This window comes from Nocardia arseniciresistens (assembly GCF_046764875.1).
Classification (GTDB): domain Bacteria; phylum Actinomycetota; class Actinomycetes; order Mycobacteriales; family Mycobacteriaceae; genus Nocardia; species Nocardia arseniciresistens.
Genome location: NZ_JBKORD010000017.1, coordinates 1 through 56,987, shown reverse-complemented (window position 1 = coordinate 56,987; position 56,987 = coordinate 1). Strand labels below are relative to the sequence as shown.

The following is a 56,987-nucleotide window of genomic DNA, read 5'->3' as shown; positions in this document are numbered from 1 at the left end:
GTGGGACTCGTCGAGTGCCTCGCTCACCGGATGGGGCGCGTTTGATAGCAGCACCATGGGGAGGTCTGCCCGCCGGGCCTGGTGGAGTAGTGCGACGACGCGGTGGTCGGTCCGGGTCCACATTGCGGTGTCGACGGCACGCAACTGGTTGAGCAGTTCCGGGGCCGGGCGGTGGCCGAGCACGGCGATCCAGAAGTCGGTGTCGGAGGACTCGCCGGAATCGTAGGGTTCGCGGGCACTCCAGAATACGGTCTGAAAGAGTCCGAGCTGGTCTGTGTGCCATCCGGCGAGTTCAGCCAGCCTGTTCCACATGGGAACGGTGGGGTGCAGGCCGATGACGCCGTTGTAGTCGAAGATGACCGCGTCGATTTCTGCGGGCTGGTGCGATAGTGCGGTTACCACTAGTTCTCCAAGGCTCGATGAGACAGGGCAGCCACGCCTGCGGCGAGCAGGGCGGGCAGTATGAGGGCGCCGGGCAGCGTCGTCACGGTGGCCAGGGCACCGATGAGCGCCGGGCCCGCGAGGAGTCCGAGGTAGCCGGCCACGGCCACGGTGGCGACCGTGCGAGGGCCACCCACTCCCGCTGCGGTGAACAGGGAGGGAATCGTGACGGCTAGGCCGAGACCGAAAACGGCCCAGCCGGTCAACGCGGATGGCACATTGTTCATCGACAGGCCCGCGAGGAGTCCGACCGAGGCCAGAACCGCGCCGGTCCGAACTACTTTCCGCGCACCGAAGCTGGCGGTGAGTCGATCACCGATGAGACGGCCGCCGGCCATGGCCGCGCTGTATCCGGCATACGCCGCGGCGCTGGTCGCGGGGGACGCATGCAGTCCGATGAGATGGACTGCCGACCAATCGGCGGCAGCGCCTTCGCCGAGCAGACATGCGGCGGCCAACAACCCCAATAGCCAGATCCGAGACCGGGACAGTTCGGGCAGGCGCTCCTGCGTCACCGTCTTTGCCGGACCAAGGTCCGCGGCTGGCGATCCGACACAGCGGGTAACCGGTGACGCCGCAACCGTGGCCACGACCACCACGGCGCCGATGACGCCGAAGACGTACATGTGCGAATAGTGTGCGGCGACAACGGCAACCACTGCGCCCCCCAGCGCGCCGAGGCTGTAGGCCGCATGGAAGCCCGACATGATCGGTCGGCCGTAGGCTTGCTGGCACCGAACCGCAGCGGCGTTCGCCGCGACGTCCAGCACACCGTGTGCGGCGCCGAAGAGCAGCGCCGCGGCGCCGAGCGCGATCGGAGTTCGGCAGGTACCGAGCAAAGCGAGGCTGACGGCGAGACCGAGTCCGCCGCCGGTCAAGAGGTGGGGAAATCGGGCCGGCCCGGCGAGTCGACCGCCCACCTGGAGACCGGCGACCATGCCGACCGCGGCGGCGAGCAGTACCGCGGCCAGCCCTGCGGTGTCCAGACCGGCGGATTCCTGGACAGCCGGAATCCGGGTTCCCCAAACGGCCATCACAAAGCCGAGTCCGGCGAAATATCCCGTCAACAAACTGCGACTCCGCACCACGGCGTCGGGTATATCTCGCGTGCGTCCCGAAGCCGGCGCGATGACGTGTGTCATGAGAGCTCCATCACTGCCACCGCTTTCGCCGTCGAGAACGACACCGAAGATCGGCTGCGCGTAGTTATGACGAATCCCGCCTCGTTCTACGACGAAGGAGACGTACGAACTGTGGATCGAAGGAATGTTCCGGGTCAGAGGCTGAAGGTGATGCGCGACGCTGCAACAGAACAATCCGGAAATTACCAGGCGGTCTGGTGAGCCACCACTCGAGATGGGTCTCAGTGATCCGCTTCACAAAAAGCAGTGCGAAGGTCTAAAGACCTTCGGCATCAATGACCTTCGGCCTTAACCCCATGGTCTCCGTTGCGAGATTCTGATGTGTCAGAGGCCGGAACATATCGAAAGGTCGGCATCGTGCCGAACCATTGTCGTAGCACTATCGTCACCGGGGGCGCACGTGGCATCGGCGCGGCGATTGCGCATACACTTGTCAAATTCGGCCTCGGCGTCGTGGCCGACCTGCTCGACACGGAAGGTCGAGCAACCGCCGAATCTCCCGGCGCGACAGCATTATTCAGCGCCTCGATGTACTGACGAGCGCGAGTGGCGGCAGGTGCTCGACGACGCGGAGCAACTTCGGACCGCCTGCCGTGCTGATCAACAATGCGCATTGTCGATTTAATACTGCAACTGCACTCGCGTGTTCGTTCCTGGTAGACCTGTCGGGTGTTGGATCGGACTGTGGCCGAACCAGATTCATTGATAGTGAGGAATCGGGGAGCGGTTCACTCGCGCTGAGCCGCGGGGGGCGGGCAGGTGAGAGCTGTCCGGACAGGATGCAGCGGCTGCCACGCGCCGCCGACTGGGATGTCGACGGGGTCCGTGACGATGTGCGTGACTACGTCGTCGAACATCCTTGGCGACCCCGCCGCCGTACTGGCCGGTGACGATACCGGATTCCTGAAGAAAGGCACCAAATCCGCTGGCGTGCACCGCCAGTACTGAACCGTCCCGGGTTTGATACTCACCGGTTTATCTGTCACCGGCCGGTTGCTCGGCGCGGTGTGCATAGTAGTCGGCTTCGTATTCGACCGGTGGTGTGCGGCTGAGTCGGTGCATGAGTCGGCTGGTGTTATACCAGTGGATCCAATCCGCGGTGAGGGTTTCGACGTCGGCGAGCCTGTTGAGGGGGCCGCGCCGGAACGGTGAGCTATCTCGTATCGCTTCGGTCTTATAGAGTCCAATTGTCGTCTCTGCCAACGCATTATCGAATGCATCACCGACCAAGCCGATCGATGGAATCATCCCCGACAGCATCAGCGATTCACCGAACCGCACCGACGTGTATTGCTCAGGTTCAACCGGTGGACGCAACACCCGAGGTCATGGAGGGTGTTATGGGAAGGCCATCGGACTGGATGCGGGAGGTCACCGGACGAGCGCCGATGAGGTCACCGGGACATCCCGGGCATCAACGCTCAGTGGAGCGACTGTTCTGGGGCAAGATCGCAGAAGGCATGCTGCCGACGGAAGCTGGTGTCGCGGTAGGGGTATCGCCTGTCGCGGGTACTCGATGGTTCCGGGATGCTGGCGGAATGTCACCGTATTCCTGGAGCCCGCGCGGCGGCCGCTACCTGTCGTTCGCCGAGCGTGAGGAGATCGCGCTGCTCAAAGCGCACGGCAAGGGAGTACGGCAGATCGCACAGGCGCTGGGCCGCAGCCCGTCGACCATCTCGCGCGAGTTGCGGCGAAATGCCGCGACCCGCGGAGGCAAGCTCGACTACCGCGCATCGGTTGCACAGTGGAAGGCCGAGCTGTTCGCCAGACGACCGAAAACAGCGAAACTTGTTGATAGCCAACATCTTCGGGAGTACGTGCAGCAGCGCCTCGCAGGGCGAATCGTCGACGCGAATGGCAAGATCGCCGCCGGCCCGGTGACAGGAGCCTGGACCGGCCGGAACAAGCCGCATCGCTCGGACCGGCAATGGGTCCAGGCATGGAGCCCGGAGCAAATCTCGCGGCGGCTGAGGATCGACTTCCCCGACGACGAGTCGATGCGGATCAGCCACGAAGCCATCTACCAGGCACTATATATCGAAGGACGTGGCGCGCTCGACCGCGAACTGATCTTGAATCTCCGCACCGGCCGGTCACTGCGCATGCCCCGAGCCCGTTCCAAACGCGTGGCCTGGGCGCATGTCCGCCACCAGTGTCGCCCGCTCGGGACGGCACGGGTGGCGGATCGGTTGTCGGGGTCGGGGACGACGAACAGACGTGAGCAGGCGAGGGCGACGGGAACGCTGCCTACGACGAGGTAGGCGATGGGGAAGTCGGCGGAGATCACCGAGCCGAGCAGGTTTCCGATGACCGAGCCGAGCATGATCCCGAGGCCGAGGGCGGCACTGAAGCGGCCGCGTCGTTCGGTGGGGACCCGGTCGGGCAGTACGGCGGCGAGCGGTCCTTGCGCTGCGCTCAGGGCGAACTCGGAGGTGACGTAGAGGATCGCGAGGACCGGCAGCGACTGGGTCCAGCCCATCGCCCACAGAACTGGTGCCGCCACAGGCTCCCGCCGAGTACGTAGGGCGTGCGGTTGCCCAGCCGGGTGTGTGTCCGGTCGGACAGGCTGCCGGCGAGGGGTTGTGCGATGAGGGCGGCCACGGCACCGAGGAGGGCGAGCAGAACGCCGGGCACCGCGCCGTACACGATGGAGATGCCGAACTGGGAGACGGCGATCGACAGCATCAGGCGGCGAAGCGCGGGGACCATGCCGCCGACGTCGACCGCTGCGGCGGGCGGCTCGTGCGGATGCGATGGACCAGACGGGGGCATCGGTACTCCAGAGGTCTGCGGGCGGCGCGGGAAGGTGGCAGTCGGTGGACCGCACGAAGGGTGGCGAAACTGCTGAACTCCGCTCCTCCACATCGTTTCGGATACGTTGTAGCCAAAAATCAGGTTGGTGGCATGGCGACGGAGGAGCGTGCCCGGGCGCCTGGGTCAGCTCGAGTACTTCGTCGCGAGCTGCGGGTGCGGCTCGTTCAGCGCGGCCGCGAACCAGCTCCTCGTGGCCCAGCCGTCGTTGTCGCAGCAGATGAAGCGCTCGAACGGGAACTGGGCACCGAGTTGTTCGAGCGCGGACCACATGGTGTCGCGCTGACCGCAGCCGGCCGCGCTTTCCTGCCCCGGGCCCAGGCGGTGATCGAGGCTGGCGGCACGCAAGTCGGTGGCGGACCTAGTCGGCGGTGCGGAAGGTGAGTTGCACGTGTGACCATCCGTGTCGGTGGCCTCCGGTGAGCATCGTGCGCTAGCACGACCAGTACCCGGCCACGGTGATGCGGTTGCACGACCACTCCCACTGCAGGGATCTCTAAGCGGCGATGCGTGCGGGGTGCGGTGACGTCGCGGTCGGAACACGACCGGACGGCTAGGACGGGACCGTGGTGACTCGCGGCTTCGAGAGTCACGTGGTGGCCGGCTGCGGACCTCATGACGGCGGGCGCGCCACGGTAGCTGAGCTCGGTGCGGGCGAGTGGGTGCTTTTCGAGGTCGAGCAGGGGATGTCGGAGGTTTTCGACTGGGCGTCGCGTTCTCGGGTTCACACCGCGGGAGGTAGCGCGGGTGGGTCAGGTGGCCGCAGCGCTGCGACTGGCTGTCGAGGGGGGCGGGTTCACGGTGATCCCCGCGAACACCGTCCCCCACGGCTGGAGCCACCACATGCGGCATCGGACCCACCGCTGTACCGGGAGCTGGTTGTCTACTGCCGAGATTCGAGGGCGCAGTTGACGGGCGGTTCGTCAACGTGCTGACGTCGGTGCGGTTGCCTTTGGTAAGCCGCGAGGACCTACCGCCTGATGCCGTGGTCCGCTGACCGTTCCGCCGGCTGACTGGCCGTCACCCCGTCGTGGGTGTGCGTGTCCGGCGCCAGGCAACGACGACCAGTGCGATGAGGCCGAGCAGGGGCACGGTGCTGACCGCCCAGCTCAGGCTCATCGGTGGGCCGGGTTGCTCCAGCACGTTCAGGTCGCGTAGCTCGCCTGTGCCTCTCCCGTCCGGACCGTCCACTGTGAACCGCATGCTCCAGTTGCCCGGTGCTGGCAGGCTTTCCACGTCCAGCCCCCAGACCTCGCGCTTGCGTGGGTGCCGGGCGAGTGGCTCCGACTGCTCGGCCTCGGGCCCGACGACCTCGAGAACGCCGGACTTGCCCGCGATGCCGCCGTCGGGGGTGAAGGTGAAGTCGAGCGACTGCGTCGCTCGTATCGGCCAGGTGCTGAAGCCGACGGTGATCGCGTACGGGCCGGCCTGTACGCGTTCGGTGTGCACGATGTTCACCGGCGGGTAGGCCGCGGCCGGCAGAGCCGGTGTGAGCAGCAGACCGATCGTGCTCGCCAACACCACGAGTGTCCTACGCATGGTTCGTCTCCTTCTCCGGGGCGAGATGCCGCAGCAGGCCACCGAACCGGGTGCCGAGGAATCCCGCCACCGCACCGAAACCCACCGCCACCGCGGCGACCACGAGAACGGCGGAGAGTTCCGGCATGTCGTTGCCGTGCAGCCAGGCTCGCTGCAGCGGCGCGCACACGCCGAGGACGGTGCTGCCGATCGCACCCACGACCCAGCCGGGCAGGCGGCGCAGCGACTCGACGAGTCCGGCGACCACGACCAGCGCCATGGGGATGAACCCCGGTAGCGTCGGCACGTCGTCGAGGTAGTCCCGCAACGGCAGCCCGACCGCAACGGCATACGCCTCCGCGGCCCACGGCGAGAACCACCAGAGCACCGCCTGCATGCCCGCGACCACGACCGCGACGCCGAGCACACCACCGGGCCGGTCCAGTGCGCGCGCACACATCATGAGCAGCAGCACGCACATGAACGCGACGCCGACGTCCACCGCCTCGTTGCCGTCGGACACGGCTTGCAGGCCGATCACCGTCACCATGCTGAACGCCACCAGGATGGCCGTGCTGACGATCATGCCGAGCACACCCCAGCGGTGTTCCCGTGCGGTCGCGAACACCATCACGGCGCCGACCATCGTCACGGTGATCGACAGCAGAAGACCGATGTGCGGCGGTGAGGCGATCATCGCGTCGAACCCGTAGAGGCCATGCCACCACTGGTCCCACAACCCGTAGAGCAGGAACGACGCCGCCCCGCATCCGGAGATCAGGTAGCCGACCGGCGCGGCGAAGGTGCGGCCGAACACGCCGACCACGCGTCCGCCCACGATCGGGTCGACGGGCCGTCCCCAGCGCTGCGCGGCCGTGGTCGCCAGCACCACGACCAGACTCGCCAGTCCGGCGGCCGCGCTGCCCGCGTACAGGAACAGGTGCGGCAGGGTGAAGAACGTGTCCGGGCCGACGTCGTTGTGCCACTGGATGTCCCAGGACAGCCCGACCAGCGACAGCAGTGTCCCACCCAGCACGACACTCGCCGGGGTGAGGCCACGCGGGACCCTCCTGGCGGAGGACGCCGCCGTTGGCAACGTCATGTCCATGAACCTGCTCCTTTCGATGTTCCGTCGACTTCAGGTGACCGGCAGGGAGAAGACGGCGTCTCCGATGTCGGGCAGGGAAACCGTCACCTCCCACACCCCGGGCATCGGGATGTCGGTGTTCGGTGCGTGGTAGTGGCCCGGCCCGGCCGGTGTGGCTGTGACCGGTGGCAGCGCATGACCCATCTGGGGCATCACGAGTTCCACCGTGACGGTGCCCACGGTGTTCCCGGTGACCGGTTGGCCGGTGTCGTCGGTGACCGCGATCTCCAACGTGTTGGCGCCCTGCTTCGGGTCGTGCACGGTCAGCGTCACCGCGGTTCGTCCGAGGTGGACGGTCGAGGTCGCTGGTCCCTGACTGCTCGGCCACAGCAGCACCGCGACGACGACGGCAATGGCGGTGAGCGCGGCGGTCACCAGGACTCCGCGTGTCATCCTGGCGTTCCCTTCGGTGCGGGCACGTCGATCACGGTGGGCACGGTGAGTACCGTGTAGTCGCGCTGGGCCTGGACCCAGGCGAAGTAGCGGCCGGGTAGCGGGAACGTGTACGTGAACCGGACGTCCGGGCCGAACGTCGCGACGCTTTCGTCCGGCTGCTCGGAAAACCCGGGCGTCCGCGGGAGCATCGCGTGCACGTGGGCCCAGATCGGGGCACCCGCCGCCGCCGAGGGGTGGTCGACGGGACCGACGACGATCAGATGGCCGAGCATGCCCAGCCAGGGCTGGAGATCCGCTGCGCCGAACGACGCGGTGACCGTCGTCGGCGTGCCGGCCGGTTGGACCGGGGCCCGTACCGTGCCGGGGCCCGGCGCGGTCTTGCGCTGGGGTGCTGCGGTTTCCGCCGTGACGTGGACCGTGGAGCGCACGAGTTGGCTGCCGCCGCCGCGTCTGGCCAGCTCCGCCGCGACGGCGTGCACGCCCGTCTCGGCAGGGTTGAGCCGCGCGCGGTAGTCGCCGGGCGCGACGCGGACCGGGTGCAGGTGCGCCATGGCACCGGACGGGGCGACGACCACCAGGTGGACGAACGCGTTGTGGTGCACCACGAGGTCGTCGACCGGGCGGCCAGTGGCGCCATCGGTGACCTGAAGACGCAGGTCCTCGCCGACCATACTGGTCACCACGCTCACCGGTGGTCGCGTGAAGCCCGCCGCCTGGTCCGTAGTGGACGGTCGCTGGTAGGGGTCGTTGACGTTGTCGAACGTGGGATCGAGCTGCGCGCCGGGCGCCGGTGGCGCGGGGATCACCGGTGCGAGGACCGCGGCGGTGACCGCCACGGCCAGCGCCGCCACCATGCCGCCCGCCGACACCACCGCGAGGCCGACCCGTCCGGACACCGCCAGGCCGAGCGCGGCGAGCAGCAGTGCCCCGGCCACGACGAAGCCGCCGTAGGTGGCGTTCTCCCACGGCGACGCGACGCCCGCCGGGACGACGAACGGGATCGTCGCCACCTGCGCGCCGTCGTCCACCGCCAGCTGCCACGGGCCCGCCCGGTCCACCCGCAGCGCCGCGGTGTGAAATCCCGGCGTGGCACCGAGTTCGACCGCCGTGGTGCCCACGATCTCCCCCGCCGTGCCCACCCGCAGTTCCAGCCGCCCCGCTGGCGTTCCCGCGTGCGTCACCACGTCGACCCGCAGCGGGGCGGGGGGAGTGTCCACTCGGCGGATGATCACGGTCAGTTCCCGGTCGCCCAGCGTCTGGGCCACCTGGAGGTCGGCGCCCGCCGCCGCGCCGTCGGCGGCGGCCGGGGTCGCGCCGAGTACTACCCCGAACATCGCCGCGACAGCGGCGAGCACGGCCCTCATTCGCTCGCGGCGGAGATGTCGGCGGGGTCCGAGTAGCCACGCCCGTAGGCGCTATAGGCCAGGGTGCGCAGTCCCCGCGGGTGCAGCTCCGAGACCAGGCCGTCCCCGTAGAACAAGGGAATGGTGAGCCCGGGCGTCAGCACGACGATGGGCCGTCCTCGGGCCCGGTCAGCTCGTAGTGCGTGGCCCCGTCGGACAGCTCGGCGAAGCTCCTCCGGAGGCGCCGCCGCGACGCGGCGGCGAGCCGGCGGTCCTCGTCCGGCATGACGAAATACCTCATGGTCACTCCCCTCCGACACAATGGCTACAGTGTTGCCGTTATTATCCTGGGTGTCAAGCGCCCGGCATACCGGCGCCGTGACGGCCAGCCGCAGTCCTGCCGGAGCCCGCCGCTCGTCCACGTGTCCCTCTGGACCGGATCGTCGCGACTGCGCTGCGGATCGTCGATGAGGGTGGCACGGACGCGCTGTCCATGCGGAAGCTCGCGCAGCGGCTGGACTCCGGCAATGGTCCTCGCCGGTGGGTCTCGGGGGCGGTCGGCTCGGTGCCGACGTAGTGGGCGCCGAGACCTTTCTGGCCCTCTTCGGGCTCGACCGCGGCGGAGGGTCGCGAGGCGGGCATTCGAAGGCAACCGCCACTTTCAGCGTCGTCGCGAGAAACCCTCCCGCGGAACTCGACCGGTTTCGGTGGTGCGTTGATCGCGGTCCCGATCGGGGGTTTCAGTGAGGATGAGATCTCCGCTGCCGAGGCGTTTTAGGCGTATTCGGCGGGGGCGAAGCCGAGGGAGGGTGGGCGCCTGGAGCGTGTGGCGCAACGCGGGGGTCGCGGAAACGGCCGGCGAGCAAAGTCCCGACTAGTGATGACATGGCAACTACCGCGACGAGCGTGCCGAAGATCAGTCCGATGAGCGACAGGCTCCAATACCGGGCGGCGAGACCGACGCCGACAACTGGAACGGAGATCGCCAGGTAGGCGACGACGAAGTAGCTGGACGCGATCTCGCCGCGACGTGATACTGGGGCTGCCTGCACTACCGCGCTGAGACCCTTGCTGAAACTGGTGCCCTGGCCGACGCCGCCGCTGACCGCGGCTGCGATCAGCATGGGTAAGGACTCGGTGCCCAGGGCTAGGCCGATGAGAACTGCGCTGAGTGCCAGGCCTGTGCAGCCCACGAGGAGGGCGGCGCGGGCAGGCAGCCTTCTGGCCGCTATCTGAGCAACCGCGGAGGCAAGAAAGAGCGCGGAGACCAGGACTCCGGCGATGGCTTTGTTGTGGATCTGCAGTGACTGGTTCAAGAATGTCGGAACGACCGAGGTGAACAATCCGACTACCGAGAATCCGGCGAAAGCCGCCGATGCGGCGCGGGCGAAGACGGTCCTCGCCCCGGGCGGAATCGATAATCGCTGTACCCCGAGGTGGGTATGTGGTTGCCGGGCAACAGTTTCTGGCACCTTGCTGATTGCCAGCGCTGCCACAACGACCATCGCCATGTGGGCGGCGAACGCGAGGCGTAGCGGCCACGGTCCGTACTGCACCAGTAGGCCGGACACCATCGGTCCGATGCCCAACCCGCCGATATTGGTCACCCCGGCCGCGACCATGGCCCGGGTCTTCCATGAGGGTGGCGCGATCTCGGTGATCATCGCGGTCGCCGTCCCGGTGAAAAGTCCCGCAGACAGCCCGGATAACCCGCGTCCGATCAGCAAATGCTCGACTGACCCGGCCATGAGGAATACCAACGAGCTCGTCGCCGAAAGGCCGAGGCCCGCGAGCAGCACGGGTCGCCGTCCGAGCATGTCGGACCATCGCCCGAAGAGAATCAGCGCTGCCACAACTCCCGCGGCGTACGTTGCGAAGATCAGCGTGGAGGTGTCGATGCCGAACCCGAACTCGGTCGCGTAGAGGGTGTACATCGGTGTCGGCACTGTGGTGCCGAGCATGACAACTGCGAAGGCGCCACAGACCAGCGACATATCCCTGATCGACGGGCCGCGGTGACCGGAGGCGAGCGTGTCTCCGTCGACGCGGGTTTCGGATGCCGGCACAGTGCTCATGGTGGCAACAGTGCGTGACCGAAGTGTGTTCGTCAATGAATAACGGCTACGATGTGACCGATATTATAGCGGCGAGAGAGGTCGGGGGCATGCAGCTCTTGCGGCGCCGACGCCGAATATCACCGCTGGCGAGGTTGATCGAGGAGTGTCTGGGGGTGGGGTGTTGCCGGCGGCGTCATGCCGTGCATCGGCCGGGCTGTGGCCTCTCCGCTACTTTTTCGATGACGTTCGACGGCGTCGAGCCTCGACGGTCCGGACCGGATCGCGGTCTTCCGGCGGGGGAGTGGGATGGTGGCTGCCCAGCCCGGCGATGATCATGTCCAGGCCGAAGCGGAACTCATCTTCGAGTCGCTGCTTGGGTAAACAATGGGCGACCGCGAGGGTGGCGGGATACTGGCCTGGATCGAGCGACTGAAAGAGCGCCGTGATGCGAGCGGGCTCAGGGCCGGGGTCGTCGGTGGCGTGGAGTTGGGCGGCAAACCCTACGACATGGCGGGCCAGCGTTGCGTAAGCCAGGGCCGCCGCCTCGGGGGCGAAGCCGGCGTCGAGAAGTACGGCGAGGAAGTGCTCGCGAAGCGCGAGGATGTGGGGACCGGTGGGAACCTGCTCGATGAGTAGCGGTGCGATCCCTCGATGCCGGGCGAGCGTGTCGAAGGTGGCTTGCGCGGCCGCCCGGCATGATTGTTGCCAGTCGCCGTCTGGAGGAGTATTGAGTGCGAGATCTACCTCGCCGAAAACGCGGTCGACCACGAATTCGATCAATTCGGCACGACCGCTGACGGCCCGGTAGAGGACGGCGGTGCCTGTGTCGAGGCGCTGAGCGAGGTTGCGCATCGACAGGGCCGACGCGCCCTCCTCGTCGACCAGGCGCACCGCAGCGGTAATGATCTTGTCGAACGGCATCCGCGGGCGCCCGGGTGAGCGACGTGCTCGGCTGTCATTGTGTTCGGTGGTGCTTCCCATTTCCGTATTGTCGCCGGTTCGCGCTTCGGTCATGCGACCAGCATACGGGCACGGCGTTGCCTTTATTGCCCATGGTCTCAGATATCGGATATGGTGTTGCCGATATTGCGTCGCAGACCACGGGGAGCGTGCATGGACTCGAGTGGTGTTCGGGTGCGGGGCGCACGACGCACGCGGGAAGCGCTGCTGCGCGCCGCCTGGCAAGCGCTGGCCACAGGCAGGGCGGCGACGGTTGGTATCGCCGAGCTGACGCGCAATGCCGGCGTGGCGACGGGTTCCTTCTACAACCACTTCGAGGGCAGAGAGGAGTTGTTCGCTGCGACCATCGCGGAAGTGGTGAGTGAGTTGGCGCGGACGCTCGACGATGCCGTGAGCTGCCTCGAGGATCCGGCGGATGTCGTCAGGGCTCAGTTTCGGGCCTTCGCGGAGGCTGGCGTTTCCCGGCCGGACTTCGCGGCGGCGATGACTGCGGAAGGCTATCGGATCCTCGGGGCTGCCGAGATTCGGCGCCGACTCTTTGCTCCCATTCGGGCGGGGGTCGCCGCGAGCCGTTTTCGGATCCACGATTCGGGCGCGGTCATGGATCTGGTCGACGGAGTTGTGCTGGCAATCCTGCGGACATCGCAGCGTCCTCCTGGGGCGGCTGGTGGATGGGTCGACGCTCTTGCCCGCCAGGTCGTCGCCCTGATGGAGCAGGCGACCGGTCCTGCTGGATATGCCGTTTCGGAGGATCACGCGGTGTGTGTGGAGAGGGACGGTGCACGGCACCCTTTGGTGGGGCAAGGGTTGGATCTCCTGGCCGGGGTCGCGGCGAAGGATTGAACGGAGCGTGTGGCGGGTGTGTCTCCGGAATGGGCTAGGTGCGGGCGCGGCGGCATAATATAGGTAACAATGTTGCCGATAGGGCTTGACCTGGGCACATATAACGGCAACACTGTAACCATTATGAGTAGACGAACCGACGCAGACGACTACATCGACCCTGACTCGCGCTTCGCGACCGTTGACGGTCACAACATCCATTACAAGCGGGCCGGGACCGGCCCTTCAGTGTTGCTCCTGCACGGCAGCGGTTCCTCGCTGCACACCTTTGACCGAGTGGCCGCCGCGCTGTCGGCGTCATTCGACGTGATTCGCCCGGACCTGCCTGGCTTCGGCCTCACCGGCCCACGTCCTGACCGGGACTACCGAATTTCAGCGTTTGCCGACACGGTGGGTGCCTTCCTGGACGCTATCGGCGTCGGCAGGACATCGGTGGTCGGCAACTCGATGGGCGGCAATATCGCCTGGAACTTCGCGCTGGATCACCCGCGGAGGCTGGACCGCCTGGTGTTGATCAATGCCACCGGCTATCCGGGTAAGTCGCTCCCCTTGGCGCTGCGGCTGGCCCGCAACCCGATCGGGCGCGTGCTGATCCGCAACATGTCATCCCGATCGGCCACCGAACGCAATCTGCGCTCGACCGTCGGGTCGAACAAGTCGGTGGTGGACGAGGCGATGGTAGATCGGGTGTACGCGATGTTGACGCGGCCCGGCAATCAACAGGCGTTCATCGACTTCGCCAATACCGAGCAGGTCGACCGAACCTCCGAGATCCCTGCCATCGCGGTTCCCACGCTGGTGCTGCGCAGTGCATCCGTCGACGCCCAGCATTTCGCGCGTGATATCCCGGGCAGCGTCGAACGAACGCATCCGAGCGGCGGCCATCTGCTCCCCGACGAGGATCCGGAATGGGTGATCAGTGAGCTGTTGAACTTCCTGACGGCCGACGCGCCCACACTGAAGGAGGAGCGGCGATGAAGTACTTCGTGGTGGCGGGCGAGACTCGCCGCTTGGATGAGGTCACCCGTGCCGAACTGCGCGGTGACTTCATCCGATGCCGCGACGGGATCACCCACTACGAGTTGACCGGGCCGGCGGACGGCGAGGTTGTGGTGTTCACGGGTAGCCTGACCACCCCATTGTTCTACTGGGATCGACTCGTCGGCGAACTGCACGCGCGCGGCTTCCGCACCCTGGTCTTCAGCGCTTACGGACGCGGCTATTCAGATCGGGTACGGGGCACCTACGACGAGGCACTGTTCGTCAGGCAAATCGCCGACCTGACCGAGCGCTTGAACGTCACCAGCCCCTTCCATCTCTTCGGAGCCTCGATGGGCGCGCTGGTCGCGATGGCTTTCGCGCGAGAGCATCCCGACCGAATCGCCACCTTTACCCTCGCCGGTCCTGCCGGGCTGCAGCCCGCTCCCGCCTTCGCGTTCTTGCTGCGTAGCGAAACGTTGGGCACCCTGCTGGCACGGAAGCTGGGAAGCAAGATGCTCGATCGGCATCTGAAGCACAATGTGCGAGATCCACAGCTGTCCGCGGTGCTTACGGCAATGGTGCGCGAGTCCTACCAGTTCGAAGGCTCGATCTACGCCTTGTGCGCCACGATCGCGGCCTTCCCGCTGGCCGGCCGCGAGGCCCTGTACGGGCAGATCGGTAGTCTGCCGTTCCCGAAATTGTTGCTGTGGGGTGACCGAGACGAGGTGACCCCGATCTCGAGCTTCGACAAGGTCGAGGCGCTGCTGGCACCCACCGAGTCGCACATCGTTTCACCCTGCGGGCACATGGTGCCTTACGAGGAGCCGACCGAAACCGCGCTCCGATTCGCCGAATTTGTCACAGCTGCCAGGAAAGAGTCGTCACGATGAAGACCACGCCAAAAGCCGGAACGACCGACGTCCTGGTCGTCGGTGCCGGGCCGACCGGTACCGCCCTGGCCATCGATCTCACCCGCCGTGGAGTGGCGGTGCGGATCATCGACAAGGCCGCAGAGGCCTTCGAAGGCTCGCGTGCGAAGGGCGTTCAACCCCGCAGTCTCGAGGTGCTCGAGGACCTCGGTGTCCTCGACGACATCCTCGCCGGTGGAGCCACATACCCACCTCTGGGTATCCACGCGGGCCCGCTGACACTTCCGTGGCACATGATCTCGCGCAACGAGAAGACATCCGATGTGCCATACCCGAATACGTGGTTGATACCCCAATTCCGTACCGACGCCGCACTGCGCGCCGGACTGCAGCGAACGGGTGTGACCGTCGAAACCAACCGCGAATTGACCGGATTCGAGCAAGGGCCGGATGGGGTCACGGCGACCGTGACCGGACCCGGTGGCGCCGAGGAGATCCGCGCTCGCTACCTCGTCGGTGCCGACGGCGGCGGAAGCGCAGTCCGCAAAACCGCAAAGATCGGCTTCGAAGGCAAGACGGACGAAGCGGATCGAATGATCATCGTCGACGCGGCGATCGACGGTCTGTCCCGGAACCACTGGCATGTGTGGCCGCGGCCCGGAGGTCGTTTCCTGGGGGCGTGCCCGATTCCGCACTCCGATCGGTTCCAGGTCATGATCCGCCTGAAGGTCGGTGAGGAGCCCGCCCTCGACGAGGCCAGCCTGAATGCGCGGATTCGCTCGCAGACCGGCAACAAGAGCCTGCGTTTGCACGATATCGGATGGTCGTCGGTGTTCCGCCCCAACATTCGCCTGGCCGAGCATTACAGAACTGGCCGGGTATTCCTCGCCGGAGATGCCGCTCATGTGCATCCCCCCGCCGGCGCGCAGGGCCTCAACACCGGTCTGCAAGATGCTTACAACCTGGGCTGGAAACTCGGCCAAGTGCTCGCCGGGGCACCGGAGAGCCTCTTGGACACCTATGAGGCCGAGCGGCAGCCGATCGCTGCAGGAGTTCTGGGTTTGGCGACCAAGAAGTACGAAGGCCTGGCCAAGCTCGACCCGGCGGCGATCAAGCGCGGCGATGACGAGCGCCAGCTCAGCCTCCATTACCGCGGCGGCCCACTCGTGGCGGCCGACTCCGCACACACCGCGACACTGTGGGCTGGGGACCGCGCCCCTGACGCGAAACTGCTGGACGCGAACGGGGGACCCCGACGTCTTTTCGACCTCTTCACCGGATCGCACTTCACCGCGATCGCGTACGGAGCCGCGGCAGTCGAAGAACTGGCGAAGATGGCGTGGCCGTCGACGGGTGCGGGCCTGAGGAAGATCGCCGTCGACGGCGGGGACAAGGTCGGCGCCGACGTGGCGCTCGCCGATATCGCCGGTTCGTTCGTCCGGGCCTACGGTCTGTCGGGTCCCACCCTGTTGCTGATCCGTCCCGATGGCTACATCGGCTCCATCGCCACCGATGACCTGGGTTCGGCGACCGAGGCGCACGCCACGACGATGATCCCCGCTGTCGACCCCGCCGTGGGATCCGAGCGCAGGGAGCCTCCCATGACGCGCGACGATCACTGACGCAACCGCTAACCGGGTGGAAATGTGATGATGATGTGGCATTTGATGGTCGATCTCGGCCTTGGTCCACCTTTGCATTTCGTTGCCTCCTATGAGGCCGCCATCACATTTGCACGGGAGGCGGTCGAAAAAGGCTGGGCACGCGCCGTCGCTGTCGACGATCTTGTCGACCAGAGATATCCAGCGATGCCCTGTCAAGCCCTGTTCTCCGCTTAGCGATCCGAATTCCGCCTCCCGTATCCAAAATTCCCGATCAACCAGCTGCTCGGATAGCCGTGTCGACAGTGCCGTGGGCCCGGCCAGCTGATCGGGCCTACGGCACTGTGCCCTCGAAAGGAATACCGCACCTGTGAAACTCGCCAACCTCGACGGCCGAGCCATCCTGGTCACCGCTGACGGAATCGTGGATATTCACGACGGATCTGACGGGCGGTTGCCCGCCGACCCGGACCAAGCGGTGGAGCAGCTCGCCGACATCGATCGCTGGTATCGGCAGGAGTGCCCCGATCTGGACCCCGTCCACACTGCGGTCAGTTTGGCCGCCGATCCCGCTCTGTTGGGCCCGCCGGTGGTTCGGCCCAGCCAGATCTTCGCGATCGGACTGAATTACGCGGCTCACGCCGCAGAGACGAACCGCCGCCTCCCCGCGACGCCGCTTGTCTTCACCAAATTTGCGTCCGCACTGGCTGGCCCCGGCGAAACCATCGCTTTGCCTACGCAGACCTGCGATTGGGAAGTCGAACTGGTTGTCGTCGTGGGCCGCGCGGGCCGCGATATTCCGCTCGGGAATGCGCTGGAGCATGTCGCTGGATACTGTGTCGGACAGGACATCTCCGAACGAGGCGCCCAGATGGCTGGTGAGCGGCCACAGTTCGCCATGGCTAAAAGCCACCGCGGATTCGCACCGATTGGACCGTGGCTGACCACACTGGACGAGCTCGCCGATCCGACGGACCTGGTCGTCGAAGCAAGTATCGATGACCAGAACGTGCAGACCGGGCGCACCTCGGACATGATCTTCGACGTTTCCACACTCGTCAGCTATCTTTCGCAGACCTGTGAGCTGCGTGTCGGTGATCTGATCTTCACCGGCACTCCCCCGGGAGTGGGGCAATCACGCACGCCTCCACGATTTCTCGCGCCGGGGGATCTGCTCTGCTCCCAGATCGAAGGACTCGGCGGGCTGCGCAATCGATTCGTCGACGGGATGCCCTCGTGATCGAAATTGACCGTGCCGTGGGTGCTGATCTAGGCACTGGCCGAGCTGAGCACCCGGGCATCCGGCGCCGCCTCATCGGGTGACCCTCGAGCGACCATCCACGAAACCATCGCCGCCTTCTGTCGGTGTTCTGCCGAGAGAGACGAGATGGACAGCGAACAATTGCGGCTACTCGACCTGGCCTTGACCTGGCAGCCTTTCGGCGAACCACCCGAGGACGAGATTCTGATCGCCTTCGGCATTTCGGTCCCGGTTTTCCGGCACCGGATCCGACGAATCCTTTCGGCGCCCAAGGCCACTGGACCCGGCGCGTCCGACCCGATTCTGCGCAGTGCGCGCACCGCCTTGCGATCGTATCTCGAAGCCGGCGACTTCGGCGCCGCGCCGTGGGGTCCCTGACCGCCGATGGATCGTGCCCGGTGTTAAAAGGACCCCGCGGGCCACTACAAGAGCGGTGTTCGCGACCTGCAATTCAATCTGTTGCGGTGCGACGGCGGATCGAGCACCCTGCAGCGATGCGGTGTTCGTGTTGGATGTGCGTCGTGAGAAACGGTGATGGCGACACCGAAGCTCAGGCCCGGCACCGCCGACCGCCATCTATATGTTGCGAGCTGCAAGCTGATCAGTGGGGGAGGTGCCGATGGTGTTCGGCCAGGGTGTCCAGGCCGAAGTCACCGACCGGGTCGCGCCAGACCGAGTGTGCGTGATTGGCGTGGCGTTGGGTGTTGTCGTACTCGATCAACAGACGTGGACCATGGATCCGGTAGTAGTGGGGCTGGCCTGACGTGGTGGCGCCCGCCCACCCGAAATGGACCTCGTCCAGCACGGCATCGCGGCCGTAGCGGGTGCGGTGACGGCGTGCGATGGGCTCGGGTGCGCGACCGGTGTAGAGCTCGATCAGTGTGCGCAGGAGTTCACGTTGCGCGGAGTCGAGTTCGTCGGCGCGGATCCCTCTGGGCACCTGGGTGATCGTCATCGTTTCGTGGTCGGCCTGGCTGTAGCCGCTCGCGGTTTCCGCGCGCCGGTCGACCTCGTCGACCAGTGCCACGAGTTCGGGGTCGTCGAACTGGCCGCGCCAGAGGTCTTGCATGTGCATCATGGTGTCGCCGTGGCTGATCCGCGCTCGATTGCCCGAGACGATGTCGGAGATCGCAGAGGGATGCAGGAGCCCGCTCCGCCACTGTTCGCCACTTAATGACCTCGCGAGTTCCCGGGCCACTTCTTCCAGGCCCACCAGCGGACGCAGGGTCGAGCCGAGGAGCACGGTGGTGGCAGGGTCGGCACCGAGGAAGTTGGGGGTGGTGGCTACTGTGCGTCCGTCGACGACGAGGTTGTTGATCGAAATGTGGTGTCCGCCCAGTCGCCAACCCCAGACCGTGTCGCCGGGCTGCCCGAATACCCTCAGCCAATACAGCTGTGGGTCGCGCCCACGTTCGCGTCCCCAGTGCACACCCCAGCCTTCGACGTGGTCGAGGACGTTCTCGAGTCCCATGACGGTGGCGACGGTGGCGTAGCCGGCGGCGGAGAGCCCGGTGGCCAGCAGCTGCATGGCCAAGCTTTGCTGGCTGGGGGTTTGCTCCCGCAACGACAGACCGCCGTGGTCGGTGGGCGTGTAGAACCAGCGCAGGCGTTCGTCCTCGGAGTCGGGGGTCAGCGCGGAGCCGAACTGCGCGGCGTCACGCTGGACGGGGGTGAGCGAACTCAGCCAAGCGTCCGCGGCCGTCGACATCGCGACCGCGACGTCGCGCTCAGTCGGTGACATCAAGCATGACCTTGATGGCGTTGTCGGTGCGGGCGGTGTAGGTCTCGAAGGCTTCCGCGATCGCCTCGAGCGGAAAATGGTGGGTCACCAGTTCGTGGGTGCGCAGGCGCCCTTGGCCGGCCAGCGACACTGCGCGTGCAAGCGACCCGGCACCTTCGCCGCGGACCGAACGCAGCGAGATACCGTTCATGACCGCGTGATTGAGGTTCACGGTGACGGGCTGGTCGAAGAATCCGACGAGCACGATTGTGCCGGAACGTTTGGTCATGGCCAGGGCGGTGTCGACCGCGGCCGGAGCGCCGGAGCATTCGAGAACGATGTCGGCCCCGTGCCCACCGGTGGCCGCACGCACAGCGGCAACAACGTCTGCCTCGCCGGTGTTGAGCACGGTGTCGGCGCCGAATCCGGCTCCGATGTCCAAGCGCCCGGGGCGGGTACCGATCAGCATGACCGGGTGAGCACCGAGTTCCCGGGCGACCTGCACACCGAGCAGGCCGATCGGGCCGGGGCCGATGACCGCGACGCTGGCACCGGCGATCAGCGAGTCCAGCACGTCGAAGGCGTGCATGACCGTACCAACGGTAGTGAGTACGACCGCAGCATCGAAATCGACATTGTCGGGCAGTTTGGTCAGCGTGGAGACCGGGTTGGCGACGTATTGTGCGAAGCCGCCGTTGACCGTCATTCCCTGGGTGCTGTGGCCTTTGCCGCGGTTGCCATAGTTCAGGCAGTCGGTGTACGCGCCGCGCAGGCAGTTGGTGCAGCGCATACAGCCCCGATGGGCTTCGGTGACGACTCGGTCCCCGACGACGAATTCGTCCACACTGTCACCGACAGCGGCGACGACTCCGGCGTACTCATGGCCGGGGACGAAGGTGTAGGGCGCCGGGCCACCGTCGGGAAAGAACTTGCGGCTACGAATCTTGACGTCGGTGCCGCAGAGCGAAGCGCGGTGCACACGCACCAGCACCTCGTCGGCCGCGATGCGCGGAACGGGCAGTTCGCGTGTGGTGATCACGCCTGCCTCGCCCAGCACCGCTGCCAGCATTGTTTCCGGAACCGACATCCGTAGGCCTCCTGGTCTAGTCGATGAATTATTCCAATGTATGGCCACGGATAGTGTTGTGTCTAAATGTCGAGACCCGTGAAAATTGTGTGCACTCGTCCGTGGAGCCCACTGTGAACAGGGTGTATAAGAAGTATCTATAGGTGGCTTCGGATATTCGACCTGGCTGAGTTGGTGTACCCGATGTTACCTTCGATCGAAATATCGGACCCGCCGATCAATTCGGTTCGACGCGAAATAGGAGAATTCACGAATGGATCTGGGAATTTCGGGTCGCACGGCCTTGGTTCTCGGTGGCGGAGGCGGCATCGGGGGCGCGGTCGCGGCGGCGCTGGCTGCCGAGGGGGTCGCGGTCGCGGTGGCCGACATCGACCACGGCGCCGCCGAACGCACTGTCGAAGCGGTCGCTCGCTCTGGCGGGGTCGGGTTGGCGTTGGGATGGGATCTGAGCGATCTGTCGGTCATCGAAGCCAACGCCGGTGTGATCGAGAACGCGCTGGGTCCTGTCGACATCCTGGTCAACAACACGGGCGGTCCGCCGCCCGCTCCGGTCACCGGGCAGTCCGCGCAGGTATGGCAACGCTACTTCGCAACGATGGTGCTTCCGGTCATTGCGATCACCGACCAGCTCGTGCCGGGGATGCGAGCCCGCGGCTGGGGGCGGGTGATCACCAGCACCAGTTCTGGTGTGCTGTCACCGATTCCGAACCTGGGGCTGTCCAACACTCTGCGTTCGAGCCTGCTGGGCTGGTCGAAAACTCTCGCTCGGGAAGTCGCCGCTGACGGCGTGACCGCGAATGTGATCGTGCCCGGGCGGATCGGGACCGGGCGCACCGACTTCCTCGACCGAGCCAAAGCCGAACGGGAAGCCAAAACCGTCGAGCAGGTCCACGCCGAGAGCGTGGCCACGATCCCCGCTGGGCGCTACGGCGATCCGGGCGAGTACGCGGCCGCGGTGACGTTCCTGGCCGGCGTTCCCGCCGCCTATATCACCGGATCGGTGCTGCGCGTCGATGGCGGACTGATCGCGGGCATCTGAGTCCTTGTTCGACATCAACTCTGGCACAGAAGGATTCACTCATGGCTCTTTTGACTCGCGATACCGCCGGCGTCTTCGCGATCGCGCCGACACCGTTCGACAGCGACGGTGAGATCGACTATGCCTCACTCGGGCGGTTGCTCGAGTTCTATGAATCGGTCGGGGTCAGCGGTGTGACCGTACTGGGCCAGATGGGTGAGGCGCCGAAGCTGTCCCACTCCGAATCCAGTGCCCTGGTCTCTTTCGTTTTGGACAAGACGGTGCTACCGGTGGTCGTCGGGGTCTCGGCCCCCGGATATGCCCCCATGCGTGCGCTCAGTGACCAGGTCATGGCCGCCGGCGCGGCCGGCGTCATGGTCGCCCCACCGAACACCCTGCGTACCGATGACCAGATCGTGAGCTACTACCAAGGTGCCGCGGCGGCATTGGGGGAGTCGGTGCCTCTGGTACTGCAGGACTATCCGCTCTCGTTCTCGGTGGTCATGACCCCAGCGGTCATCGCGCGCATCGCTACGACGGTGCCGTCGTGTGTGATGCTCAAGCACGAGGATTGGCCAGGCCTGGACAAGATCTCGGCCCTGCGCCGCCTCGAGCAGGAATCGGCGATGCCACGGCTGTCGATACTGTGCGGCAACGGCGGACTGTTTCTGGACTTCGAGACCGAACGCGGCGCCGATGGCGCCATGACCGGCTACTGCGTGCCCGAGCTGCTCGTCGATGTCGTCGCCCTGACAGCCGCAGACCATCGCGAGGACGCCCACGACCTGTTCGATGCCCACCTTCCTCTGTTGCGCTACGAGCAGCAGCCCGGCATCGGTCTGTCGGTACGAAAGTACGTGATGACCCGACGTGGGCTGCTGACAAGCGATACCCAGCGCGCGCCACGGCCCATCCTCTCGACAGCCGCGCGCACCGAAATCGACTTCCTGCTCGAACGACTGGCCCGCCACGACAAGCGCGTCAAGCTCGTCAGCTGAGCTTCGGTCGGGCACGATCGATAATTGCACTCCCGGGCGTCGCCGATGAGAGGAGCCCGCACCAGGTATGCAGTTGCGTCAGCTGGAATACCTCGTCTCGATTTGGGACAGTGGCTCGTTCAGCGCGGCCGCGGCCGCGCTGTTCGTGTCGCAGCCCTCGCTGTCCCAGCAGATCCGCACTCTGGAGAAGGAGCTCGGCGCTCCGCTGCTGGAGCGAGGCCGACACGGGCTGTCCCTGACACCAGCCGGCCGGGTGCTCATTCCGTTGGCGCGCAAGATACTTGCCGAGGTTGCCACGGCGGAGCAGGCGGTGGCGCAAGTGCTCACGGGCGGCGGTGGAGACGTCCATGTACTCACGGTTCGCTCGGTGGCTGCGGGAATTCTGCCGCCGAGCGCGGCACGCTGGCACGCGCGATTCCCGGATGCGGTGCTGCGTCTGCACGACTATTCCCACCGCCGTGACCTCGAGGCCGCCACCCGCGCAGGTCACGGCGACCTGACAGTCGGACCTCGACCTCAGGATTGGGACGGCCCGATCTTGTCGCTGGGGTTCGAAGAGCTGGTCGTCGTAGGCCCGCAAGTCCACGCCCCGGGCGCCCGTGTGGACGCGCGGGAACTGGCCGGCGCCCAGTGGGTGCTCTATGAGCCCGAGCAGGGAATGAGCGAGATCATCGATTGGCTCTGCGCGAGTATGGGTTTCGTCCCCCGTGCGGTCGCGCGCACCGGACAGGTCGCGGCGGCACTGTCGTTCGCGGTGGAAGGCCTCGGTGTCACTCTCGCACCCGCCAACGCCGTGCCCGGTGGATGGAGTGAGCACACACGACATGCCGGGTCGGGGGTTTTCCGCGAAATTGTCGCCTACAGTCGTCAAGAGCCGCCCGCTCTGGCTCAACGCTATCGCGAGCTGCTCAGTGAGATCGAACTACCGCTGACCCGGGAGGGCGATCTGCCCGCCCGGGCCTTGCGCTGCTGATCGAGTTATCGGCAGGTATCGCGGCGCGCGCGAGCTGCGAATGCCTTGGTCGCGCACGATGATGTAGAAGGCCCCGAACCGACGTCCGCGGGCATCGGTGATCTCCGTAATGCCCACCGATGACTTGGCCCCTCGGGCAGAAACTCGGCGGGAAACTCACCAAGGTCGGTACTCAGATCACCGAGGCGTTCCAACGTGAGGTACCTGCGGAGGAGATCGACTTGCGGGTGGTCGGCATCGCCGAGGCCCAGCGCCTGCTTCGGTCCGGGAGGGTGTACGGGGCAATCGTGATTCCCAGCGACTTCACCAAACAGCTCGGGATCTTCGCCACCGCCAGCGTGGTCCCCGGCGACGTGACCCAGCCGATGATCACGGTGAACACCAATCCTCGGATGGGAGCCTTCGGGACGCAGATAGTGGTCAAGGTTGCCGAGAGGGTCCTGGCCGAGACCAACGACATCGTCGGGGCGCAGACCACCGAGATGGTCGAGGCCCAGCTGGCTGCGGGTGGTCGCAGTGCGGAGCTGGTGGGATTGAGCCGACTGTTGCTGGCGCAGCCGATCCATGTAAAGGTCACTCCCTTTCACCCGCTGCTCGATGGCACCGGCAATGGGCTCACACCGTTCTTCTACGCGCTGCTGTTGCTACTGGCCGGTTCACCGGTGCCATGGTGATCCATTCGATGATCGACTCCGCGCTGGGCTTTGCGCCCAGCGAGATCGGCCCGAAGTACTCCCATATCCCGGCCGTGCCCATCCCGCGACTGCGCACGTTGCTGCTGAAGTGGGCCATCATGGTGGGCGTGGCGCCCGTAGTCAGTGGCGTCTACATCGCGGTGGGTCATTTGCTGGAGATGCCGCTGAATCGTCCTTGGGAACTGTTTCTCTATGGTGCGTTCGCGATCGTCGCGGTGGGGATCACCGCCTTGTCGATATTGGCCGCCCTGGGTTCGGCGGGCCTGTTGGTGAACCGGGTGCTCTTCATCGTGCTGGGCTTGCCGTCGTCAGGCGGGACGATCCCCATCGAGGCGACTCCCAAAGCGGTGGCATGGCTGGCGAATTTCGAACCGATGCACCAGGTATTCCTCGGAACTCGGGCCATTCTGTTCTTCGACGGGCCTGACGACGCCGGCCTGAGCCGCGCGGTGTGGATGACGATGCTCGGACTGGTCGTAGGTCTTGTGCTCGGCGGTGCGGTGACCCGCTTACTACGACCACAGAGGACTGGACCGACGGTCCGGCCGAGCTCTGTGGACTAGCCGAGACAGTGGCGTCGAGCCCGCGGGGCGGGCCACTCGCGGACGCCCCAGCGATTGGGCCAGGGGATTTGCCGTACTCGCAGATACGAAGGACTGGGCGGTCTGTGTAACCGTGCAACGACGGACGCTGATGCCACTGCCTGCTGTGGCTACCGCTTGGGGGCCGGCGTCAGCCAACGGACGGCGTCTGCGGGCGGTGAAGCCGCAGACACCGGCGTAGGCCCCATGTCGATCAGGCCGGATTGCGCTGGCGTCGGCGGCGGATGCGTGAGGCGAGGACGATGCAGGCGAGGATAGTCGCACCGATGACAGCCAGGCTGACAGGGATGACATCACGACTGATGGTGACGGTACGGCCCAACGCGCTGGCAGTGTCCACGACATCGCTGATGCTATCCGGGGTGGTCTGCACCGAAAGCCGCGTCAGCGGCAGCATCGGGATGGTGGAGTATCCGGTGTTGATCGCCAGTAACGTGGTTTGGTCCTGGGCCAAGAACAGTGGGACGCTGAGTTGTTCGTCGAGCACGACGGTGTAGACGGTGTGCGAGACGTAAGACAGCATGACCTCGTTGGGCAATTCGGGCAGAATCCGCTGTACCTGGTCGCGGTATTCCAGGGGCAGTCGTGGCGCGATGGCTTGGACCGCCAGCAACGGCATGGTGGTGCCGTCCCCGACCGTGGCCATCTTGGCGATCGCCGTACGCACAGGCGCGAGTACTGCGGAGTTGACGATGGGCGCATCCAGTAGCCCCTTGAACTCAAAACTACTGCGGCCCTTCATATCCCGGTCGGCGACGTGTTCGAGGCGAACGGTGCGATCGATGAGGGGGTCGTACATCGCAAATGGTGACCGATCTGAACCGATCGATCGAGCCAATACGACACCGCCGCGCTGGTTGGTGACATCAACCCCGCCCGGAGCCGCTTTCTGGCGAAAGGTGGCACGGTCGATGGCATAGCGGAACTCGGTCTTCAACTCCCCATCGGGCCGCTGGATTCGAGTGGTCGCGTGCAGCACCGCGGTGTCGCCGTGGACGGCATCGACAGCCAGCCCGCGCTCTACACGCGCGGGTTCCGGCTTGCCCAACGTCATCGTGGCCGGGACAAGGCTCTCCATGGCGCCATCCATCGACATCGAGGTCTCGAAGTCGTCCGGCAGTTTCGACAGCTGCGGGTAAAGGGCGAAGCGGATACCCCCGGCTGCGATGAGTGCGGCCAGTGCCAGCACCCCCACGCCGATGCTGCGCCGAGACCATCGGCGAGTCTGGTGATGCGGTAAGTCGACGGTGTTTTCGGCATTCATGTATTGCTCCGGGAGGTAGCCGCAGGCCGGATCTTCGACCTCGTCCGGCGCATTCCTGGTCGAGAGGAGCGCGTGGTGACAACGTCTGCGGGAGAAGTGCGGCCGGGTGACCTGCACCACAATCGACCGTACCAGAGTAACGGCAACGGTGTTGCTGAAATTAGGTAGCAAGTATTGCTCGCGACTGTTCTGGGGAGATGACACGGTGGCGCAGGGGAGTGCGGCGAGGTTGGGCGTTGGGGCAGTTGGTCGCTCAGCGTTGCGCAAGGCTTCCGAGCGCCTCGGTGATGAACGTCGAGGCGCGATTCGGTGACGCCGCAGTTTCGGGCACCTCGGGGGTGGAGTCCAGCGTGACCGTCACTCCGTCGCGGCGAAGGGCCTCGACGAGTCGCTCCAATCGGGCGCGAAGAGGTCCAGGAGGCGGTCGTGAGGAGGATGGGTGCGCGGAGCCCTTGGAAGCGACCGCTGATCAGGTCGTACCGCGCGGAGACGGCGCGGAGTCCAGTGCCGGCGGCCAGGGCGAGCACGATGGGGTCGATCGGGCGGCCCATTGTCGCGGGCGAAGTGCGGGTCATCCATCGAGGCACGGCGCGAGATCAGTGCCAGAGTGGTGATTCGCGCAATCTCTGCGCTGCGATCGATGCTGGCGAAGTCGATGAACGCGGCGAGGTTTCCGGGGCGTAGCAGCACTGCGTGGACCCCCGGTCGATCCTCGCCTCGTCGACGTCGACGGCGGTGCCGAACACCGAGCGCAAGTTGCGTTCGGTTGCCGACCGGGACGAACCTGGGCAGGGCAGGGCTCATGACGTCGCAGGACGTCATGAGCGCTTGTAGTGGATGTCCAGCCCGCGACCGTGATGAAACGCGAGTCTGTGTCGCTAGAGTCGTCCGCCGGGGGCCGTCCAGGCATAATAGATACAGTGTTGCCGAAATATAGGGCTGAGTCGAACAGGCCGGACGGTGCCGCGCGACCGGGACGAAACGAGCGGGTTGGGGGACTCGTAACCATCCGGGATGGCTTCGCCGCGGTTTCGTCAGACGTCCCTCTATCGCATCGAGATCAAATACCCGACAGCGAGGGCGGCGACCACGATCGGCGGGATCAGCTTGTCGGCGCGGTCCCGGACGCGGAGGTGGCAGACGGCGGCGCCGATCATCAGTGCCACTATTCCTGTTGCGGCGAGGATGCCGACGACGGGGAGTGCAAGCCCTACGAGTACTCCCGTGGCGCCGAGCAAGGCGAGGGCGCCGATGTAGCGGAAGGCCACGACGCTGAATCCCAGGTGTGTGGCATTGGTGCGCTGAAAATCGAGAGCCAGCGTCATGCTCACGCCGACTACGGCGAAGATCGCGCCGAGGACAACGGCGAGTGCGGTGGTTGCGAACATGGGGTCTCCTGAGTCAGTGCTCGAATACGAGCGCGATGATGGGGTCTGCGTGGGTCTCGGCCGCTTGGCGTTCCCGTGGATCGACCCCGGTGAGGCGGCGGCACTCGGGGGCGAGGACGAAGATCGTCGACATCGCGCCCGTGAGGGGATGTTGTAGAACTGCTCGACCGGTATGTCCGGTAGATGGCTCAGTTCCACCAAGCGTGTGAGCTTGGCTGCCGCCTGGTCGTAGCGCGGGCGGGATGTCCTTGTCGACGAGGCCGATCCACGGGTGGGCCGTTCTCGCCGGGGCGCGCCGTTATACGACAGTTCGGAGAACAAATCTAGGGCCGCAGCGCCGATGCGGTCTCGCGCCGCATCCGCCGTGGGCCCGGTGGTACGTCCTCGCGAAGGCACCGTGATCACCAGGTTACCTAATCAGACGATCAGCGTATTGACAAGCAACTTATCGACTGATTAGCTTCAACGTGACCCCGCTCACGTCCTTCCATGCGATGTACGCCCGGCAGTGTGCAGGGACCCGCAGGTGACGTGGTCAAACGTGCCAGCGCGGCGAAACGAAGGAAGTGGATGTACGACCTCGACACTGAAACCCACCACGCGCTGAGGGCGAACCCTGAGCGTGACCTGTCTGCCGCAGCGGCATCTTCGAAGGCAGACCGCCTCGGGTGGGAAGCACTCCGCAAGACGCTGGAGGCGACTGCGGTCGACGGTGTCGGCACCCTCGGGCGGACCACTCGATCCGTTATGGAAGCCTCGGCTATTGCGATCATCGACTTGATTCGCGGCCGATCTCAGTGGCGCGAAATCCTCACTCAGGCTTGGTTTCTCATCAAGGTGACGACCATTCCCGGAGTGCTGATGGCGATTCCGTTCGGTGTGATCGTCTCGATTCAAGTCGGCAACATGGTCGATCAACTCGGTGCGGATTCGCTGATCGGTGCGGCTGGTGGATTGGGCGTGATCAAACAGGGCGCACCCTTGGCCACCGGCCTGCTGCTCGCCGGCGCCGGCGCCGCGGCGATAGCCGCCGATTTGGGCGCCCGAACGATTCGCGACGAAGTCGATGCGATGCGCGTCATGGGGATCGATCCGAGGCGGCGGCTGGTCGCTCCGCGGGTCATCGCCATGTTGTTTGTGGCGCCGCTGCTCAACGTGTTGATCATCGTCATGGGAGTGCTCGCCGGGTACCTCGTTGCCGTCGCCGCACTCGACGTGACGCCAGGTAGTTACTGGGAATCGTTCGGCTCGTTCACTGGTGGCGCGGATGTCTGGGTCTCGCTGGGCAAGTCCGTGATCTTCGGCTACCTGGTCGTCGGCATCGCGTGTCAGCGCGGACTCGAAGCCAGCGGCGGGCCCCGCGGCGTCGCAGACGGCGTGAACGCCTCGGTGATCTTGTCGGTGGTGTCGATTGCGGTGGTCAACGCTGTGCTCACTCAGATCGCGGCGATGTTCCTGCCGACGGAGCTGGCATGACCGCGTCGACGTACCGAGTGAAGGGCCTGCGCTGGACCAGAACAGTACCCGGGCGGTTGTGGGCGCCGATCGAAGGACTCGGATCCGCGCTGGGCTTTATGTGGCAAGTACTCGCGTCGATTCCCTACGTCCTGGGTCACTACCGGGGGCAGACCATGTCGCTGATCACTGACATGACCTGGGGCCGTGGCGGGGTCATCATCGGTGGCGGTACGGCCTCGGTGATGGGGGTCATGGGAATGGCAGTCGGGGCAACGGCCGGCATCGAGGCCTACAGCGCGCTGGATATGGTCTCGCTCGGCCAGCTTTCCGGAGTCGTCTCAGCATTCGCCAACACTCGCGAGCTCGCGCCGATCGCAGCTGGGATCGGCTTCGCGGCGCAAGCGGGTTGCCGAATGACTGCCGAGATCGGGTCGATGCGCATCGCCGAAGAGATCGATGCGATCGAATCCCTGGGCGTTCGATCGGTACCATTCGTCGTGACAACCCGTGTGCTTGCAGGTCTGGTCGCGATCGTCCCGACATTTCTGATCGGGCTCATTCTGAGCTATGCCGCCAGCGCGGCGATCGTTGTGCAGCTGCACGGCGAGCCAGGTGGTGTCTACGATCACTACTTCGACATGTTCGTGGTCGGCTGGGACATCGTGGCCGCGGTGATCAAGGTGATGGTTTTTGCCGTCGCCGTAATCATCATCCATTGCTATCAAGGCTATTTCGCAACGGGCGGACCCGACGGCGTCGGAATTGCGTCAGGACGCGCCATCCGGGCGAGCCTGGTGGCGATCATCGCATTGAACATGGTGATGACGATGCTGCTGTGGGGATTCACAGCACCTGTCCGGTTCGGCGGGTGATCGGGATGCCAGTGTACGGACTCCCCGGAACCGCGGTCGGACCACGCGGGGCGCGTTCGATCGGTGTAGTCGCGGCTGCGATCTCCGGTGTACTCCTGATCGGCTGGTCGGTCTGGCCCCAGGGCGACGACGGCACCGTTTCGATCGCCGTCCTGACCGATACGATCGCCACCGGAATCGAAGTCGGCGACGACGTCCGGCTCAACGGCGTGCAGATCGGCCGGATCGAAGGAATCGAGCCCGCGGACCGCCATCAGCGCATAACGCTGGGACTGCGTCGTGGTCAACTGGCCGGTCTGACCGATGACATCGGCATGGACTTCACCCCGAGCAATTTGTTCGGGGTCTCCGAGATCGCTCTGCAGCGCGGAACGGGCGGCCGCCCCCTGGGACCGAACTCCGTGATCGACTTGACTGGGCCGAATGCCGGGCGCGCTCGCGATGCGACGATCGCGACGTTGCTGGATCAGGCCGGCTCGTTCACCACTGACGTCCTTACGCCTGAACTGGGCTCGGTTCTGCGCAGAATCTCGGCCGGCACGACCGCGTTCACACCGCTGATCGAGACGATCATCGCGATCACGCGGGCGATCGCCGACACTCAGCAGCTGCCGAGCTCCTTCCTGATCGGGCAGTACGGCTCGACGCTCGCAGGCTTGCCTTCCACGGTGGATGGAGTGCTGCGGATGCTGGGTATGGCCTACAACGCCGAATACCTGCGCAGCCCTGAGCACCTCCAAAAATTCAACGCGAGCACGAAGATGATCGAGAACGAGTTGATTCCCGCGGTTGTGACGCTGTTGGGAACGAGCGAGCAATACCTCGCTGGCACAGTGAATTCGCTGGTGCCCGTACTCGGCGCGCTGGCACGGACAGTTCCGGCCCCCGATCGGTCGAGCCAGGAGCTCGGCCTGCTACTCGAGCGAATTCGTCGCGCTATGCCCGACACACCGAACGGTCCCGTGCTGAAGCTGAATCTGGATCTGAGCGGTGTTCCTGGTTTGGCCGTGCCGTTGAACGCGGCTCTGCCCGCTGGACAGGGGGAGCGGTGAACATCAAGTCATTGGTAGTGCGTGTGGTGGTGTTCGCGAGCACCATAGTCTTCTTGCTGATCGGCGTCTTCCAGGTGCTCGACCGGCCGGTGGCAGACGACACCGACACCTACACAGCGGAGTTCGTCGACGCGAACGGCCTTCGGAAAGGCGACGACGTACGACTCTACGGAGTGCGGGTCGGCAAAGTCGGCGAGGTCGCCCTGGCGGGCAGCAACGCGGCGGTCCGCTTCACCGTGCGCAGCAACTATCTGCTGTTCGCCAACAGCACCCTTGCCATTCGCTACCAGAATCTCAATGGGCAGCGATATCTCGATATCCAACACGCCGATGAGCCAGGCGCGCGACGCGACCCACGCCAACGGATCGGCACCGACCACACCATTCCCTCCTTCGACGTCACCACCGTGTTCAAGGGACTGGAACCGGTCCTGGCGCAAATGTCGCCGGCAGACCTGAACCAGTTCGCCACCAGCATGCTGGCGGTCATCGAGGGATCGGGCACTGGATTGGGCCCGGCTCTCGGTGCCATCGATACCCTCAGCAACTACGTCACCGATCGGCAAACAGTGATAGCGACTCTCGTGCGCAACCTCGGCCAGGTCGCCGAGCAGATCGGCGGAAAGTCCGGCAACACAATACAACTCCTGACACAACTGACCGCCATCTTCGTCAATATGACTCAGCGCATCGGCGGGCTGGTCGACTTCGCGCTGCAGATTCCGCCCGTCCTTCTCCCCACCGACCGCCTGCTGGCCACCATGGGACTGACAGCGTCGCCGAACCCCGACATCGACCAACTACTGCGGACGGCGTTCCCGGACCCGGGCCAATCGGTGGAGATTCTGAGTCGGCTTCCAGCGGTCCTGCAATCGCTTGCCGCATCGATTCCCAGCAATGTGCCAGGTTTGCAGTCCAGCTGTCAGCACGGTGCCGCGCAGCCGCCGCAACCACTTCTGGTGCTCATCGGTGGACAGAGGATTTCGCTGTGCAAAAACTGATTCAGCCGAGGATTCGCCGTCGGCGTCACTCGCGAATGACTGACGCCGAACGCCACCGGGCCGACGTCCGTGTGGGCGTGGCCGTGCTTACATCGGCTTTTGCCGTGGCCGGCGCACTCGCGTGGGGCGCAAGCACGGACATCGGCGCGCGAACTCATACCGCGCACATGTCGGATGCCGGGTCAGTCCGCGTCGGTGACGAAATTCGCCTGGCCGGGGTGCGAGTCGGTGAGGTGAAGTCGCTGGAGGCTCGGAACCAGCAGGTCGAGATGCGATTCACCGTCGACCGGAGCGTCTTCATCGGGGCACAGACCGCGCTCGATGTACGGATGCTCACCATCGTTGGCGGCCACTACATAGCCGTAATCCCCGGCGGCAGCTCACCGCTGGGCGCCACGGCGATACCCACTGGCAGGGTGATCCTGCCCTACAGTCTGCCCAGGGTATTTCAAGATGCCATTCGCCCGGTCCGGGAGGTGGACGGGGAAACGTTGCGCCGCAACGTCGCTGCGCTGAATTCGTCGATAACGCGCAGCCCCGACGCGATAGGCAGTTCATTGACCGCCATGGAGAGCGTGGTCGACATCATGGATCAGCAAAACGCCGAGATATCGCGGGCGTTGTCGCTGGCCGATGAGTACCTGACAGCGCTGAACGCCAACAAACAAGTGCTCGCCACGTTGATCGGCAGCCTGCGCACACTCGAGACCATCCTCGACAATCACGCACGAGAGGTCGCGGAGGTACTCACCGTCCTCGCTCGGGTACTCGACCGGCTGGGTCCGCTCGGGCAGGCATGGGACAGATCGCCGCAATCGCTGGCCCAGCCGATGGCCGATGCGGTCGAGCAACTCGAACGAGTCGGCGAGAAGATGCACAACCTGCTGCTCTCGATTCAAGCAATGGGAACCCAACTAGGACAGATAGTTTCGCCAGACGGGCTCACTGTCGACCAGTCCGCCACGACCTACCAGGCCGCAGCGATCTGCGTTCCGGTGCCAGGGAGGGTCTGCTGATGCTGACACGCATGTTCTCCTCCCGTGGTTTCGTCTCCGCCGCAACGATCGTCGTTGTCGCCGCAGTGGCCGTCCTCGGCTATCGAGTTGCCCAACCGGCGCCGCGGATGCGCACATACTGCGCACTCATGCCCGACAGTATCGGGCTGTACACGGGAAGTGATGTCACGCTACTCGGACTCCCCATCGGCCGGGTCACCGCGATCCGACCCGAGGGCACAAGCGCGCGAGTCGGTTTCGAGATTCCCGCGGACCGACATCTGTCCAGCGATGCCGGGGCGACCACACTGTCGGACACTCTGGTCGCGGATCGCAAACTTGCCGTCATCGACGCCGCGGCGTCGAGCGAGGCGAACTGGGATCCCGCGCAGTGCATCACGAAGACTCTCACTCCCAAGAGCATGACCGAAACATTCACCGCACTAGGTGAACTCGCCACCGAACTGAACGGTGGCGACCATCCGGACCAACCGAATCTCCTCGCGCAGGGCTTGACCGCGCTGGATGGCGCGACAACTGGGCGCGGAGAGCAGGTCAACGCAATCATCCACAAACTGGGCACGGCACTGAACTCACCGGATGCCGCCATCGGGCATATCGGCGCGCTGATCGACGCGTTGGCCGAATTGGCGCGGAGCGCCGTGAACGGCTGGGCTGATGTAAGAGACATGCTGACTCGACTGACAGCCACCTTGGATGCCGCCAACTTGATGGAGGTGCCGCCGCTCATCGAAATATTCGACAATCTGCGCGATGTATTGCCCCCGCTCAACGAGGCCATTGTCGCGCTCGGAGGCCCCATGGTGCGAAACCTGGACGCGGCCACCAACCAAATCCCTTTGCTCACAGCAGGATTGGGTTCACTGCGCGAAGTGGTCGCGATGTTGCCGCCGTTGGTACAAGCATTCGAGATGGCGGCAGATCCGCAGACCGGAAATCTGCAACTCACCTACGCGCCACCAGACCTCGCTTTCCCTGCTGCGTCTGCCCCGCAGATGTGCGCGGCCATCAACGCGCTCGCTCCGGGGCGGTGTACCGGAGCAGGAGACGGGCTGGTAAGCGCCCAGATCGCCCAACTGGTGCTCGGTTCAGTGGGTGCCCGATGAGATCTCGCATGCTCTTGATTCCCGCGCTGACCCTCGCCCTGGCAGCAAGTGGGTGTGGATTCGACCCGGCCACGATCGAAGTGCCCGGCACACGAGTCGCCGGACAGACCTACCGGATACACGTCCAATTTGCCGACGTGCTCAATCTGCCCATCGGGGCGAAGGTGTACGCGAACGGCGCGCTGGCAGGCAACCTCGATAGCCTGCAGGTTGTCGAACCCGGCTCGGAGCGCCAACGAACCGGCTACGTGGTGCTCACTCTGGACATTGCCGACACCGTCAAGCTGCCCGCCGACACGACCGCGGAGCTGCGCCAAGCAACTCCGCTGGGTGACATGCACATCGCCCTCATCTCGCGGCCGGACGACCCAGGGCCGGAACTTCGCGAGAACGCGACCATCCCGATCCAGCAGACCAAGCCGACCCGCCAAGTCGAGGACACCCTCGCCGCGCTGGCAACCGCGATGGGAAGCGGGGCCGTCCTCGATCTGCAGAACCTGGTACGCCAGCTCAACGCCTCTTTGCCACCCGACCCGGCGGACACCGCTCGAATATTCGGTGTCTTGGGCGAGGATCTCCGCGACGTCGCAGCCAACCTCGGCGATGTGGACTCCTTCCTCGATGCGCTGACCACCAACACGACCACGCTGATCGAGGATGAACCACTGCTTCGCCAGCTACTCGATGACTACGGCGTAGCCCATGTCACCGATGTGGTCGGCTCGGTTGTCGGGATTCTGTACATCATGTCCGGCCTGGGGCCAGTCGCGGCCAATGCGGTCTGGCTCGCTCCTGCCGTCGCCGGCCTGGACGACCTGGCGCGCGCGATGGTGCCGCTGCTGTTCTCGAACCGGCCGCTGGACCTGAATGCTCCCTCGAATCTCAACAAGCTGACGGCATTGATCCGGGACAAGATCATCCCGTTCACCGAGCACGGCCCCAAGATCGACATCGTCGGTGCGTCGGTGAGCGACCCCGCGGCACCGCTGGGGCCGCGTGAGGACAAGGTGCAAGACATTCTGGCGACATTGCGCCTGATCGGAGTGGTGCGATGACCAGGGGCGTGCGCATGATCAAGCCGGCGTCATTGCTGTCGTCAGCGGCCATTGCCGCTGTGCTGGTGGCTGGTGTCGGCTACCTGAGTTTCGGTGTGCTGCACATAGATCCGACGCGAGACCACATCACTGTGAGTCTGCTGCTCGCAGATTCCGGTGGCGTAGCTGCCGACTCACCGGTTTTGCTCAGCGGTGTCCCGGTCGGGAAGGTCGTCGCGGTCGACACGCTCGCCGCCGGCGTGCAGTTCCGGCTGCGACTGGACGAGAGCTTCCGCGTCCCTGCCTCGAGCACCGTCCGCGTGGAAGCGACCTCCGGGCTGGGGGAGCCGTACGTCGAGTTCGATCCCCCCGCCCAGACAGGTCCGTACCTGAGCGACAACCAACTGCTCGACACCAGGGGCATGCCGATGTCCATGTCGATCCCACAGGTTTCTGTCCGAGCGGTGGAGTTGCTGAACCAGTTCGACCCCGCAACGATGAAGTCTCTGGTCGGCACGATCGATACATCGATCACGGGTACCGGCAACGAAATGCCTCGCCTCGAGCGCGCGAATACACTGCTCGCAGCAACCATCCTGAGTCGCAGCGATGTCCTGCACCAACTGCTCGGCGACATGCAGACAATGGGCGCCGACATGTCCTGGGCGGGACCGAGCCTGCAAACATCCGGACCCAGGTGGGAGCAGTTCGGCGTCAGCATCGACACGCTGATCGCGTCGTCTTCCCGCCTCTTCGAAATCAACAACTCACCCGCCGACTACAACTCCGGTGACGGAATAGTGCCATTTCTGCAACGCCTCAACAGCGTGATCGGCAAAACCGGCCCGTTGATCACAGAGCTGGAACCGATTATCCAGCCGCTGGCCGACACCGCGGTACACGCGGGAAAGGACATCGACATCAGCAGCCTCATCTCGCAGGCGTTGGCGATGGTCGACGAAGACGGAGTCGTACGCCTGCACATCAACGTCAAATAGCAACAGGAGAGATCAGTGAAGACCCTGACGGATGACGAAACCGACGAACAAGAGAGCGGCGTGCGCAACGACAAGGCTACGTCGGAGCCTCGCAAGGAACCGCGCCGCTTCGCGATTCGGCAGTCCACCATCATTTCCGCAGGGCTGGGCATCGTTGCTGTGACCGCAATAACCGTGCTTGCGGTCCTTTTGGCCACTGTTCGCGGCGAATTGGCCGACCGCGATTCCCGTGCCGCTGACGAGGCGCACAGCAAGACGGTGGCGATGGACTATGCGGTCGGAGCTTCGACGATCGATTATCGCGACACCAAGGCATGGTATGCGAAGTTGAAAGCCAACACCTCATCGCAGCTCGCGAGCAGATTCGATGCCACCGCAGCGCAACTCGATCAGATCCTGATGCCCTTGCAATGGGCCTCGACGGCTCGTCCGATCGCCGCGGTTGTAACCGAGTCGAACTCGGGGATATACAAGATCAACGCGTTCCTGAACGTCACGTCCACCAGCGTGCAGACGCCGCAGGGCGGGCAAACTACCGTCACCTATTCGCTGACGATCGACAAGAACTCCGGATGGAAGATCACGGAGGTGGGTGGCCTGGAAGGCGCGCTGCCTGTGAAGTGAGCACTCGAAATGAACGTCCGGTGCAGCACCGGCGCGATATGGAAGGAGGCAGCTATGAACCGCGAGAGAACGGAGGAGGTAGCCCTGGACTTTTGTCAACGGTGAAAGAGAAGTCGTAGCAGCCCTGACGTAGTTTCGAGCAGATCAGCTCTGTCGCTGCCGAACTCGGCACCACCGCGATCGCTGATCTGACCGTCACCGTCGAACACGTATCGGTTCCCGTTTTTCCGCTCGGTCATGTGTTAACCAATCATTGGAGATAAGGAAACGATGACTACAATTAGTAGAGTAATCGGCAGTCTTCAGCCGGAGGCCGTGATGGAGTACCGCCGAGGTTGCGCGAAAGCGTCACCGCTCCCGCGATTGGCTGGTAAGACCGCGATCGTCACCGGTGCCGCCGGTGGTATCGGACTCGCTATCGCGAAAAGGCTTGTTGCAGAAGGAGCTGGGGTGTGTCTGACCGCCCGTGATCCGAACCTGCTACACGCAGCCGTGGACGAACTCGGCGGGCGCGACAACGCGGTTGCCGTTGTCGGCGACATCGACGATGTCACGCATCAGATCGAGACAATGCACCGGGCGATGGAAGCATTCGGCTCGATTGACGTACTGGTCAATAACATCGGAGCCAACCCCGCCGCCGGATCGTTGCTCGAGCTCGACTACAAGTCCGCCGGCAAGGTGATCGAGTCGAACTGCATTTCCGCCATCTCCTGGGTACAGCAGGCGCACAAGGCATGGCTTGGTGAGCACGGAGGCTCGATCGTCAACATCACCTCCATAGCTGGGCTGAAACCTGCGCCAGGGATCGCCTTCGAAGGCGCGACCGCGGCGATGCTGATCCACCTGACGCGAGAACTCGCCGTCGAACTCAGTCCCCACATCAGAGTCAATGCCGTAGCGCCACCCACCGTATGTCCGGGGTTCGCAACAGTCGATCCGAGCCGGCGTGCGATGCAGAACAGCCTGCTGTCGGCGAAATGTAACACCGAGGAGATCAGCGGCGTAGTCGCCTTCCTGGCCTCCTCGGAGGCAGCGTGGCTGTCCGGTCAGATCATTGCGATTCAGGAGGTGCTGCGGTGAGCAGGCGAGGCCGTGAAATCGGTTGCCTCCCCATCAGCGACGAGGCCAAGGAGTTTTTGATCGGCCATCGTGCTGCCAGGATCCCGGTGCGCCTGACGTCTCGTAACGTGCGCTTTATTCGCAGGGCCTACAACCACGGTCGACGGCCGATTGCCGAACTGGAGACCAGGTTCGGCGTCCGAGCGACCACCGCGACTGCTGGTGGTACAGAGGTGTGGACAATGACCCCGCGGCAGGTGACCGGTGGCGACACCTACGCAATATTTCTCCACAGTGGAGGCTACTTTCTCGGCGACGCACGCGATGAGCTGGCGGTACTAATGGCTGATGCGCTCGAGATGCCCTTGATCTCGATCCAGTACCGGCTCGCGCCGGAAGCCCCTTTCCCTGCAGCGCTCGATGATGCAATTGCCGCGTATTCGGCGATCGTTGCCGAGCGGCCGTCGAAGTTCGTTTTGGTGGGTGCCTCAGCGGGCGGTGGGCTGGCGTTGGCGCTCATGCAGCGCATCCGAGAGCTCGGACTTCCTGAGCCGGTAGGCCTGGGATTGATGGCCCCGTGGACCGACCTCGCACGAGTCGGTACCGGCGAGCACAGTCTCGAAGGACGTGACCCCCTCATCAGGTGGCGCGGCCAGCTCGACAGGGCAGTTCGGGCCTATGCAGCAGGAACGAGCGTGGCCGACCCTTTGCTCTCACCGGTACACGCCCCCAATTTGCAGGGTTTTCCACCCAGTATGATCGTCACGGGAACCCGCGACCTGTTCTTGAGCGACTGTGTCCGCATGTACTGGGCTCTACGTGCCGCCGACGCCCCGAGTCACCTGCGGATTTGGGAGAGCATGTGGCACACCTTCTGCGATCAACCCGACATCCCCGAAGCGGTCGATTGCCGCAAAGAAGTCGCGACCTTCCTACGCAAGACCTTGAGCATCGAGTCGACCGCCGACTCGGTCGCCGCCGATCATGCCTAGCAATGGATCCGGGAATCGGATGACCGTACAGCCGCAATCAGGCACCGGAAACGATGGGCCAGCGTCCTGGTCTACCAGAAATACCGGACGACCACTGGCGGGAGAGTGTCATGAAATCCTGAAGTACGACCGAGCAGTCGTCGTGAGGACGTCAACCACTCCTGCAGGCGACAGGCGAACGGCACACCAACGAGCACGACCAAGCTCCGTGGTGACCAGGGGCGCTGTGCCGACCGCGATCCATGGCCGGAACGGTTAGGCGGTCGAGCCGGCAAAGTTCGACCTCGGCGATTCAACGGAAATGGAGGCCCAACGGGAGGGCGGCCTTGGATGTGACGAATGCCGTGGATCCCGCGGTCTCCCGACAGCCGTTGCTAACCCGGTCCGAATCCACCGCTCGTAGGTCAACGGGTGCCCTTGATTTCCGCTAACGACGCCCTATCTACCTAATCGAACGATAACCTAGCTGGCGATGAACTGATCGCTTGATTAGTATCGACAGGTGACCAAGCAGCCCACTTCAAAACGAGCGACCAGGCCTTCGGGACACGCGACGCGCGCACGGATTCTTGCGGTAGCTCTGGATCTGTTCTCCGAGCTGTCCTACGATGGCGCGTCCCTGCGAGACATCGCCGCGCGAGCTGGAGTAACACAGCCTCTGCTCAATTACCACTTCAGTACGAAGGACGAGCTGTGGCGGGCGGCCGTCGACGTCTTGTTCGATGACCTCACTCAGGTGATGGCAGCACGCGTGGACGGGTTGAGAGGGGTTGATGAGGTCAGTGTCGCGAAGCTGTTGATTCGTGAGCTCGTCTATTTCTCGGCCGAGCATCCACAGATGAACCGCATCATCAACCAGGAGTGCAAGGTCGACAGCGCTCGCATGGATTGGTTGGTCGAGAAGCATGTCCGGCCACGCTTCGAGCAAGCGACCGCTTTGCTCGAATACCTCGTCGCCGGCGGTCACGTGCCCAACATCCCTGCCGTGCACTTCTACTACATCCTTACCGGAGCCAGCTCGAACATGTTTGTCCTCGGACCCGAGTGCCGCCGCCTCTCAGGGGTCGACCCCCGCGCCCGCGAAGTCGTGGAAGCCCATGCCGACGCTGTCATCGCGCTACTGTTCGGGCGCTGACGAGCTCAGCTCCGGTTCGGGCATCGGAATGGACTCTGTCGACCGCCAATCACTGCTCGATGTTTGTCTGGATCCGGACGGCCCGCAGGTTCGGGCGGTGCCGCGCCGGATCGGTGATCTGCTCGTCTGTTACGGCATCGCGCGGGATCGAGGCTGCCGAGGATCCGGCCCGGATGCGGGTGGAGGCAATCGCATCGCAGGTCCGGCCCTATGTGCTCCGCGAGCTGGAACGAAGCCGGCTCGCGGGAGTGCAATCCGATCCAAGGGGAGTCGCCGCAGCGACCTGCGAACTGACCCTCGGCGGTCACGGCACACCGGCGGTCGGCTACCTCGTCGGCGACAAGTACGCCGGCATCGCGCAGATGTTCGATGTGATCGAGTTCGCACGAATGATGGTGGGCACCAAGGCCATCGCCACCTTGTCGACGGGCTACCTCAACGCCCTCGACTACGCCAGGACCCGCGTTCAGGGCGCCGACCTGACGCAGATGGCCGACAAGACCGCTCCCCGAGTGCCGATCATCCGCCCCGCCGACGTGCGCCGGTCGCTGATGCTGCAGAAGGCCTACACCGAAGGCCTGCGCGCGGTGTACCTCTACACCGCCGTGCACCAGGATCCCGAGGTCGCGCGGCGGGTTTCGGGCGCGGACGCCGAACTGGCCGCCCGGGTGAACGACCTGCTGCTGCCCATCGTCAAAGGTGTGGGCTCCGAACGCGCCTACCAGTACCTCACCGAATCGCTGCAGACCTTCGGCGGCTCGGGCTTCCTGCAGGACTACCCGATCGAGCAGTACATCCGCGACGCCAAGATCGACTCGCTCTACGAGGGCACCACCGCCATCCAGGCCCAGGACTCCTTCTTCCGCAAGATCGCCCGCGACCAAGGCGTCGCCCTGGCACACATCGCCGCACAGATCCAGCAGTTCGTCGACGGTGGCGACGACCGGCTCAAGGCCGAACGCGCCCTGCTCGCCACCGCGCTCGAGGACGTGCAGGCGATCACCGCCACCCTGATCGGGCACCTGCTCGCCGCCCAACAGGACTCCACCGAGCTCTACAAGATCGGTTTGGGATCGGTGCGCTACCTGCTCGCCGTCGGCGACCTGCTGATCGGGTGGCAGTTGCTCGCCCACGCCGAGATCGCTCTCGCCGTGCTCGATCGCTCACCGAGTGCCGCTGGTGGCGACTTCTACCGGGGAAAACTGCCGTTGCTGGATTCTTCGCCCGCAACGTCTTGCCGCAGCTCACAGCCACCCGAGCGACCTGCTATCTGCTCGGGGTATCGACCCGACGGATGGAGAAACTCGTCGAATCACTCGGCGTGACAACACTTTCCAAATCGCAGGTGTCGATGATGGCTCGTGATCTGGATGCCCAGGTCGAAGCCTTCCGCACCCGCCCCTTGGACCAAGGCTCCTACACGTTCCTCGCCGCCGACGCTCTCGTGTTGAAGGTCCGCGAAAACGGTCGGGTGGTCAACGTCCACGCCCTTATCGCGACCGGGGTCAACAATGACGGCTACCGCGAAATCCTCGACCTGCAAGTAACTTCCGGGGAGGACGGAGCGGGCTGGCTGGGGTTCTTCCCAGACCTGGTTGCCTGCGGCCTGAGCGGAGTCCAGCTCGTGACTTCGGGCTGGTGGCCGCGATCGGGGCCACGTTGCCGGGCGCGTCCTGGCAGCGTTGCCGCACCCACTACACGGTCAACTTGATGAGCCGCTGCCCGAAGGCCTCGTGGCCGTGGGTCCGCACATTGTTGCATTCAGTATTCGATCAAGCGGATGCCGAATCGGTTGCCGCGCAATATGACCGGATGCTCGATGCCCTGACCGAGAACTGTGATCACCTCGATGCGGCGCGGGCGGATCTGCTGGCGTTCACCGCGTTCCCCAAACAGATCTGGCGGCAGATCTGGTCGAACAATCCGCAGGAACGGTTGAGCAGGGAAATCCGCCGCCGCACCGACGTGGTCGGTATCTTCCCTAACCGCGGCTCGATCATCCGCTTGGTCGGGGCGGTGCTGGCCGAACAACATGACGAATGGATCGAAGGACGCCGCTACCTCGGCCTCGATGTCCTGGCCCGCTCACGCGGGCTCACAGCCACCGACGAGCAGGAGGACCCAGCCCCAGCAGAACTCACGGCCTGACCGATATTTCGGATCATGTGGCGACCACCCGAGTTACACCACGCATTTGGACTTGACCCATGGCGGACCCGGGAGGGCAGTGGCGGAAGGGACTTCGTTGTCCGGCCTCGGCTGGCCGCGATGGTTCGAGTGCGCGTCGCTCACGGATGCCGTTCGCCCAGAACCGATCTAGTCACCTCTGTGCCTCGGGTGGTGGCGTGCACCGGCTCGATGGCTGGCCAGCAGGCGGCGACCGTTGACGATCTCCACAGGAGGGGTCTTCCTTGGCGAGTTTGCCCAGCCAGCCAGTCCCCCCGCAAGTAGTTTCTGAAGTCGCGCAAGCCGTATCGGTCGGCCCAGCCGGTCCGTGTGCCCGCGACCGTTGAAAGCGGCGGCAACCCGGGGCGATTCGAGTCTCCTCTGGCGATGTCGGTTCCACTTCTTACCCTTGTCGCATGACGTTCACTGCACTTCATCGGGTCCTAGGCGTAGCTCCGGGACCACTGACCGACGAGCTGCTCGACGAGGCGGTAGCTCAGGGTGTCGAGGAGACCGACGATTTGGACTGGAAGTTGGAATTGCTGCCGGTGAAGGGACTGCCGCTAACGGACTTTCCCAAGGACGTTGCGGCTATGGCCAACAGTGGGGGCGGCCTTATCGTCTATGGTGTCCGTGAGTCACAAAAGGCTGCGACTGAGCGCGTCGGTGTCGGCGAGTGCGACGAGGGATACGAGCGCGCACTGCGCGTTGCCGCGGTCAATGCCATCACTCCGCCCGTGTTCGGCTTGAAAGTGCATCGACTCGGGTCCGGTGACAAGCGAGCCGTGGCGGTCGAGGTACCGGCAAGCGTCGACGGTCCGCATCTGATCTACAGGAACGACTACTTCGGCGCGCCGCTGCGTAACAACGCCGACACTGTCTGGATGAAGGAACGCCAGCTCGAGGCGATGTACCGGGCCCGCTTCGAGGAACGCCGTCATGCCACCGAGGCGTTAGACAACCTGTACGTTGAGGCAGCTCGCGGCCGGGACACCCAAACACGGGCATGGATGATCGCCGTTGGGCATCCCCGAGTCCCTCGACTCCAGAACCGCCTTAGTCGTGACGATGTCCGCGACGTGCTGACTCAGACCGAAAAATTGGCAAAGACCTACGCGTGCGACGGAGTACATCCTCTGGCCAGCGTGGACCGGCTGAACCCGCGTCCTGGTCTTCGCCGCTGGGTTGCGCCCAATGAGGCTACCGGCGATCGAGCGGTTTGGAAGGAGGCATGGGCCAGCGTCCACCATGACGGGTCGGTCACCCTAGCTGCCGCGATCGGTGGACACATGATCAGCAGCGATACCTACCTCGACGGGTGGCAGGTGGAGGCATCGGCCATTGAGGCTGGTGTCGCCGACCTGATGGCACTGGTTAAGGTCGCTGCGGAAGCCACCGGCAATGATGAGTACGACATCCGTGTCGGGGTCGAATGGGCAGGTCAGGATGCGCTGGTACTCCTGGCGGGCGCCCCCCGCTACCCCTACCAAGGCATCCCACTGCATGGATATTCGCCCGTCGAGATGAGCGTGGACGTGACCGAGCCTCCATCAGACTTCTTCTGGCAGGTTCATGACCTGGCCCAGGACTGTGTAAACCAGGGTGGTATCTCCGAAGTGCGGCTGATCAACCCTCCGGCTCGCGACGAAGAACGGTAGCCGAGGCTGTGGGGAGCCTGCGGCCGCATGACACGCGAAACATGGGCAACCGGAAACCGCTTGGTAATCGCAGAACGACTGCGGGGCCGATGTGTCTTCACCCACTCGGCCTGGATCCGTGCGCTTTCTTCAGCGACCTTGTCCAGCAGGCGATCTCGATGGAAGCGTCGGACCTGCTGAGCGAACTTTCGGTAGGGAAGTCGGCGGGGAGAAGGACACCACGTCATCATCGCCTCCTTCAGGTGTGAACCGCCACCGAGTTTGTGCTCAGGCCCGCATTGCTGCGCCTACTCGCGCCGCTCTGTGCGCCACCCAGTGCGGCGGCGATCAGCAGTCGCAGTACGGGCGTGACCCATCCGGGAACAGGCTCGCCGCGGTCGTGGCGGCGTGGGCATCGAGGCGTATGTTCTCTCGTCCGAGTACGGGGTACCGGCGGGTCCAGGGTGAGGTGCCGGTCGAGGGGCGGTGTTCAGTCGGTCAGGACCACGTTGTGGTGGATCCAGCGTTCGTCGTGGGCGGCGGTGTGTCGGTCGCACTACTCGTCAGCCGAACATATCGGGGTTCCGCAGTTCACTACCCGGCGGCCAGCGCGCGCTGATGTGCCGCGACGGGCCGCGCACCTGTCCTCTACAGTCGATTTGAGGGCAAGTGTTTATGTTCGAGCACCTTCGAATCGATCTGTGCCACAAGACGATTAAAGAAAACTATCCACCACTCGACGCCACCCTTGTGGAGGCGCCCGGGCGTTGTGCCCCTGTGCACGATCTCACCACGAATGTCGTGGACGAATTCGTCCAGCGTGCCCCGCACTTTCTGATTGCTAGCGCCTCGCCACGAAACACTGTGGAGGGCATCCGGGAGACCGATCGCGAGGTCGAGTAGCTTCTCCGTGTTCGAGACGTTCGGAGTGTTGAGTCGGTTTGCATCACGCTCAACTGCGGCGAGGGCCTCGGATTCCACCCATCGCCAGCGAGCACCCACGGGTTCTTCACTGCCCCAAGTTCGGAGCGCAGCCGATGGGGCAGCTTCGTGTGGTCAGAACCGATTCGCTTCAGTAGATCATTGAACCCCTCGATCGCAATCTGCTCGACATAGTTCTCCCAAGCTGTGTGCAGCAGCACGATCGCGGACCGGAGCAGAGGACCCGTGTCGCCCGCTGGCCGACCGGGTGATCCGCTCTGAGCTGGGTGCGCAACGAGCAGGTTCTGGACGTCCTCCATCAGCGATTTGTACGTCATGACATAGGCGTTCGAGAAGAAGGTGAACGGCCCCGGAATCGATTCCACCACCTCGCCATCGTGCCTTGGGCAGCCCGCCAGACATGAGGCGGCGTCCGGACTGAGCGCTGGAGCGGTGGAGCCGTCAGCCTGACACGCAGGGACATCGGATATTGGTCTTGCATTCGAAGGGCAGGAAACACGACGATGCCGCTGCCGCCGATCATGTCGCCGAGGACCTTCTGCGCATGTTCGGCGTACTGGTCGACGAAGCGCACGAGATCTGCCAACTCCCGCTGCCCTCGCTGAATTACCTCCAACACGACGGCAGCGCAGCCTCAACGGGCACAATGGCAGATCTGGCTAGACCGGCATAGATGGCAACGGTCGACGGCTGCTTTCGGCAGCCGGTCCGATTCCGGAGGGACCGCCGAATTCCTAGACAGGTCGGCAGATCCCCGCCTGGTGCTTCATCAGCCGCAGGGCTAGGTCGCGAGCGCTCCGAAAGTACCCAACTTCCCTGGTTCACAAGGCTGCACACCGCGTCCCCTCGTCGGAGCAGCTAAGCCTGCACGCGGGAGGAGAGTGAAAGTGGCAGTGGAACAGGACAGGGAAGGGCGGGGCCTGCGAGTGGGCGACCCGGCCACCGTGTGCAATCAGCGGGCCTGCCGCTTCTAGTGTCTGTGCCGGAAGGCATTTCGATTGCATGTAACTCGACGTGGAGAACGCGCGGACACGTGTTATCCGTGCGATCGACCGCTGCGGCGTGAACCGCATCGCAGGTTGGACGCCGCGCTCAGCCGGTGTGTCAGAGCCAGCGGGTCTGGTCATGAGCACGGACATCGTCTACGAACGGCATGACGGTCCTGTCCCACCTGTCGTGATGCAGAACGGATGGCCAGCGGGATGGGACTGCTGCACGGATAGGTGACATCTTGACCTGCCCCATCCCTTGGGTTCCGGTTCCAGTGGCTAACTGACAGCCTTTACGAAAGGCTGAACGCCGTGCCCCGCCCCTACCCTCCCGAGTTCCGTGCGCGAGCAGTCGCGCTGGTACGCGCAGGCAGACAAGCCAAACAGACAGCCGTCGAGCTAGGCATTCATCCAGTGACGCTGTCGAAATGGGTCCGTCAAGACGAGATCGACCGTGGATTGCGACCCGGTACCTCCTCTACCGAGTCCGTGCAGTTGCGCGCAGCGCGGCGGCGGATCTCTGAACTGGAAAGCGAGTTGGCGATCATCCGCCAAGCAGCGAAGTTCCTCGGCGAGGACAAGCCTCGCCCAAAAGGGTCTACCCGGTGATCGACGCTCTCGTCGACGCCGGGGCACCCGTGGACAGATGCTGCCGAATCCTCGGAATCACCCGACAGAACTACTACAAGCACAAACGCACCCCGACCACACCCACCCAGCTGCGGCGCCAGTGGCTGACCGGACTGATCCGTGAGGTCCACGTCGCCTCCCGAGGCACCTACGGGTACCGCAGAATCCATGCCGAACTCACCCTCGGTATGAGCGTGACGGTCTGCTCGCGAACGGTGTCGGTTCTGATGACTCAAGCCGGCATCTACGGGCTGCCCGGGCCGACGCGGGTCAAACGCCTGCGCGGCGTCGCGACTGCCGATGATCTGGTTAACCGCAAGTTCCACCGGCTGGCACCAAATGAGTTGTGGGTCACTGACATAACGCAACACAGGACTCGAGAAGGCTGGGTCTACTGCGCTGCGGTTCTCGACGCGTTCAGCCGTAGGATCGTGGGCTGGTCGATCGATTCCAAGCAGGACGCGACCTTGGTGGTCAACGCCTTGGACATGGCTATCCGTAATCGCCGTCCCGCTCCCGGCGGGGTCGTGCACGCTGACCACGGCACCCAATTCACGTCCTGGGTCTTCGGCGAGAAAATCCGCTCCGCGGGCCTGCTGCCCTCGTTCGGCACCGTCGGCGACGGACTCGATAACGCGATGATGGAAAGCTTCTGGTCCTCGATGCAGATCGAGCTACTCAACCGCAAGAAATGGAAGACCCGGATCGAGCTCGCCAACGCGATCTTCGACTACATCGAGATCTTCCACAACCGCCAGCGGCGCCACTCCGCCCTGGGCTACTCCACTCCGATCGAGTACGAACTATCCTTCGACAACAACATCCGCGCTGTCAGTTAGCCACCACAACTGGAACCTAACTAGTGGGGCAGGTCATCTGATCTGTGGTGCCGAAAGGCACTGCTGGAAGGATGTATACCGTGCCCAAGCCCTACCTCAAAGAGTTCCGTGACGACGTCGTCCGCGTTGCACGTAACCGAGAACCAGGCCACAAGCTCAAGCAGATCGCGGCCGATTTCGGGATCAGCGAGTCCTGCCTAGCCGGCTGGATCAAGCAAGCCGACGTCGAGGACGGCATCCAACCGGGCACCACGAGCGAGCAGTCTGCCGAGTTCGATGCGTTCTCGCCCGGCCAGTATCCACCTCACGCCGCGTGCGAGGCTTCCGATGGCCTGCGTTCCGCTGCGATGCCGACCTGCGAGGGGGATGCGAATGTGCGTGCCAGGTCCCTCACCCCGACCGGGTAACACCTCTTCGCTGAGCAAGTCGGCCCACATCGCGCTGAAGGCACCGGATCAAGAAGAGCGCGTAGCAAAGCAGTGCACAGGCGTGCGGATTGTCGGAAGACCCTTCGTCAGTTCAGGTCGGGACTGCCTCGGAGTCGTATTATTCAATCGCCGAACATTTGCAAACCTGTCAATGTCATTCCAACTGGATGACCTTGAACCATTGACAGGAGTACCGGCGTAAAGCGATGCTGAAACTGTGTCAGGGCACCATGATCCGACTCCAACTAGCTGTAGGACCAACACAGCATCGGCATTCGATCGCGCATATGCGCTCCGGATCATGCCCTCGGCTCCTTCCGCGTTCGTACCTATGCATCAGCGATTGCCCGCTCGGTCCAACCGCATTGCAGCGCAGAGCATTTCGTCGATCCTCGTAGCCGCGCATTTGCGCCACGGGGAAGGAATCCGGCCACCGACCTGGACACCGAAAACGTGTATGGTGACGGCATGTACACGAAAAGTGTGCATATCTGCCGCAATCACTGTGTCCTATTCCCCCTCCGGACACAAAATTGTGGCAAATATGCCTCAGAAAAGGTGTCCAGGCACAGCCTGGACACTCATCATTGGATTTCCCTCGCGACCTGCGGTTCACCCCCTCCGGGGGTGATCTGTGTGAGCTATGACACACTCGCGCCGGTCATTCCGTCGTTCTCTGCATTCCGCCAGCGATCCTCAGCCGACTCCTTGGGATCAGCACGACGACTGCCGACGTATGGTCGCGGGGAGGCATTCGAGCTGGCTACGCCAGCGCAGTCGCACAACGAAGCGAATGACATGGTCCACGCATGTGATTTATCGGTCCTTGCCCAGCTACTTGAACGCGAGGAACGCTGGATGCGCGGTAATAGCCGCTGAGGGGGGCATTTGAGCGTGCCTTTCCGGTGCCCGGGGTGTCCTGGTCGCGAGATTCGGGAACCGTGGCTGACGGCGCGCAACAAGCAGCGCATCATCAATGCCTCTCTGGCTGACCAACCCGCGATCGGGCCGCCGCCCGCCGTCGACACCAGCGGCGGCGCAGAGCTCGGACCAGCGATATGAACGGGGAGTAGCACTTTCGTAGGAAGCAGAGAGGAAGTCGCCCACCGCCGATCGAGCCCTGCCCGGTCGGGGATGGCAAGACGGTGTCGGGATTCCCACCGAGACCACGTACCCGTTCGGCGATCTGCGCGAGATAGCGAACGAAGACCGGAGACCAGCGGCTGGACGCCGGGATGTCGCGCGCGATCCAGCGCAGCACCGACAGCAGCCGCAGCTCGATTGGCAGCAGTTCGGCTTTGGTCCGGACCGGGATGTCGATCTGGAAAGCGCCGTCCACCCGATCCCAGCGCAGCAGTTGCTCGCCGCCACCAACCGCAGTGAGGTCAGGTACCTGGCGATTTACCTTCGTTGGCGTGAGCTGGCGGACCCGCACCGTGAACTGCTGTCCCCTGCGCACGCCTGCGGGTACCTCGACGGTGAGCAGACCTGCGTGGTCGCCACGCAGACTGGGTGGGATCGGAAGGTAGGTCACCGTCTCAGCGGCGCAGGCAAGCGTGTGTGCGTCGATCCGCTGCAACCGGGACCGACCGACAGTCCTATCTGCCAGAGCGAGAACGGCATCGGCGTCGACCGTGGGCAGATAGACCTGGGCGGTCGAACCGGCCGGCAGACCGTCCCAATCGATCATCAACTCGGTGGGTTCGGCTGAGAACGTCGGTGTCGAGGCGATCTCGAACGTCTGCGGCGCACAGCGTGATCCGTCGTCGCCGGGGTTGGGAATCGATACCCAGGCGAGGTTGCGCTGGGCGAGTTTGTCGGTCGTGGTCGGATCGACTCCGGGGGGAATCGTAGCGGGATCGAACGCGATCTCGGCGACCAGGCACTGGTGCGGGCTCCGCACGATCGCCTCCTGTAGCGACCGCAGTGTGACCGACTGGAACCGGAACGGGCCGTCCACTTGCGTGGGCGGTGTCTGCGGCAAGATCTTGTCGCTGGGATGGTTGATGTCGAGCAAGCAGCCGAAATACGCCTCGACCTCGTTGCCGCCTGGATCAGGCTTAATGGTGCGCACATTCTTCGGATCGGTCTGCTTGATCATGCTCTCCACGGCGGTGTCCACACGCGGAGCGGCGAAAAAGGGGACAGAGACGTACTCGCCGCCACGTATGCCGGGAAGAGCGATGGTGCGGCCACCGGGCGTGCCCATGGGGAATCGGCGGTAGACCGTGGATTGGTCATAGCTTGTATTCGTCGACTGCGCCTGCATGAGCCGGAAGAAGACGCGGGTGTCGGGGGCATCCTGCGTTAGCCCGCGCATGCGCACCCGGGCCAGCGCGAAGTTGTACACCAGCCGGTAGGTCGCGTCGATCGGGGTCAGCTCTAGCCGCGACCCGGCTTCGTCCTCGGGCAACTCGTCGAAACTTTCGCCGCCCGCGACCCCACCGCCGTCGTTGAGCTCGTCGATCACCGACTCGATGAATGTGTTCGGGTCAGCGAAAAGCAATTGCCCGAACCGGGCCTCGGGGAGACGGACGGTGAAGACGCGCAGATCCACACTGAGCCACCAGGTGGGACCATCGAGCATGAACGGGTTCGCTTCTCTCTTGAACAGTCGCAGCACTCCCGCGGCGGTGGCGGTCTTGCCAGCGGCGGTAACAGAAGCCCCTACCTGCATGTCTTTGGAGGCGCCAGGGAAGTTGAACACCGCGTCCGAAGCAAACGACATTTGGCACTGGTATCGGAATCGCTGCGGGCGTGCAGGCAGACTCGGGTCCTCTGGGATCACGGGCCCGGTGGAATGCACCGACATGCCTGACTGCGACGACAGGGTCTCGATTGTGACGGTAAGGGCCGTCGGAGGTTCGTCCAGATTGTCTGTGGTGAGCCCCAATTCGTCTGTGGTGAAGCCTTCGACCACCACCCAGAAGGCGGGATCGAACTCGGCCGGCTTCGTGTCGGTGGGGTGAGCGGCGAGCACCTCGTCTTGACTGTAGGTGCTGCGTTCGATCACCAGGAAGCACTTCTTGACGCTGGCGGCAGCCTCGATGCAGAGCTGCACAAGACCGGCTGTCACTTCGTCGATGATCTGCCGCATCTCACTGTAGATCGGATGGGAGGGTTCGGGTGGATTTTGATTACTGCCCCATTCGATGACGTGGGCGTAGATCTTTTCCCGGGTCTCGTCGGTGAAATGGCGACTGTAGGCATAGTCGGTCGATGCGCCCGATACCGGGTACGCCCCCTTTTTCGATTGCCATACCTCGTACGACCGTCCCCGCACGGACCGGATCGCCTCCGCCATCGCATCCGCCAGTGCAATCGCCCGGGCCTCGTCTTCGGGAGGAATGTACTCACCGTAGTTGTCGTGGTCCGCACCGCGTTGGCCGTCGAATGCGGCATTTCGGAAGTTCATCGACTTGTCGGTGCTCTGATTGTCGTCGTTGCCCCAACTGTAAAGGATTTTTTCACCAGAGCTGTGGACGTCGACGAAGAACTGGGTGGCAAGGAACCGGTCGAGAAGCCAGACGACGTTCTTCGTCTCCGGCTCCGACTCAACTTTGTGACCGATGTAGTTTTCAGGCTCGCACGGCCATATCGAACTGTGCACCCCCGACTGGGTGTCGAAGTAGCGCGTGAAGTCCCACAGGAAGTCGAAGTTGCGGTTCAAATCAACGCCAGGGCAGCTGTCAGACGACGGATCCTTCGTGCGACGGTTCTTCCGCCAATCCGAATTGCTGCCCCCCTCCATGCTGAAGGCGCGGCCGTCGGGGTTCGCCTGCGGAAAAACTACGATATCGAGTAGCTCGACGATCAATTTCAGCTGTTGGGCGCTGAACGATTTCGACCCGATGTCGAGCCCCGACCCCGTGCGGTAGGCGTCGGTCACCTGTTCAACGAAATTTATGAGAATATCGGAGCTTCCCCATTCATCCGCATGCAGTCCGCCCAGCAGCATCACCGCGATCCGACCCGATCCAGAACCCTTGCCGATCTTGATCGCCTGACAGCGCCGCTCCTCCCACGTCGGGTGGGGCAGTTCGATCAACTCGGTGAATCCGGCATTGACAACGCTGGAGACGACGAGTGCAGACTCGACCTTGAGAACGTTCAGGTACATGATCGACTCACTCCATGTCGGTGGCGCTCTGGATGTACCGATTGCCGCGACCGACCTCGCGCTGACGTTCCCGGCCCGCCAGATCGACGTCCTCGTGACGCTCGACGTCATATCCTGCAGCGATCAGGTCCGCGATAGCAGACTCCTCCACGATCGCGTCGACGGAAAATCCGCGCTCCTCCGATTGCCTCGCTCCATGCTCAAGTAGCCTGAGATGGCGTTTTCGAACCAGATCCGACATTCGGTCGCGATCGGCCGCGGAAATGGTGATGCGATATCTAGCCGTCATGTTCCCCTGACGGAATCGACCCAATCGCCGAAGGCGTTGAATCGAGTGGTTCATTCCCGGGACGCCACCTACAGTAAGGCCCGTTAATCCTTCGAAAACGAGTAATCGACTACCTGTTTCCGCACCGCTGGAGCAGCCGACAATTTGCGTAGAGCTTCACCATCGCAGGCGCGGTCACGATGGGTCGTCTCGGTCTTCGTCAGGCGGGACTTGCACCTCGCGGGAGCGCGGCAGTCGTCGTGTAGGCGGGCCGAGCCCCTTCTGGATCACACGGCTGCGGGCAGCGCATGTACGGCACGAGCTCCAGCGGGCCGTACGTTTCCTCCAGCTCTTCCAACGTCTGGCAACGCCGGGTCGCACCGGAGGGAATTCGCGGCTGTCCGAGTGTGGCGCCCCGACCAACATGTACGAGGAGCTGGCCGAGGTTGCGCGGGCCAGCTTGAGCGGCCGCACCGTCGCGAGCCTGCGGGGCACCACCGACCGCACTCTGGCCGGATTCAACCCAGCGCAACCAGCAGGATGTGAGCATCGCCAAGAATTACGCCCGATACGAACCCGACACCGTGGTCTCCCGGATGCACAGCAGGCCATACCGTGCGAATGAGGTCGCGACGCGGTGCTTCCATAGGGGCCCGTTGTCGCAGCGATGGAGCGCACGCCATATGTCGGCATCCTATTTCCCCAGGCGCAATATCCGATGTTGGCGATATGCGGGTAGGTGGTCGATTCGGGTGGGCGTTGGGCCAGCCACAGACGCGTGTGGTGGCAGGTGTCGGTGATAGCCGGGATATCGAGGGCTGTACTTAAGCGTTCGAGCATCTGCTGGGTGTGTTCGGGAGTGCCTCGGAGTACGACGTCGACAGATCGTGCGGCGGTCGCGGGAGCGAAGTAGACCCGCCGCAACCGATAGAGCGCCCACGGGCTGTGGAAGATCGAGTTGTTGCGGTCGGCGAAGTTCCCCCGCCAACGGCCCACAACTTGCGGTCGTGGCCGATGCGCAGGCGCTACCTCAGAACCAAGGCGCGATATTCTTTCGCAACTCAATCGGTCGCGGATGAATGCGGTAAAGACCGCCCGGGTCGATCGTCATGCCCCACCCGGCGGGACAGTCCGCAATCCGCCAACCGTCCTCGGCCGGAAGACCGATCCGCGTCGGGTCATAGGGTGTGAACCCGAAAATCCGATGGATACTGCTCAGGAACGTCAGATCGTCACCCATACGCAGATCACGCCCGCGAACGGTGATGTAATCCTTCGGCTCAGGCTTGACCCGACCCGCCAGATAACTCTGAGTGGTGAAATGCCACCCCGCCTGTTTCACAGTCGGTTCCTCGGCCGGAAGCTCCGACTCCTCGACAACCTTCCGGTTCATGCCGTCAGGCCCGGTGACGTACCCACAGCTTCGACAGACTCCATGTCGAGAACGGCCACCCCAGGTCCCGGGGGCAGCACCGGGCGATCTGACAGATCCGTTCACGCGTCTTCGGATCGGTCTTGCTCGGCCCGCCCCCGCTCCATTTTGGGTCCAACGCACCGAACCCATGGGTGTTGAAGTCGTGAATCACTTGCCGCACATAGGGGTTCGGAGACCTGCATCAGCTTCGCGATCAACCCCACCGGTTGATGCTGCGCCGAAGCCATCACCACCACCGCACGCCGCATCCGCACCGGCTGTTTACTGCGCCGCGCGATCTGAGCCAACTTCCGCCCCTGCGAATTCATTCCGGCTCGAGCAACCGGTGCGCCTATTGGCTGGGCTCGATCTTTTGGCCAACTCAAAGCAGAGCTGGCCGAACGCAGCGCGGGCGCGTGCTGTTGCTGCCAGCCTGAAAGTTGGCGGCAGCGCAATTGGTGACGAAGCCTTGTTGGGCGCATCGCCGGCCGGTGGTGCGCCCAGGGCTCGGGGTCTGCGCTGGCGGGAGATTGACACGATGGGCGCGTATTTGGTCGCCGATGCGTTTGATCGGCTGGTGCGCGTTCATCAGGAAGGGGGTGCGTGGCGTGAACGCGTTCCGGCCGTTGCCGCGCTGCGACTTCAGTGTTGGCGCGGACCCCAGTACTGCACGCTCAGCATCTGGCCGTCGGTCTCGGGCTGGACCGACATCACGCCGGGGATGTTCTCGATGTGTCCGGGCGCGGTCTCGAACTGCGGGCCGGGCAGGAATCCGAGGAGAGCTGACAGGGCCGATACAATCAATGTGAACATAACCACTCCAATCAATCGTCTGCCGTATTTCGGCAGCACAAACGACCGCATCCAATCGAATGCGGGCAAAACGGATCAGCGGAAAATCAGGCGGATCAGAACCCCGCGCAGGCGACGATCACGAACGCGGTCGCCGGAGTCAGCGCATCAGAGGGGGCCAACGAACCCGGTCTCCAACGAATCCGGCTTCTGGTCGGTCTCGCTGACGTCGTCGTCGGGAACCTCGGGCATTCCGATATCGCCGAGTGCGGCGAGCAGTTGCGCCAATGCGTCGAAGTCGGTGGCGTCGGGCATTTCGACCGGCTCGGTGGTCAGGTGTGCGCTCTTCGCAGCGCTCACGCGGTATTGATTCGCATCCTCGACGGTGTCGAAAGCGTGGACGTGGAACTCGTTGCTCGCACTGCCTTGTTGGATCACGACATGCACCGCGGCGCCCAGTACCAGCGCCTCGCGGGGTGTTTTGACCCGCACTTGGCCGTCGAGGGAGTGCACCTCGACCCGGACTTCGCCGGACTCGAGGGCTTGGATGCTGATCAGGCCGCCACTGGTGGAGTGGGAGAACTCGATGATCTGTTCGTTGGCCTGCTGATGCTCGGACGCAGCGCAGGATTTGATGACTTCGGGACGTTTCACGACTCGACACCTTTGCTTTGAGAATCGTTGTGCAACACTGGAATCAGTGGCTCGTACACCTCGCGGGTACTGAAATCAGGGATCGACTCGACGATCTCCTCCAGATGAGATTCCAATTGACGCAGCGCGCTGCGAGAGAAACCTTCAGGGAATCCGCCCCCCTCGTGGGCTCGGTCCTCGTTGTCGGAGCGCGCGTCGTAGAACGTTTTCACTGTGTCGAGGAACGGCAGCACCTTCTCCAGCGCATTCCAGTCGATCCCGTCAGACATTTCCACGACCTGCGAGGTCGGATCCCCGTCCCTCCCGCAGTCCGCGCGGAACTCCTCGGCCATGCCTTGCTCGTCGGCCGAATGCAAGAACAACTCCGCGAGCCTGCGACGGCTTCACCAGCACGCAGACCCTCGTGCACATCAAGGGTGCGAATTGCGCCGCGCCCCTGAGCCACCAGGTGAACCAAGCACATTCATCCACCGATGCGCTCTGCTACCAAGCCGAAGCCAGACGTGGACGAGGGCGTGGTGCGCGTGGGGGGCGTGGACGTGCGCGCGATCAGCACCGAGGTTTTGATGGCGCAGATCGCCATCGTCTTCCAGGATGTCTATCTCTTCGACGGCACGATCGAGGAGAACGTGCGTCTGGGCCGCCCCGACGCCGACGAAGCCGAGGTGCGGGCGGCAGTGTCAGCGGCGCGGTTGGACGAAGTGATCGAGCGACTGCCCGGCGGATGGGCGACGAATGTCGGCGAAGGCGGCGCACTGCTGTCGGGCGGTGAGCGCCAACGTGTTTCGATCGCGCGAGCGCTGCTGAAGAATGCGCCCATCGTGCTGCTCGACGAGGTGGCCTCGGCACTGGACCCGGTGAACGAAGCGGCCGTCCACGAGGGTGTCGAGCGCCTGATGGCGGGCCGGACGGTGGTGATGGTGGCACATCGGCTGCGGACCGTTCGACGCGCCGATCACATCGTCTTTCTGGACGGAGGTCGGATCGTGGAGGAGGGCAGCCACGACGAGCTGGTGCGCCGCGGTGGCCGCTACGCCGATTTCTGGGAAGTTTCCATGGCACCGGTAGTGAGTGAGTGATTAGGATCTGCCTACGCTGATGGACTCTTTTGCCACACCCGTTCTGGCGTGGGGCGGGTGGTCGGGATCGGAAGGTCTGAATTGCTGCGCCGGGTTCTTTCCGCAATGCACCAAAGAATCATGGGGGCGGCGAAAGGTGTGGCCGAGGTCGCCGAACAGCCTTTGCGGAACGTCGGTCGCGAACTTCGCCAGGTAGCTGGGGGCACGGACGGGAAGGACAAGGATCTCGCGCGCGAGTACGGCTGGGGCGATTCGCGGGACCAGGCGGGCGCGGGGCCCCGACTCGCGGAGCCTACACGGGGGTCGGCGGCCAAGGATGCACCACTGATTGTCGCGGATGAGTTGCACAGAATCCACTTGTCGGGTGCCAAGGCAACATGGACGAATTTCCTTCCCCGCTTCATCCCTGTGCGGAAGTTCGAGGCATGGATTCTATCCAAAACCGAAGGCCCCCTCCCGCCGCTGAGCCCGGATTCCGGCTATAACTGCCGTGAAATGATTCTGTGGGCCGCGGCCAAGAGCAACGTTCTCACCCACGCCCAGCTTCGTAAGCAATACGCATCGTTATTGGGGAGGAAGGCGCTGCGTTTTCGAAAGGAAGGCTTTCTGCCGGATAATTTTCCGCAGAAGATGCAGCAGGTCACCCTTCCCCATGAAAGGCGTGCCTACAACCCAGCGGACTCGGACAGCCCTCGACCCCAGCGCGGGGATCTGATCATGTGGGAGGGATGGGGTGAAGGGAACGCGCACACCGCGATGGCTACCGGACGTCTCATCGGCCCGGACCGGGATGCCGAGGTGTACTCGTTCTGGCCGCCACCGAAAGGCGAGGCGATTCTCGGCACGCAGACCGATGCCGTCCAGATCACGACGGTGAATGCGCTGACACCCTACGTCGAGGTGCCGGGCGTTCCACCGCTGCCGATCTGGTTCGGGCGGGGGCCCTGGTAGCGCGTGTCAGCGCACCGAATGTCCATCGATCAGCGTTTGGTACAGCGTGAATGCGGGCTTGGGGCGGTAATCGTCGGTGGTGATGCCGAGTCGGCCGGTGGGTTCGGGTGCGGCGGAATCGGTGTCACGCAAGGCGAAGAGCTCGTAGTGGGTGATGCCGTGGACATGGGCGACGTCGATGATTGTTTCGAGCATTTGCTCGAGGCTGTCGGCTTGGTGACGGGCGGAGCGGTCTCGGCCGGTGGGGGTGCCGTTTTCGACGATGTGCAGGGCACCGGCTTGATCCGGAGCGTCGGCCCTTCGGCCGTGGGATGGTTCGGATTGAATAGCGTTAGGACCACTCATAGATGCAGGTCAGGCCCGGTATTGCACCGGGCCTGACCTGTTTTATCTGAGCCAACCCCGCGTTTACCCCACGGTTTGGATTAGAATTCGTGGCACAGGGTGGAGCGTCTCTGTCGCTGTGTTCGGTGCCGAACTGTCGCAGACGGTGGTGCTACTCGGTGGCGTCGTCAGGTGTGGATGCCATCGTCTGTAGGGCTCCTTCGTACCGAGTTCGGGCCAATAACCCGGACCGGACCGCGCTTCGTGCTCGTCACGCACCGGCGTCTCT

Annotated in this window: 51 protein-coding genes and 8 pseudogenes (1 of these 59 running past the window's edge); 34 read left to right on the top strand and 25 right to left on the bottom strand. The window is 64.3% G+C overall.

The window, feature by feature from the left end:
* Both ACLMAJ_RS28585 and ACLMAJ_RS28580 read right to left on the bottom strand, forming a co-directional pair.
* Positions 1 to 402, bottom strand: the 5' portion of a protein-coding gene (locus tag ACLMAJ_RS28585; RefSeq protein ID WP_412016950.1) for an HAD family hydrolase. It extends 243 nt beyond the left edge of the window; the window shows 402 of its 645 coding nt (coding positions 1–402); the start codon lies at positions 400 to 402; the stop codon falls past the left edge of the window.
* A complete protein-coding gene (locus ACLMAJ_RS28580; protein WP_412016949.1) occupies positions 402 to 1,583 on the bottom strand; it encodes an MFS transporter in 1,182 nt (393 codons plus the stop codon). Before ACLMAJ_RS28580 ends, ACLMAJ_RS28585 begins: the two co-directional genes overlap by 1 nt.
* 702 nt (positions 1,584 to 2,285) lie before the next feature.
* On the opposite strand from ACLMAJ_RS28580, the pseudogene ACLMAJ_RS28575 reads away from it, so the two are divergent.
* A pseudogene (locus tag ACLMAJ_RS28575) lies at positions 2,286 to 2,528 on the top strand (transposase); the annotation flags it as partial.
* A gap of 30 nt (positions 2,529 to 2,558) precedes the next feature.
* On the opposite strand, the pseudogene ACLMAJ_RS28570 reads toward ACLMAJ_RS28575, so the two are convergent.
* Positions 2,559 to 2,876 (bottom strand): annotated as a pseudogene (locus ACLMAJ_RS28570) (integrase core domain-containing protein); the annotation flags it as partial.
* A gap of 68 nt (positions 2,877 to 2,944) precedes the next feature.
* Between ACLMAJ_RS28570 and ACLMAJ_RS28565 the strand changes: the two are divergent.
* Positions 2,945 to 3,727 (top strand): annotated as a pseudogene (locus tag ACLMAJ_RS28565) (transposase); the annotation flags it as partial.
* A 77-nt stretch (positions 3,728 to 3,804) separates the two neighbouring features.
* On the opposite strand, the pseudogene ACLMAJ_RS28560 reads toward ACLMAJ_RS28565, so the two are convergent.
* Positions 3,805 to 4,062, bottom strand: a pseudogene (locus tag ACLMAJ_RS28560) (hypothetical protein); the annotation flags it as partial.
* Positions 3,999 to 4,355, bottom strand: coding sequence for a hypothetical protein (locus tag ACLMAJ_RS28555; protein ID WP_412016948.1), 357 nt, complete (start codon positions 4,353 to 4,355; stop codon positions 3,999 to 4,001). The gene ACLMAJ_RS28555 and the pseudogene ACLMAJ_RS28560, both read right to left, overlap by 64 nt.
* A gap of 127 nt (positions 4,356 to 4,482) precedes the next feature.
* Here ACLMAJ_RS28555 and ACLMAJ_RS28550 point away from each other — a divergent pair, with 127 nt between their 5' ends.
* Complete coding sequence (locus ACLMAJ_RS28550) at positions 4,483 to 4,680, top strand: helix-turn-helix domain-containing protein (RefSeq protein WP_412016947.1); 198 nt, start codon at positions 4,483 to 4,485, stop codon at positions 4,678 to 4,680.
* A gap of 734 nt (positions 4,681 to 5,414) precedes the next feature.
* On the opposite strand, the gene ACLMAJ_RS28545 is transcribed toward ACLMAJ_RS28550, so the two are convergent.
* The 8 genes from ACLMAJ_RS28545 to ACLMAJ_RS28510 form a co-directional block, all read right to left on the bottom strand.
* A complete protein-coding gene (locus tag ACLMAJ_RS28545; protein ID WP_412016946.1) occupies positions 5,415 to 5,933 on the bottom strand; it encodes a hypothetical protein in 519 nt (172 codons plus the stop codon).
* The gene (locus ACLMAJ_RS28540) at positions 5,926 to 7,020 is read right to left on the bottom strand and encodes a hypothetical protein (RefSeq protein ID WP_412016945.1); all 1,095 of its coding nucleotides are present in this window, start codon (positions 7,018 to 7,020) and stop codon (positions 5,926 to 5,928) included. Before ACLMAJ_RS28540 ends, ACLMAJ_RS28545 begins: the two co-directional genes overlap by 8 nt.
* A 30-nt stretch (positions 7,021 to 7,050) precedes the next feature.
* The gene (locus ACLMAJ_RS28535) at positions 7,051 to 7,452 is read right to left on the bottom strand and encodes a FixH family protein (RefSeq protein ID WP_412016944.1); all 402 of its coding nucleotides are present in this window, start codon (positions 7,450 to 7,452) and stop codon (positions 7,051 to 7,053) included.
* Positions 7,449 to 8,819, bottom strand: a complete 1,371-nt coding sequence (locus tag ACLMAJ_RS28530) for a hypothetical protein (RefSeq protein ID WP_412016943.1) — start codon at positions 8,817 to 8,819, stop codon at positions 7,449 to 7,451. Before ACLMAJ_RS28530 ends, ACLMAJ_RS28535 begins: the two co-directional genes overlap by 4 nt.
* Positions 8,816 to 8,962: a hypothetical protein gene (locus ACLMAJ_RS28525; protein WP_412016942.1), complete on the bottom strand. Its 147-nt coding sequence runs from the start codon at positions 8,960 to 8,962 to the stop codon at positions 8,816 to 8,818. The genes ACLMAJ_RS28530 and ACLMAJ_RS28525 overlap by 4 nt, the downstream gene beginning before the upstream one ends.
* Positions 8,956 to 9,099, bottom strand: coding sequence for a hypothetical protein (locus tag ACLMAJ_RS28520; RefSeq protein ID WP_412016941.1), 144 nt, complete (start codon positions 9,097 to 9,099; stop codon positions 8,956 to 8,958). Before ACLMAJ_RS28520 ends, ACLMAJ_RS28525 begins: the two co-directional genes overlap by 7 nt.
* Before the next feature lie 439 nt (positions 9,100 to 9,538).
* Positions 9,539 to 10,873 (bottom strand): MFS transporter, encoded by a 1,335-nt coding sequence (locus ACLMAJ_RS28515; RefSeq protein ID WP_412016940.1) that lies wholly within the window; start codon positions 10,871 to 10,873, stop codon positions 9,539 to 9,541.
* A gap of 210 nt (positions 10,874 to 11,083) precedes the next feature.
* A complete protein-coding gene (locus tag ACLMAJ_RS28510) occupies positions 11,084 to 11,869 on the bottom strand; it encodes a TetR/AcrR family transcriptional regulator (RefSeq protein WP_412016939.1) in 786 nt (261 codons plus the stop codon).
* Positions 11,870 to 11,968: 99 nt separating this feature from the next.
* Here ACLMAJ_RS28510 and ACLMAJ_RS28505 point away from each other — a divergent pair, with 99 nt between their 5' ends.
* The 6 genes from ACLMAJ_RS28505 (at position 11,969) to ACLMAJ_RS28480 (ending at position 17,748) form a co-directional block, all read left to right on the top strand.
* Complete coding sequence (locus ACLMAJ_RS28505) at positions 11,969 to 12,658, top strand: TetR/AcrR family transcriptional regulator (RefSeq protein WP_412016938.1); 690 nt, start codon at positions 11,969 to 11,971, stop codon at positions 12,656 to 12,658.
* 123 nt (positions 12,659 to 12,781) lie between these two features.
* Positions 12,782 to 13,636, top strand: coding sequence for an alpha/beta fold hydrolase (locus ACLMAJ_RS28500; protein ID WP_412016937.1), 855 nt, complete (start codon positions 12,782 to 12,784; stop codon positions 13,634 to 13,636).
* The gene (locus tag ACLMAJ_RS28495) at positions 13,633 to 14,529 is read left to right on the top strand and encodes an alpha/beta fold hydrolase (protein ID WP_412016936.1); all 897 of its coding nucleotides are present in this window, start codon (positions 13,633 to 13,635) and stop codon (positions 14,527 to 14,529) included. Before ACLMAJ_RS28500 ends, ACLMAJ_RS28495 begins: the two co-directional genes overlap by 4 nt.
* A complete protein-coding gene (locus ACLMAJ_RS28490) occupies positions 14,526 to 16,130 on the top strand; it encodes an FAD-dependent oxidoreductase (protein WP_412016935.1) in 1,605 nt (534 codons plus the stop codon). The genes ACLMAJ_RS28495 and ACLMAJ_RS28490 overlap by 4 nt, the downstream gene beginning before the upstream one ends.
* Before the next feature lie 349 nt (positions 16,131 to 16,479).
* Positions 16,480 to 17,349, top strand: coding sequence for a fumarylacetoacetate hydrolase family protein (locus tag ACLMAJ_RS28485; protein ID WP_412016934.1), 870 nt, complete (start codon positions 16,480 to 16,482; stop codon positions 17,347 to 17,349).
* 147 nt (positions 17,350 to 17,496) lie between these two features.
* Positions 17,497 to 17,748 (top strand): hypothetical protein, encoded by a 252-nt coding sequence (locus ACLMAJ_RS28480; RefSeq protein ID WP_412016933.1) that lies wholly within the window; start codon positions 17,497 to 17,499, stop codon positions 17,746 to 17,748.
* Between the two features lie 223 nt (positions 17,749 to 17,971).
* Here the strand turns inward: ACLMAJ_RS28480 and ACLMAJ_RS28475 are convergent, their stop codons facing one another.
* Together ACLMAJ_RS28475 and ACLMAJ_RS28470 are read right to left on the bottom strand one after the other, a co-directional pair.
* Positions 17,972 to 19,111, bottom strand: a complete 1,140-nt coding sequence (locus ACLMAJ_RS28475; RefSeq protein WP_412016932.1) for a DUF3500 domain-containing protein — start codon at positions 19,109 to 19,111, stop codon at positions 17,972 to 17,974.
* Positions 19,098 to 20,177: a zinc-dependent alcohol dehydrogenase gene (locus ACLMAJ_RS28470; protein WP_412016931.1), complete on the bottom strand. Its 1,080-nt coding sequence runs from the start codon at positions 20,175 to 20,177 to the stop codon at positions 19,098 to 19,100. Before ACLMAJ_RS28470 ends, ACLMAJ_RS28475 begins: the two co-directional genes overlap by 14 nt.
* Positions 20,178 to 20,430: 253 nt before the next feature.
* Between ACLMAJ_RS28470 and ACLMAJ_RS28465 the strand changes: the two genes are divergently transcribed.
* The 5 genes from ACLMAJ_RS28465 (at position 20,431) to ACLMAJ_RS28445 (ending at position 24,424) form a co-directional block, all read left to right on the top strand.
* A complete protein-coding gene (locus ACLMAJ_RS28465) occupies positions 20,431 to 21,216 on the top strand; it encodes an SDR family oxidoreductase (RefSeq protein ID WP_412016930.1) in 786 nt (261 codons plus the stop codon).
* 41 nt (positions 21,217 to 21,257) lie between these two features.
* Entirely contained in the window at positions 21,258 to 22,193 is a 936-nt protein-coding gene (locus ACLMAJ_RS28460) for a dihydrodipicolinate synthase family protein (RefSeq protein ID WP_412016929.1), read from the top strand.
* Positions 22,194 to 22,260: 67 nt separating this feature from the next.
* Positions 22,261 to 23,166 carry a LysR family transcriptional regulator gene (locus tag ACLMAJ_RS28455; RefSeq protein WP_412016928.1) on the top strand — a complete coding sequence of 302 codons (906 nt, stop codon included), beginning with the start codon at positions 22,261 to 22,263 and terminating at the stop codon, positions 23,164 to 23,166.
* A 119-nt stretch (positions 23,167 to 23,285) separates the two neighbouring features.
* On the top strand, positions 23,286 to 23,840 hold the full coding sequence (locus ACLMAJ_RS28450; protein WP_412016927.1) for a YhgE/Pip domain-containing protein: 555 nt from the start codon (positions 23,286 to 23,288) through the stop codon (positions 23,838 to 23,840).
* 8 nt (positions 23,841 to 23,848) lie between these two features.
* Entirely contained in the window at positions 23,849 to 24,424 is a 576-nt protein-coding gene (locus tag ACLMAJ_RS28445) for an ABC-2 transporter permease (protein ID WP_412016926.1), read from the top strand.
* Positions 24,425 to 24,656: 232 nt separating this feature from the next.
* Here the strand turns inward: ACLMAJ_RS28445 and ACLMAJ_RS28440 are convergent, their stop codons facing one another.
* Together ACLMAJ_RS28440 and ACLMAJ_RS28435 are read right to left on the bottom strand one after the other, a co-directional pair.
* Positions 24,657 to 25,844 (bottom strand): porin PorA family protein, encoded by a 1,188-nt coding sequence (locus ACLMAJ_RS28440; protein ID WP_412016925.1) that lies wholly within the window; start codon positions 25,842 to 25,844, stop codon positions 24,657 to 24,659.
* Between the two features lie 929 nt (positions 25,845 to 26,773).
* Positions 26,774 to 27,115 (bottom strand): DoxX family protein, encoded by a 342-nt coding sequence (locus ACLMAJ_RS28435; protein ID WP_412016924.1) that lies wholly within the window; start codon positions 27,113 to 27,115, stop codon positions 26,774 to 26,776.
* A gap of 747 nt (positions 27,116 to 27,862) precedes the next feature.
* Here ACLMAJ_RS28435 and ACLMAJ_RS28430 point away from each other — a divergent pair.
* The 18 genes and pseudogenes from ACLMAJ_RS28430 (at position 27,863) to ACLMAJ_RS28345 (ending at position 47,075) form a co-directional block, all read left to right on the top strand.
* Positions 27,863 to 28,591 carry an ABC transporter permease gene (locus tag ACLMAJ_RS28430; protein ID WP_412017092.1) on the top strand — a complete coding sequence of 243 codons (729 nt, stop codon included), beginning with the start codon at positions 27,863 to 27,865 and terminating at the stop codon, positions 28,589 to 28,591.
* A complete protein-coding gene (locus ACLMAJ_RS28425) occupies positions 28,588 to 29,445 on the top strand; it encodes an ABC transporter permease (RefSeq protein WP_412016923.1) in 858 nt (285 codons plus the stop codon). Before ACLMAJ_RS28430 ends, ACLMAJ_RS28425 begins: the two co-directional genes overlap by 4 nt.
* A gap of 5 nt (positions 29,446 to 29,450) precedes the next feature.
* The gene (locus tag ACLMAJ_RS28420; RefSeq protein ID WP_412016922.1) at positions 29,451 to 30,497 is read left to right on the top strand and encodes an MlaD family protein; all 1,047 of its coding nucleotides are present in this window, start codon (positions 29,451 to 29,453) and stop codon (positions 30,495 to 30,497) included.
* Positions 30,494 to 31,498 carry an MlaD family protein gene (locus ACLMAJ_RS28415; RefSeq protein WP_412016921.1) on the top strand — a complete coding sequence of 335 codons (1,005 nt, stop codon included), beginning with the start codon at positions 30,494 to 30,496 and terminating at the stop codon, positions 31,496 to 31,498. Before ACLMAJ_RS28420 ends, ACLMAJ_RS28415 begins: the two co-directional genes overlap by 4 nt.
* Before the next feature lie 35 nt (positions 31,499 to 31,533).
* Entirely contained in the window at positions 31,534 to 32,514 is a 981-nt protein-coding gene (locus ACLMAJ_RS28410) for an MlaD family protein (protein ID WP_412016920.1), read from the top strand.
* On the top strand, positions 32,514 to 33,620 hold the full coding sequence (locus ACLMAJ_RS28405) for an MlaD family protein (RefSeq protein WP_412016919.1): 1,107 nt from the start codon (positions 32,514 to 32,516) through the stop codon (positions 33,618 to 33,620). Before ACLMAJ_RS28410 ends, ACLMAJ_RS28405 begins: the two co-directional genes overlap by 1 nt.
* Before the next feature lie 8 nt (positions 33,621 to 33,628).
* The gene (locus ACLMAJ_RS28400) at positions 33,629 to 34,675 is read left to right on the top strand and encodes an MlaD family protein (protein WP_412016918.1); all 1,047 of its coding nucleotides are present in this window, start codon (positions 33,629 to 33,631) and stop codon (positions 34,673 to 34,675) included.
* Complete coding sequence (locus ACLMAJ_RS28395; RefSeq protein WP_412016917.1) at positions 34,672 to 35,652, top strand: MlaD family protein; 981 nt, start codon at positions 34,672 to 34,674, stop codon at positions 35,650 to 35,652. Before ACLMAJ_RS28400 ends, ACLMAJ_RS28395 begins: the two co-directional genes overlap by 4 nt.
* 15 nt (positions 35,653 to 35,667) lie before the next feature.
* Positions 35,668 to 36,276: a hypothetical protein gene (locus ACLMAJ_RS28390; protein ID WP_412016916.1), complete on the top strand. Its 609-nt coding sequence runs from the start codon at positions 35,668 to 35,670 to the stop codon at positions 36,274 to 36,276.
* 318 nt (positions 36,277 to 36,594) lie between these two features.
* Positions 36,595 to 37,359, top strand: coding sequence for an SDR family oxidoreductase (locus ACLMAJ_RS28385; RefSeq protein WP_412017091.1), 765 nt, complete (start codon positions 36,595 to 36,597; stop codon positions 37,357 to 37,359).
* Positions 37,360 to 37,580: 221 nt separating this feature from the next.
* Positions 37,581 to 38,330 carry an alpha/beta hydrolase gene (locus ACLMAJ_RS28380; protein WP_412016915.1) on the top strand — a complete coding sequence of 250 codons (750 nt, stop codon included), beginning with the start codon at positions 37,581 to 37,583 and terminating at the stop codon, positions 38,328 to 38,330.
* Between the two features lie 502 nt (positions 38,331 to 38,832).
* A complete protein-coding gene (locus tag ACLMAJ_RS28375; RefSeq protein WP_412016914.1) occupies positions 38,833 to 39,465 on the top strand; it encodes a TetR/AcrR family transcriptional regulator in 633 nt (210 codons plus the stop codon).
* 272 nt (positions 39,466 to 39,737) lie between these two features.
* A pseudogene (locus ACLMAJ_RS28370) lies at positions 39,738 to 40,723 on the top strand (acyl-CoA dehydrogenase family protein); the annotation flags it as partial.
* Positions 40,709 to 41,613 (top strand): annotated as a pseudogene (locus tag ACLMAJ_RS28365) (IS256 family transposase); the annotation flags it as partial. The pseudogenes ACLMAJ_RS28370 and ACLMAJ_RS28365, both read left to right, overlap by 15 nt.
* A 434-nt stretch (positions 41,614 to 42,047) precedes the next feature.
* Positions 42,048 to 43,289, top strand: coding sequence for an AlbA family DNA-binding domain-containing protein (locus ACLMAJ_RS28360; protein WP_412016913.1), 1,242 nt, complete (start codon positions 42,048 to 42,050; stop codon positions 43,287 to 43,289).
* 1,390 nt (positions 43,290 to 44,679) lie between these two features.
* Positions 44,680 to 44,883, top strand: a complete 204-nt coding sequence (locus ACLMAJ_RS28355; protein WP_412016912.1) for a hypothetical protein — start codon at positions 44,680 to 44,682, stop codon at positions 44,881 to 44,883.
* 628 nt (positions 44,884 to 45,511) lie between these two features.
* Positions 45,512 to 46,668: pseudogene (locus ACLMAJ_RS28350) on the top strand (IS3 family transposase).
* 80 nt (positions 46,669 to 46,748) lie between these two features.
* Positions 46,749 to 47,075, top strand: coding sequence for a transposase (locus ACLMAJ_RS28345; protein WP_412016911.1), 327 nt, complete (start codon positions 46,749 to 46,751; stop codon positions 47,073 to 47,075).
* A 994-nt stretch (positions 47,076 to 48,069) separates the two neighbouring features.
* Here the strand turns inward: ACLMAJ_RS28345 and ACLMAJ_RS28340 are convergent.
* The 7 genes from ACLMAJ_RS28340 to ACLMAJ_RS28310 all read right to left on the bottom strand — a co-directional run bounded on the left by ACLMAJ_RS28340 (position 48,070) and on the right by ACLMAJ_RS28310 (position 54,676).
* On the bottom strand, positions 48,070 to 51,216 hold the full coding sequence (locus ACLMAJ_RS28340) for a M14 family metallopeptidase (protein WP_412016910.1): 3,147 nt from the start codon (positions 51,214 to 51,216) through the stop codon (positions 48,070 to 48,072).
* 7 nt (positions 51,217 to 51,223) lie between these two features.
* The gene (locus ACLMAJ_RS28335; RefSeq protein WP_412016909.1) at positions 51,224 to 51,457 is read right to left on the bottom strand and encodes a hypothetical protein; all 234 of its coding nucleotides are present in this window, start codon (positions 51,455 to 51,457) and stop codon (positions 51,224 to 51,226) included.
* Between the two features lie 1,057 nt (positions 51,458 to 52,514).
* A complete protein-coding gene (locus ACLMAJ_RS28330; protein ID WP_412016908.1) occupies positions 52,515 to 52,877 on the bottom strand; it encodes a hypothetical protein in 363 nt (120 codons plus the stop codon).
* Between the two features lie 4 nt (positions 52,878 to 52,881).
* On the bottom strand, positions 52,882 to 53,070 hold the full coding sequence (locus tag ACLMAJ_RS28325; protein WP_412016907.1) for a helix-turn-helix domain-containing protein: 189 nt from the start codon (positions 53,068 to 53,070) through the stop codon (positions 52,882 to 52,884).
* A 470-nt stretch (positions 53,071 to 53,540) separates the two neighbouring features.
* Entirely contained in the window at positions 53,541 to 53,711 is a 171-nt protein-coding gene (locus tag ACLMAJ_RS28320) for a hypothetical protein (protein WP_412016906.1), read from the bottom strand.
* Between the two features lie 147 nt (positions 53,712 to 53,858).
* Positions 53,859 to 54,344, bottom strand: a complete 486-nt coding sequence (locus tag ACLMAJ_RS28315; protein ID WP_412016905.1) for a hypothetical protein — start codon at positions 54,342 to 54,344, stop codon at positions 53,859 to 53,861.
* On the bottom strand, positions 54,341 to 54,676 hold the full coding sequence (locus tag ACLMAJ_RS28310) for a hypothetical protein (protein ID WP_412016904.1): 336 nt from the start codon (positions 54,674 to 54,676) through the stop codon (positions 54,341 to 54,343). Before ACLMAJ_RS28310 ends, ACLMAJ_RS28315 begins: the two co-directional genes overlap by 4 nt.
* 168 nt (positions 54,677 to 54,844) lie before the next feature.
* On the opposite strand from ACLMAJ_RS28310, the pseudogene ACLMAJ_RS28305 reads away from it, so the two are divergent.
* Together ACLMAJ_RS28305 and ACLMAJ_RS28300 are read left to right on the top strand one after the other, a co-directional pair.
* Positions 54,845 to 55,423 (top strand): annotated as a pseudogene (locus tag ACLMAJ_RS28305) (ATP-binding cassette domain-containing protein); the annotation flags it as partial.
* A gap of 57 nt (positions 55,424 to 55,480) precedes the next feature.
* The gene (locus ACLMAJ_RS28300) at positions 55,481 to 56,374 is read left to right on the top strand and encodes a hypothetical protein (RefSeq protein ID WP_412016903.1); all 894 of its coding nucleotides are present in this window, start codon (positions 55,481 to 55,483) and stop codon (positions 56,372 to 56,374) included.
* Positions 56,375 to 56,380: 6 nt separating this feature from the next.
* Here ACLMAJ_RS28300 and ACLMAJ_RS28295 read toward each other — a convergent pair whose 3' ends face one another.
* Entirely contained in the window at positions 56,381 to 56,569 is a 189-nt protein-coding gene (locus tag ACLMAJ_RS28295; protein ID WP_412016902.1) for a hypothetical protein, read from the bottom strand.
* Between the last annotated feature and the right edge of the window lie 418 nt (positions 56,570 to 56,987).

Coding starts and splice junctions, on each gene's coding strand:
- ACLMAJ_RS28580 (WP_412016949.1), bottom strand. CDS start 1,583: ATGACACACGTCATCGCGCCGGCTTCGGGACGCACGCGAGATATACCC.
- ACLMAJ_RS28555 (WP_412016948.1), bottom strand. CDS start 4,355: ATGCCCCCGTCTGGTCCATCGCATCCGCACGAGCCGCCCGCCGCAGCG.
- ACLMAJ_RS28545 (WP_412016946.1), bottom strand. CDS start 5,933: ATGCGTAGGACACTCGTGGTGTTGGCGAGCACGATCGGTCTGCTGCTC.
- ACLMAJ_RS28540 (WP_412016945.1), bottom strand. CDS start 7,020: ATGGACATGACGTTGCCAACGGCGGCGTCCTCCGCCAGGAGGGTCCCG.
- ACLMAJ_RS28535 (WP_412016944.1), bottom strand. CDS start 7,452: ATGACACGCGGAGTCCTGGTGACCGCCGCGCTCACCGCCATTGCCGTC.
- ACLMAJ_RS28530 (WP_412016943.1), bottom strand. CDS start 8,819: ATGAGGGCCGTGCTCGCCGCTGTCGCGGCGATGTTCGGGGTAGTACTC.
- ACLMAJ_RS28520 (WP_412016941.1), bottom strand. CDS start 9,099: ATGAGGTATTTCGTCATGCCGGACGAGGACCGCCGGCTCGCCGCCGCG.
- ACLMAJ_RS28515 (WP_412016940.1), bottom strand. CDS start 10,873: ATGAGCACTGTGCCGGCATCCGAAACCCGCGTCGACGGAGACACGCTC.
- ACLMAJ_RS28510 (WP_412016939.1), bottom strand. CDS start 11,869: ATGACCGAAGCGCGAACCGGCGACAATACGGAAATGGGAAGCACCACC.
- ACLMAJ_RS28505 (WP_412016938.1), top strand. CDS start 11,969: ATGGACTCGAGTGGTGTTCGGGTGCGGGGCGCACGACGCACGCGGGAA.
- ACLMAJ_RS28500 (WP_412016937.1), top strand. CDS start 12,782: ATGAGTAGACGAACCGACGCAGACGACTACATCGACCCTGACTCGCGC.
- ACLMAJ_RS28495 (WP_412016936.1), top strand. CDS start 13,633: ATGAAGTACTTCGTGGTGGCGGGCGAGACTCGCCGCTTGGATGAGGTC.
- ACLMAJ_RS28490 (WP_412016935.1), top strand. CDS start 14,526: ATGAAGACCACGCCAAAAGCCGGAACGACCGACGTCCTGGTCGTCGGT.
- ACLMAJ_RS28480 (WP_412016933.1), top strand. CDS start 17,497: ATGGACAGCGAACAATTGCGGCTACTCGACCTGGCCTTGACCTGGCAG.
- ACLMAJ_RS28475 (WP_412016932.1), bottom strand. CDS start 19,111: ATGTCACCGACTGAGCGCGACGTCGCGGTCGCGATGTCGACGGCCGCG.
- ACLMAJ_RS28470 (WP_412016931.1), bottom strand. CDS start 20,177: ATGTCGGTTCCGGAAACAATGCTGGCAGCGGTGCTGGGCGAGGCAGGC.
- ACLMAJ_RS28465 (WP_412016930.1), top strand. CDS start 20,431: ATGGATCTGGGAATTTCGGGTCGCACGGCCTTGGTTCTCGGTGGCGGA.
- ACLMAJ_RS28460 (WP_412016929.1), top strand. CDS start 21,258: ATGGCTCTTTTGACTCGCGATACCGCCGGCGTCTTCGCGATCGCGCCG.
- ACLMAJ_RS28455 (WP_412016928.1), top strand. CDS start 22,261: ATGCAGTTGCGTCAGCTGGAATACCTCGTCTCGATTTGGGACAGTGGC.
- ACLMAJ_RS28450 (WP_412016927.1), top strand. CDS start 23,286: ATGACTTGGCCCCTCGGGCAGAAACTCGGCGGGAAACTCACCAAGGTC.
- ACLMAJ_RS28445 (WP_412016926.1), top strand. CDS start 23,849: ATGATCGACTCCGCGCTGGGCTTTGCGCCCAGCGAGATCGGCCCGAAG.
- ACLMAJ_RS28435 (WP_412016924.1), bottom strand. CDS start 27,115: ATGTTCGCAACCACCGCACTCGCCGTTGTCCTCGGCGCGATCTTCGCC.
- ACLMAJ_RS28430 (WP_412017092.1), top strand. CDS start 27,863: ATGGAAGCCTCGGCTATTGCGATCATCGACTTGATTCGCGGCCGATCT.
- ACLMAJ_RS28425 (WP_412016923.1), top strand. CDS start 28,588: ATGACCGCGTCGACGTACCGAGTGAAGGGCCTGCGCTGGACCAGAACA.
- ACLMAJ_RS28420 (WP_412016922.1), top strand. CDS start 29,451: ATGCCAGTGTACGGACTCCCCGGAACCGCGGTCGGACCACGCGGGGCG.
- ACLMAJ_RS28410 (WP_412016920.1), top strand. CDS start 31,534: ATGACTGACGCCGAACGCCACCGGGCCGACGTCCGTGTGGGCGTGGCC.
- ACLMAJ_RS28405 (WP_412016919.1), top strand. CDS start 32,514: ATGCTGACACGCATGTTCTCCTCCCGTGGTTTCGTCTCCGCCGCAACG.
- ACLMAJ_RS28400 (WP_412016918.1), top strand. CDS start 33,629: ATGCTCTTGATTCCCGCGCTGACCCTCGCCCTGGCAGCAAGTGGGTGT.
- ACLMAJ_RS28395 (WP_412016917.1), top strand. CDS start 34,672: ATGACCAGGGGCGTGCGCATGATCAAGCCGGCGTCATTGCTGTCGTCA.
- ACLMAJ_RS28385 (WP_412017091.1), top strand. CDS start 36,595: ATGGAGTACCGCCGAGGTTGCGCGAAAGCGTCACCGCTCCCGCGATTG.
- ACLMAJ_RS28380 (WP_412016915.1), top strand. CDS start 37,581: ATGACCCCGCGGCAGGTGACCGGTGGCGACACCTACGCAATATTTCTC.
- ACLMAJ_RS28360 (WP_412016913.1), top strand. CDS start 42,048: ATGACGTTCACTGCACTTCATCGGGTCCTAGGCGTAGCTCCGGGACCA.
- ACLMAJ_RS28340 (WP_412016910.1), bottom strand. CDS start 51,216: ATGTACCTGAACGTTCTCAAGGTCGAGTCTGCACTCGTCGTCTCCAGC.
- ACLMAJ_RS28335 (WP_412016909.1), bottom strand. CDS start 51,457: ATGTCGGATCTGGTTCGAAAACGCCATCTCAGGCTACTTGAGCATGGA.
- ACLMAJ_RS28330 (WP_412016908.1), bottom strand. CDS start 52,877: ATGAACCGGAAGGTTGTCGAGGAGTCGGAGCTTCCGGCCGAGGAACCG.
- ACLMAJ_RS28320 (WP_412016906.1), bottom strand. CDS start 53,711: ATGTTCACATTGATTGTATCGGCCCTGTCAGCTCTCCTCGGATTCCTG.
- ACLMAJ_RS28310 (WP_412016904.1), bottom strand. CDS start 54,676: ATGGCCGAGGAGTTCCGCGCGGACTGCGGGAGGGACGGGGATCCGACC.
- ACLMAJ_RS28295 (WP_412016902.1), bottom strand. CDS start 56,569: ATGCTCGAAACAATCATCGACGTCGCCCATGTCCACGGCATCACCCAC.